This window comes from Caballeronia arvi (assembly GCF_001544695.2).
Taxonomy (GTDB): Bacteria; Pseudomonadota; Gammaproteobacteria; order Burkholderiales; family Burkholderiaceae; genus Caballeronia; species Caballeronia arvi.
In genome coordinates, this window is record NZ_FCOM02000012.1 from 56,123 (window position 1) to 113,793 (window position 57,671).

Consider the following 57,671-nt stretch of genomic DNA (forward strand, 5'->3'; position numbering starts at 1 on the left):
TATCTGGAGATCGTCGCGTATCACACGATCGCGCTCGCGCGCTTCTGGAATGCTAACGTGAACATGGTGGGCGGCGCGCTGGCGCGCTTCGCTCCGGACGACATCAAGGCCCTGGTGTTGCCGAAGCTGGCTGAAGGCCGTGCCTTTTTCGCCTTCGCCCTCAGCGAAAACGGCTCCGGCTCGGATGCCGCCTCGCTGACGACGCGTGGCATGGCCGACGGAAACGACTTCATTATCGACGGCACCAAGATGTGGATTTCCGGCGCGCTGCAGGCCGACTACATCCTGACTGCGGTGCGCACCAATCCGGAAGCGAAGAAGCACGACGGGATCAGCCTGTTCCTCGTACCGAAGGAATCCAAAGGCCTGACCATCAATCCGATCGATTTGCTCGGCGGCCACGCTATCCGGACCTGCGAGGTGGTGTACGACGGCGTGCGTGTCCCGCAAGACATGATCGTGGGCGGCCTCCACGTGGGCTGGAAGAAGCTCACCACGGTGCTGTCGAAGGAGCGCATCGCGTTGTCGGCGATGTGTGTGGGCGGCGCGCAGGCGGCGATCGATCTTGCGCGCTGGTATGCGAACGACCGCAAACAGTTCGGGCAATCGATCATCGATTTCCAGGCCGTGTCGCATCTGCTCGCCGATATGCAGACGCGCGTGGATGCCGCCCGGCTGATGGCGTTTCGGGCGGCGAAGCTGCTTGACGAAGGCGAAAGCTGCGACGTGGAGTCGTCGCAGGCGAAGTATTTCGCGTCGGACACCTACGTGCAGGTCGCGACCGACGGCATCCAGATCATGGGCGCCAATGGCTACTCCGCCGAATACGCGATGCAGCGTCATTACCGCGAAGCCAAGATGTTCCAGATCTTCGGTGGCACTAATCAAATTCAGCGCAACATCGTGGCACGCGCGCTCAAATCGTAAGCGGAGACAGACGTGACGGCAGTTCGGACGTTGGAGAAATTCGGCTTTGGCGTCGACCACGCGCAAGCCGACGTGGTGGTGGTCGGCGGTGGCGGCGCGGCGTCGCGTGCTGCCGTTTCTGCGGCACAGGCGGGTGCGAAGGTCCTCATGCTGGCCAAGGCGCCGGTTGGACAGGGTGGCAGCACGGTGCACGGCGCTAGCGAAATCATGAGCATGGGGGCATCCGGCTACGGCAGCGCCGACGATAGCGCAACCGTGCACTACGAAGACACGATGCGTCCGGCAGCCGGCTTCATCGACCCTGACCTGGTGCGCGTTCTGGCGGAGGACGCACCGAAGCGCATCGCTGACCTGATCGAACTCGGCGTGCCGTTCGACCGCGTCGACGATGGCTATAAGCTCATCCGCAGCGACTTCGGCAGCTATGCGCGCGCGCTCGGCGTGAAGGGCAAAACCGGCAAGGCCTTCGTGAGCGCGCTCGCGGACGAAGCCAGAAAGCTCGGTGTCGAGATCCGTCAGCCGGCCGCGCTCATCGACCTTCTGCGCGATTCGACAGGGCGCGTGAGCGGCGTGGTTGCGATGGACCTCGATTCGCGGCGGCTGCTGGTGGTCTCGGCGCGGGCCGTCGTGCTTGGCACGGGCGGCGCGCACGGTCTGTTCTCGCAGCAGGTGTCGACAGCGGAGATGACCGGTGACGGCCAGGCGATCTGTTTTCGCCACGGCGCAGAACTCGTGAACATGGAGTTCCACCAGTTCGGGCCGGCGATGGTCCACCCTTACGTGCAACTTTTCAGCAAGTCGTGCTTTATCCTGCATCCGAAGATGCTCAATCGCGACGGTCACGAATTCCTCCCGGACTATCTGCCGACGGGCGTGACGCCCGAGGCTGCGATGGACGAGAAAGTGTTCCCGTTCACGATATCGAACGAGTCGCGCTACATCGATATCGCGATCGCAACGGAAATCGCGCAGGGCAGAGGCACGGAGCGCGGCGCGGTGCATTTCTCTTTCGCCGACATCGCCGAGGAACGGTTGGCGGCCACCATTCCGAACACCATGCGCTGGATGCGCGCCAAGGGACTCGATCCGAAGCGTGATCTGCTCGAGGTCGGGATTGCCTTTCAATGCCTGAATGGCGGTGTCCGGATGACCAGCACCGACGCGATGTCGACCATCGAGGGGCTCTTCGTGATCGGCGAACTTGCGGGTGGCGTGCGCGGTCCCGATCGTCCGGGCGGCAACTCGCTTGCCGAAGGGCAGGTTTTCGGCCATCGCGCGGGCATGGGTGCGGCCGCATTCGCACGCGGCAGCGCGGCGCCGGGCACGTCGGATGTAACGCCGCTTGCTGGGCGCCTCGAAACGGCGCTCAAACCGAATGCGTGGTTCGACGCTCAACGTATCGCCTCCGATCTGCGTACAGCGATGCAGACGCATTGCCTCGTCGAGAAGACGGAAAGCGGCCTGAACATCGCGTTGGCCGCCGCTCGCGAGGCGCGCGCGGAGTTGGCCGCAGGGGGCGGGGCCACGCCGCCGCAGGTGATCGACGCGTTGACGATCGACAACATGGCGACGACTGCCGACGTCATCGTGCAGGCGTGTATCGAGCGGCGCGAATCGCGCAGCAGCCACTATCGCACCGACTGTCCCGAGCGCGACGACGCGCATTTCAATCACGCATTGACCATCACGCGCGGTGAGGCCGACCCGTTCCGTCTCACCTTCGACGTGCTCGATTACCCCGGTGCGGAACTCACGCACGCATCGCATTCGCAGGCGGCAAATCATGGATAAGAAGCAAGTCGGCCCGTTGTCGGGCTATCGCATTCTGGATCTCACCGTCATGACCGCGGGTCCGGTCGGTACGGTGCTGCTCGCCGACCTGGGCGCGGACGTGATCAAGGTTGAGGAACCGAAGGCCGGTGACCTCTCGCGCAATCTCGGCAATCAATTCGTCGAAGGGGAAAGCGTCCAGTTCCTGTCGCAGAACCGTAACAAGCGCAGCATCCGCCTGGACCTGAAGTCCCCGAAAGGACGCGATGCATTTCTGCGCATGGCGGAGCAGGCAGATGTCGTCGTCGAAAACTTCCGACCGGGCACGGTGGATCGGCTCGGCATCGGCTACGAGGCCGTGAAGGCGCGCAATCCGATGATCGTCTATGCAAGCGTGTCGGCATTCGGACAAAGCGGTCCTTACGCCGCATGGCCCGCGAACGATCCGATCGTGCAGGCCGTGGCGGGTCTCATGGACATGACGGGCGAAGCCGGCGGCAATCCGGTTCGCCTCGGAGCGCCGTTGCCGGACTTCGGCGCGGCTGCGCTGCTCGCGTTTGGTATCTCGGCGGCGTTGTTGCATCGCGAACGGCATGGCGAAGGCCAGCGCATCGACACGTCGCTGCTTTCGGCTGCGCTTTTCAGCACCATCCCGCGCGACGGAGAGACGCTCAGAAGCGGCAAAGCGCCCGAGCGTCTCGGTAGCGGCCATCCGACGATGGTGCCGTATCGCAACTATCAGGGGTCCGATGGCCGCTATTTCTTCGCGGCCTGCTTCACCGAAAAATTCTGGCAGAACCTTTGCCGGGCGTTGGGCCGAGAAGACTTGCTGAGCGATGAACGATTCATCGGCAACACCGCGCGGACTGCGAATCGGCATGCACTCGACGTGATTCTCGAACAGCAGTTTCTGCTGCATACCGCCGAATACTGGGTGGCGCATCTGAGCGCCGCGGACGTGCCATGCGCGCTGGTGCAGGATTACCACACCGCGTTGACGCAGGACCCGCAGATCGCGCATAACCATGCGGTCGTCGAGATCGAACATCCGCTTGCGGGCAGGGTAACGAACATCGCGAGTCCGGTGAATTTTCACGGCAGCCCGGTGGCTTACCGCCGTGCGCCGCCGACGCTCGGACAACACACGGCTGAAGTACTTGCCGAGTTCGGTTTCGCCGACGAGGAGATCGCAACACTAGAAGGTCGTGAGCTGGCAGTTGCCGGAGCGAAGTCATGAAATCGTACACAACGGACTACGTTATCGTCGGCGCGGGGACGGCGGGTTGCGTGCTCGCAAACCGCCTGACCGAAGATCCGAACGTCAAAGTGATTCTGATCGAAGCCGGCGAGCGCGATCGTCACCCCTTCATCCACGTACCGGCCGGCTTCGTGCGATTGCTGGATCATCCCACCGTGACATGGCGCTATCGCACGCGGGCCGACGCCGAGACCAGCGGCCGTGCAATCCTGTTTCCGCGCGGACGCGGACTCGGGGGGTCCAGCGCGATCAACGGCCTGCTTTATGTGCGCCCGTTCGCGGAGGATATCGATAGCTGGGAGCAGTCGGGCGCCAAGGGCTGGAGCTTCGGCAACTGTCTGCCGTTCTACCGCCGCTCCGAAACGTGGACCGAGGGCAACAGTCCGCAACGCGGCACGCACGGTCCGATCCAGGTCAGCCGGGTGAAGAATCCGCCGGAGATTTGTGGCGCGGTCGTGCAAGCCGCCCAAAAGGCCGGTCTCGATTTTGTAGATGATCCAAACAGCGACACGCGCGGTCCGTCGATCTGGTACTACCAGCAAACGCGCGACGGGCGTCGCCGGTCCAGCGCAGCGCGCGGTTATCTGCGGCCCGCAATGGCGCGGCCGAATCTCACGGTGGTGACCGGCGTCCAGGTGTCCGGGCTCGAAATGAACGGAACGCACGTGAGCGGCATCAATGCGACGACGACCGCGGGCGCTTCGATGCAGTTTCGCGCGACCCGCGAGGTCATTCTAAGCGCCGGCGTGATCGGCACGCCCAAGCTGCTCGAAATGAGCGGCATCGGCGATAAGGACGTGCTCGACAATGCGGGCATTCGAACACGCATCGCGTTACCGGGCGTCGGCAACAATTTGCAGGATCACTATGTAGTCCGGCTCGGCTATCGGGTACGGGGTGCAGGTACCGCGAACGAGCGCTCGCATGGACTCGCGCTTGCGCGCGAGATGATGCGCTACTTCGTGTCGGGGACCGGCGTACTGACCTATAGTGCGGCGATCGTCGGCGGCTTTGCACAGACGAGGCTCGCAACCCGGCCCGACGTGCAGTTCGTGATTGCGCCAGGCAGCTTCGTCGAGGGACGGATCGGAGTGCTCGAGTCCGAGCCCGGTGTCTCCTGCGGCGTCTGGCAGATGCGACCCGAAAGCCGTGGGCACGTGCACATCACCAGCAGCGAGATCACGGCAGCGCCGACGATCGCACCGTCATACCTCAGCAGCGAACTCGACCGCAACACGATGGTGGAAGGACTCAAGATCGGTCGCCGGATCTTCGCGCAGCCCGAGATCGCGCGCTATATCGTCGACGAAACCGTACCAGGCCGTCACGCGAACACCGACGAGGCGTTACTGCAATACGCGCGTGACAACGGCTCGACTGTGTATCACGCGGTTGGCACGTGCCGGATGGGAGAGGACGAAATGAGCGTCGTCGATTCGGAAATGCGGGTGCGCGGAACGACCGGACTGCGCATCGTCGACGGCTCGGTCATGCCTTCGATAACCTCGACCAACACCAATGCGACGGTGCTGATGCTGGCCGAGCGCGCAGCCGACATGATCCGTTCGCCGATGACGGCGCGCGCGGCTTCGACACATGACAAGGAGACGGTATGAAAGTGCTGGTGGGTGTAAAGCGAGTGGTCGACTACAACGTGAAGGTCCGGGTCAAGTCGGACGGCACGGGGGTCGACATTGCGAACGTGAAGATGTCGATGAATCCGTTCGATGAAATCGCGGTTGAGGAAGCGGTGCGGCTGAAGGAAGCCGGCGTGGTTAGCGAGGTCGTGGCGGTTTCTTGCGGTGTAGCTCAGGCCCAAGAGACGCTGCGTACCGCGTTGGCGATAGGCGCGGATCGGGCGGTGCTGATCGAGTCATCCGAAGACCTGCAGCCTCTGGCCGTTGCGAAACTGCTGAAGGCGCTGGTCGATAAGGAACAGCCTTCGTTGGTATTGCTGGGCAAGCAGGCCATCGACGACGACTCGAACCAGACCGGGCAGATGCTCGCCGCCTTGGCTGACCTTCCGCAAGCGACGTTCGCTTCGAAGGTGGTTGTGGCTGACGGGAAGGCGACGGTGTCGCGCGAAGTGGACGGCGGGGCTGAAACGCTGTCGCTGACGCTTCCCGCCGTGGTCACAACGGATCTGCGCCTGAACGAGCCGCGCTACGTGACGTTGCCGAACATCATGAAGGCGAAAAAAAAGCTGCTCGAAACGATCAAGCCCGAAGACCTCGGCGTCGATGTCACGCCGCGTCTCAAGACGCTGAAGGTTGCCGAGCCGCCCAAGCGCTCCGCCGGTGTGATGGTGCCGGATGTGAAGACGCTGGTCCAGAAGCTGAAGACCGAAGCCAAGGTGCTTTAAGTAGAATGCGGAGACAGAGCAAATGACGAATCTGGTGAATCTTGTATTGGCAGAACACGATACTGCGTCGATCAAGGCTGCGACGCTGAACACGATTGCAGCGGCGCACAAGATCGGCGGCGATATTCACGTGCTGGTTGCAGGTCACAATGCGCAGGCTGCAGCCGATGCGGCAGCCAAGATCGCTGGCGTTAGCAAAGTCCTGCTGGCCGACGCGCCGCAACTCGAAGCAGGCGTCGCGGAAAACGTCGAAGCGACCGTGCTGAACATCGCGAAGGACTATTCGCACATCCTCGCGCCGGCGACCGCTTACGGCAAGAACATCACGCCGCGTATCGCAGCGAAGCTCGACGTCGCACAGATCAGCGACATCACCGCAGTCGATTCACCCGATACGTTCGAGCGCCCGATTTACGCGGGCAACGCAATTGCAACGGTGCAATCTCGTGACCCGATCAAGGTCATCACGGTACGCACGACCGGCTTCGATGCAGTCGCAGCCGAAGGCGGCAGTGCGCCGGTCGAGAAGATCGAAGCAGCGCCCGATGCCGGCACCTCGCAGTTCTTTAGCCGTGAAGTGACGAAGCTGGACCGTCCGGAACTGACGTCGGCAAAAATCATCGTCTCGGGTGGCCGCGGTCTGGGCAACGGAGAGAACTACATGAAGGTGCTCGAACCGCTGGCCGACAAGCTGAACGCGGCGCTCGGCGCATCGCGTGCAGCCGTCGACGCGGGCTTCGTGCCCAACGACTATCAGGTCGGCCAGACTGGCAAGATTGTCGCGCCGCAGCTGTACGTGGCTGTCGGCATCTCGGGTGCGATCCAGCATCTGGCCGGCATGAAGGACTCGAAGGTGATCGTCGCGATCAACAAGGACCCGGAAGCGCCCATTTTCAGTGTCGCCGACTACGGTCTCGTCGGTGATCTTTTTACGGTCGCGCCAGAACTGACCGGAGCGATCGACGGCTAGAACCGTCGCCATGGCTCGCTTCCGATCAAGCCACGCTTTGGCGCTCGGCACCGAAATTCGCCAGTGCCGAGCGGACGACCGTTGACTCATCGCCGTCGAGTGTTAACGATCGACCAAGCGCGAGGGAAAGCAGAAAACGATCAGGCTTCCGACGAGCATGCTTGCGGCGAGTATATAAAGTCCGATGCTCGTCGTGCCGGTGCTTTGCTTGATCCACCCGAGCATGTAGGGGCTGACGAAGCCGGCAAGGTTGCCGACCGAGTTGACGAGCGCGATGCCTGCAGCGGCCGCGATGCCACCTAGCAGAGCCGGAGGCAGGGTCCAGAACTGCGATACGACAGCGAGGACGCCCATTGTGCCGATCGTCAAGCCGACTACGGCCATAACGGTGCTGTGCGGATACATCGCGGCGAGCGCGAGGCCCACTGCGGCAACAACACCGGGCAAGGCGAGATGCCACCGGCGCTCACGTGTCCGGTCCGAGTGCCGCCCGACCAGAAACATTGCAATTACGGTCGCGGTATACGGAATGGCCGTAAGCAAGCCGACCTGAAGTGGATCGGAAACGCCGGTATCCTTGATGATGGTTGGCATCCAGAAAAGAACGCCATATTCACCCATCAGGATAAAGGCATACATCACGCACAAGATCCAGGTGCGCAGTTCGGTGAAAGCGCCGCGCAGCGAATGTACCTGAGCGTCCGGGGTCTCGAGTTGAAGATTCGCCTCCAGCAAATTCTTCTCGGATTCAGTCAGCCATTTAGCGGAGCGGACATCGTTGCCCAATACAAAAAATACGGCGATGCCGAGCAGCACCGACGGAAGAGCTTCGAGTAGAAACATCATCTGCCATCCGGACCATCCGTTCATATTGGAGAACGCTTGCATGATCCAGCCAGACAGGGGACCGCCGAGCATACCGGCAAGCGGGATTCCGCCGAGGAAGAGCGCGATGATGCTTCCACGCCGCGACGGCGGATACCAGTACGTCAAATACAACAGGATTCCAGGCAGAAACCCGGCTTCCGCTACCCCTAGAAGGAACCGCATCACGTAAAACGTGGTCGGCGTTTTGACGAATACCATTGCCGCCGAAATGAGCCCCCACGTGATCATGATCCGCGCAATCCAGACCCTGGCGCCCACCTTGTGCATCACGATGTTGCTTGGAACTTCAAAGATCACATAGCCGATAAAGAAGATGCCCGCCCCAAGCCCGTAGACCGTCTCGCTGAACTTCAATTGATCGAGCATTTGTAGTTTCGCGAAACCGACGTTCACCCGATCGAGGTATCCGGCCGTGTAGCACATCAGCAGAAAGGGGATGAGTCGCCACGACACCTTTGAATAGACGCGGCGCTCGTCTAGCGGTGCTTCCGCGTAAGGCATGGCGGCCGTAGGGTTGATTGACATGTCTCGCTCCATAATAAGTTTGGCGGCTCTCTCGCTACGCTTCTGTTCGCGCCACTTGCCTTAAGCAACTCCGATCCAGTGCGCACGGCAAGTATGCAAGAGCAGGAGGTGATCGGGCCATTCTCAACTTGGCAATGCCGTCATCGCGATTGGACAATCAGAAGCAGCGTCTGCTGTTTTAGACTGGCTTCGTAGGCTGGTCCCGTTAAACAAGGAGACGAGATGGAACTGACAAAAGGACAGATTGCGGATTATCACCGTGACGGATTTATCGTAATTCCGGATTGCTATAGCAGGGAAGAAGTGCAAGCGCTGAGGCGGGACACCGAACGTCTAAGCGCCATTGAGGCGGACTCGGTCTTTCGAGAGCGCACGGGCGCGATCCGCTCTATTTTTCGAGTGCACGAAGAAGACGGTCCGGTTGCCTCGCCGCAGTATCGGGCATTGACGCGCACACCGCGTCTGCTGCGGCCTGTAATGCAGACGCTCGGCAGCGACGAGGTGTATATCGCCCACACGAAGGTGAACACCAAGTCGGCGCTGGAGGGCACGGGCTGGCTCTGGCATCAGGACTTCGGCTACTGGGTACACGATGGTTACCCGGAGAACGACATGCTGACAGCCATGGTGATGCTCAGCGACACGCAGGAAATTCACGGCTCGCTCTATATGATCCCCGGGAGCCATAAACTGGGTCTCGTGGAGCACTACTATGACGATAGCCAGGCCGCATACCAACTGCCTCAACGTGCCGTGCAGCGTGAACACATCAAGCAGATTCTGGAGACGTCCGGTGCGCCAGTGCCGATTGTCGGCAAAGCGGGCACACTGGTGCTGTTTCATTGCCTCACTATTCATGGCTCTGGCGTGAATATGTCGGCGGAAGACCGTTGGCAGGCGTACATCACTTACAACCGGGTTGCCAACCGTCCACATGATGTCGAGAAACCTCGCGGCGACTTCGTGCGTTCTACAAACTGGGCACCCCTTCCCATCGAAAGCGATGATGGGATTCTGCGTGCCGGCGAACGCCGTGAAGAACGTGAAATCTCGGTACAGGGGATCTAACGTGACAGCCCAACACTTCATCGCCAATCAGTGGTCGGCTCCTTCGAATGGCGAGACGATAGCGGTGGTCAACCCGTCCACTGGCCTTGAATTCACTCGCATCGCGCGGGGCAATGCGGCTGACATCGATGCTGCAGTTCGCGCAGCGCGCAAAGCGTTCGACACGACCTGGCGGCGTACCGGTCCGGTCGAGCGCGGCCGCATTCTCGCGCGACTCGGTCAACTCATACTCGACAATCACGAGTCGCTCACGCGAATTGAATCGGAGGACACTGGCAAGCCACTCAAGCAAGCTGCGGCAGACATCACCGTATGCGCTCGCTACCTGGAATTCTATGCTGGCGCCTGCGACAAACTGCATGGGGAGACCATTCCATTCCTGCACGGGCACACTGTGCTAGCCGTCCGCGAACCGCATGGTGTAACCGGGCATATCATTCCCTGGAATTATCCAGCGGCAATGTTCGGCCGCAGTGTCGCCGCTTCGCTCGCGGCGGGCAACGCATGTGTGGTCAAGCCAGCCGAAGATGCGTGCCTTTCGTATCTCAAGCTGGCCGAACTGGCAGCCGAAGCGGGTTTGCCCGCGGGCGTGCTGAACATCGTGACAGGTTATGGCCGGGAGGCCGGCGCCGCGCTCGCCGAACATCCGGGCATTGCGCATATTTCCTTCACGGGCTCGCCGGCCACCGGTACAGCCGTCGCGCAGGCCGCGGCTCGACATCATTGCCCGGTGACCCTCGAACTCGGCGGCAAATCCCCGCAGATCGTCTTCGACGACGTCGATCTGGATGCCGCATTGCCGGTCATTCGAAACGCGATCGTGCAAAACAGCGGCCAGACGTGTTCGGCCGGCAGCCGATTGCTGGTGCAGTCGTCACTCTATGAGGAGCTTATCGAACGACTCGCGCGGAGCTTCGAGGCTGTCACAGCGGGCCCCGCAGACGGGGATTACGACTGCGGACCTCTGATAAACGCGGCCCAGCTGGATCGTGTAAAAACTTTCCTTGCCAGGGCAGAGGCCGACAACATCCGCTTCGCCGCGACCGCAAAACTTGCTCCGGATGCCGCGCAAGGAGGCTACTTTCAGCCGCCTGTTCTCCTGCGTGACGTACCGCACAAGCACACGTTGGCCCAGGACGAAGTGTTCGGGCCGGTACTCGTTGCGATGCCCTTTGCAGACGAAGCCGAGGCCGTTGATCTCGCCAACGATACCGCCTTCGGGCTTGTCGCAGGAATCTGGACTCGTGACGGCGGCCGTCAAATGAGACTGGCTCACGCATTTCATGGAGGCCAGGTTTTTATCAACTGCTACGGCGCGGGCGGGGGCATAGAGTTGCCATTCGGCGGAGTCAAGCAAAGCGGCTATGGCCGCGAAAAGGGGATGGAGGGTCTATTGAGCTTCACGACCCTCAAGACAATTACGCTTAACCACGGCTGAGGCGGCCAGTTGCGTGCGCGGCGCTTGATCATCGAAGTAAGGCTGCGTGCGCAATTGTCGCGTCGCCGACGCATTACGGACCCTGCATGCGGATCGACCTCGTTACGCTAAAAATATTCCTGACGGTGATTGAGGAGCGAAATCTCGCGCGAGCGGCCGAACGTCACTTTATTGCGACGTCCGCCGTCAGTAAGCGGATCAGCGATCTCGAGGACGTGCTCGGCGTGCAATTGCTCGAACGCCGCAACATGGGAGTGCGGCCGACGCCCGCTGGACTCGAACTCGTTACGCACGCGAAGGACATGATGCTGGTGATGGCCCGCATGCGCGCGCAGATGAGCGAATTCGGTGACGGCTCGAAGGGCGAAGTTCGCGTTTTCGCCAATAGTACTGCGATCGTCGGTTTCCTCGGTCCGACCATTCGTACGTTTCTGGAAGCCTACCCGCAGATCGACGTTCATCTGGAAGAGTGGAGCACCCCGTTCATCGTTCGTGCGTTACGCGACGGCATCGCGGATCTGGGTGTGTTCTGGTCGGGCGTTTCGACAGCTGGACTCGTTGTGCAACCGTTCAGACGTTCGAACCTTGTCGCCGTGGTGCCCTTGCAGCACGCGCTGGCAGACCGCAGTGAAGTCTCGTTCGCCGAGACGCTGGACTACGATCTCATCGCTTTCCACGAAGGCAGCCTGATCTTCCGGATGATGCAATCGTACGCCGCGGACCTTCAGCGCAAGTTGCGCATCCGTCTTCAGGTCACGAGCTTCGATGCGATGCGCACGATGGTGCGTTCCGGGGTCGGCATTGCAGTCATGTCGGACGTAACCGTGGGCACGCCGGATGAGAGCTTCGGCTACAAGGTCGTTCCATTCTCCGATGAATGGGCGAGGCTGGAAAGTTTGATCGGCTATCGTGACTTCGACGCATTGCCGCGCTCGGCACAAAATTTCGTCCGGCATTTGCAACGTTCATACCCGGGCCTTGCGCCAGAGGCGCAGGGCGCAATCGAACGTGGGAGATATCCACTGACATGAGCCATATCGTCTTTCTCGACAGCGCGACGCTGCCCGTGCGCGTACCGCGGCCCCGCGCCGCCGACCGCTGGACAGACCGGGCAACTACCCGCGAACATGAGCTTCTCGACGCCCTTGCCGATGCTGATATCGCGATCACGAACAAGGTGCCATTGCGTGCGGATACGCTGCGTCAACTTCCGCGGCTCAAGTACATCTGCGTCGCTGCAAGCGGCTACGACAGTGTGGACGTAGCTTATTGTCGAGAACGCGGCGTTCAAGTCTCGAACGTGCCGGCATACGCTGCTTCGAGTGTGGCCGAGCACGTCATTGGCTGCATCTTCATGCTGCGAAGGCAAATGCTTTCTTATAGCCAATTGGCGTCGTCGTCCGCTTGGACTGCCTCTCCCGTATTTTGTGTTCACGGCGCGCCCATCCGCGAGGTCCGCGGCGCCACACTCGGCCTGATCGGTTCGGGCGCAATAGGCACGGAGGTCATGAGGATGGCGACCGCCTTGGGTATGCGGGTACTGCTAAGCGAGCGCAAAGGCAGAACCGAAGTTCGGCCCGGCTATACCGCATTCGAACATGTACTTGCAACAAGCGATGTGATCTCACTGCACTGCCCTTTGTCCCCTGACACGCAGGGTCTGATTGGCGAACGGGAGCTTTCAATGATGCGTCGCACGGCAGTGCTGATCAACACCGCGCGAGGAGCGCTCGTCGATGAACGGGCGCTCGAAGCGGCACTGCTCAGTCAAGTCATCGCTGGCGCTGCGCTAGACGTGTTGCAGGTCGAGCCACCGCACGAAAAGCATCGTTTTGTCACCGGTCGACCTGACAACCTCTTGCTGACACCTCATGTGGCCTGGGCAAGTGCTTCCACGGTCGAAGCGCTTGCACTGGCTGTTTCCGCGAACGTAGCGAGTTTTTTGGAGCAACGCACCGCGAACCGCGTGGCCTGATACGACTCGAGCAGCGGATCGGTCCCCGTCGGAACTGTCATAACAACGCACACGCAATTCTTCTTTTGTGAACGCGGCTTTCGAAACTCGATGGTTCACATACCGCTTGGCCTGCGGGAAACTGCTTCCAGGAGATGGGCGCGAGCAAACAAGCTCCCCGTTAGACCGTCGTCAACCAACGTGAGAAAGCGTCGCAAATGAAACTTCCTCTGGAAAACATTACCGTGGTATCGCTAGAGCAGGCGATCGCTGCTCCGCTCGCAAGTCGGCATCTTGCTGATTGGGGTGCACGCGTCATCAAGATCGAAAGACCCGGCGGCGGAGATTTTGCTCGCGGATACGACACGGCGATGCACGGTTTGTCGAGTCAATTTGTGTGGGCGAACCGTTCGAAAGAGAGTCTGGCGCTAGACGTGAAATCCGACTTTGGGCAGGAGGTACTAGACGAGTTATTGCCGCGCGCGGACGTGTTCATTCAGAATCTCGCCCCGGGCGCGGCGAAGCGGCTCGGTCTCGATGCCAAAGCCCTCGTCGAACGCTATCCGCGCCTCATAGCCTGTGATATTTCGGGTTACGGATCGACAGGACCGTACGCGCAGAAGAAAGCCTACGATCTTCTGGTTCAGTGCGAAACCGGGTTCTTGTCGATCAATGGAACGCCTGATGAGCAGGCGAAGTGCGGTTTGTCCATTGTCGATATCGCGACTGGCATGTACGCGCTGAATGGAATTCTGCTTGCGCTCTATCGCCGCGAGCGCACAGGCAAGGGAACTGCATTTGAAGTTTCATTGTTCGACGCGATGGCGGAATGGATGAGCTACCCGGCGTATTACACGCGCGACAGCGGAAAGCCGGTCGAACGCTCAGGTGCTCGTCACGCGACGATCGCGCCATATGGTCCATTTACCGCGGGCGACGGAAAGACCATGTTCTTCGGCATCCAGAACGAACGGGAATGGCGTAGCTTTTGTGAAAAGGTTCTACGAGACCCGAAGGTGCGAACCGATCCGCGCTTCGCGACGAATCCTGATCGCGTGCGAAATCGGGCGGCACTCGAGGCGTTGATCAACGATAACTTCGCTAAATGGACGAGCGGCGAGCTAAGCGACCTTCTTGAGCAAGCGGCAATCGCTAATGGACGTATGAACACGGTCGAGGAATTCCTCGCGCATCCACAATTGCACGAACGCGGACGAGTGACGTCGATTGGCAGCCCAGAGGGCCCGCTCGAGGTATTTCTGCCCCCGATAATTGTTGACGGACTTTCGCCTGCAATGAGAAGCGTACCTGACGTGGGAGAGCACACAGACGCGATTCTCGGAGAACTGGGATTGCATCCGTCTCGCCTGCGCATCGCTTGATGTACCCCCGAACCGTTACAGGACTCGTTTTCCATGCGTGTAACCCGAACCTTTCTTGCGGTGCCGGCGAATCAACGTCGCATGGTCGAATCAGCCGCTCGTAGTGCCGCGGATGCGGTCTTTCTTGATCTGGAGGATGCCGTTCCGCAAGATCAAAAAGAGGCCGCGCTCATCGGCGCCATCGAAGCGATCAACGAGCTCGACTGGGGCAAAAAAACGGTGAGTGTTCGCGTCAATGTGCCGGGCAGCGGAACTATTGAAACGGAAATTTCACGGTTGTCGATGTCCGCGCCGCGGCTCGATACGCTTCTCGTTCCGAAAGTTGAGCGGACAGCCGACATCGATAGCGTGGTCGGGATGGTTGGCAGGTACGGCCAACATCGATCAACGCCAGTCGGTCTCGAAGTCATGATAGAAACGGCTCTCGGACTCGTGAACTGTGAACAGATTGCCGGGCAATCGCCCTTGATCGAGTCGCTGCACTTCGGCGTAGGCGACTTTTCAGCATCGATTGGCGCAAAAGGAATCGACATCGGGCTCTCGCATCCGGCGTATCAACTGACGTCCCGCTCGCAGCAAGGGGATTGCTCAAGTACGGCGCTCGACATGTGGGCGTATCCGATGATGCGCATTCTGGTCGCAGCCCGGGCTCACCGCCTTAGAGCAATCGATGGACCTTGCGGGGCGTTCCGTGACGTTACGTTGACCTCCGCGTTGGCAATCAAGGCCGCAACACTCGGATATGACGGCAAACAGGTTATTCACCCATGCCAGATTAATGCGACGCATAGCGCATTTGTTCCGAGCGACGACGAACTGCGTAATGCTCAACGCGTCATCGCCGCGCTGACTGAAGCGGAGAAGGAAGGGCGTGGTGCCATACAGGTTGACGGAAAGCTCATCGACTACGCGAATATCCGGATGGCCGAGCGTGTTATTGCGATGGGCCGAACCACTGACATGTAGAGGTTCGATGCTGTCGGCGATTATCCTCGAGTTAGATAAACCGGAGGTACGTCGAGAAGATCGGATGGCCTTTGGGAGGCATCGGTATCGCGGCGATGCCAACGACCACCGTGACTTCTCGCTATCGGAGAAGACTACGGCTGCTGCGGGTCGCATGTGAGCGCGATCTGGATCGCATTATTCCCGACCCGAGAGCGCGCGCGGAAGTTTCAAAAGGTGTAATAGCACCCGGGATTTATATGAACGTGAGCGAGCTTAAAAGAAGAGAGCTTTCGCACATTGAGGCAGTCGTCGCAGTCTTGGAAACATCAAAGAGGGCGTTTTCTGATAATTGTTTGATCAACCAGCCGAGCTACTGGAAATCACGGGTGCTTCGCATTTGCGACGCGAATGCGGAGGCAGATATATTGATAAGGGGCCGAAAACTTCTTGACCGGCTGTCGGTGATTTCGCATTCGCTCTGAACGAAGATCGACCGGACTGAATTTAGAACGGCAATGACCTGCAGGGGATGAGTACCATCCCAATTTAAGCTACTTCACCCTTCGTACAGTGCCGGCCGACAAATACCAGATCGCCTGAGGCCGGCTTCCTGGTGTCAATCGACTTGCGGATGTCGAGCGGATCGCGGCAGGTGTAGGCTCGGACGCCAGCAACGGGTTTCGGACCCGAAACGGCCGTCCCGACGGTCGCCGAATGACTATGTTGGGCGGCATCCGTCAGCGCATCCCGTCTTGACTCGAAACTAACGCGGTGCCCAGGGAATCCCGCGCATCGGCTTCCTACGTCTCACGGCTTCCATGTCGGTGGTGGACGCGGCGGCACAGCGGCCTGGGGCGGACAAGAGCGGAAATTGATATCGAACACGGCGCGACGAGAGCGCCGCTGGGAACGTTCGATGCTGGCAAGCCGCGTTTGCCGTGCGCCGGTTCTGTGCGGTGCGCTCTGGTCTCTTATCTGATGACTTGCTCGAATCGGCCGACAAGCTACGAGCGAGTAGGGTATAAGGAAACCCAGCTACAGCTTGGGCGAATGCGCTACCGCGGCATGCTGATCTAGCGTTCTGGTGATGCGCTATCGGGCAGCAACTGGCAACCAATCGGTTTTTTACGTTATAGGAGCAGTCGATGTTACCTTTTATTCCTCAACAAGCAGCTTTTGCCACGGTGCTGCTCTCCTCCCACAGCGTCTTCACCGTTTGGAGGCTGGGACCGCTGCGAGACCCAGCGACTTTTTTGGCTGGGAATCGACGTTTTTTGCCGAGCTCCCGGAAAAGGCTGCGGCATACAGTCGGCACTTTTTCTCGATGTCCGCGCGACCGAGGCGGACATTCTCAACGAAGCGTTCAGCCAATATGAAAAGTACGGGATAAACGCAGAAACGCCTTGCGCAGCAGATTGCCCTTGCTGTAAGGCCGATTCGAATGCGCCCTTCACGCTTCCTCAATTGCAAATGCCAATCTCCAGATTATGGCGAATGTGACCCAGCGTTACGCGCATGGCATCCAGCAGTTGGCCGAATTGAACCACACCTCCCGGATTCTATTCTTCGTTGCCATGGGATACCCTCTCGTTTAGTTTTGTAAACCAGAGAATGTCAGAAATGCAATAAGCGCAACAGGTGAAACATCTGTTCGCCTTTGCCTGAAGAGAATGCTCAGCGGAAATTCATCACCCATTTTAGCCACGCCCAGTGTCGGAACGCTGGTGCGACGATGTCCTCGGAATGACGAGGTCCCGCCGGGCTTCTATGACGCTATCCCGATGTGCCCGCTGGCAACTGGGCCTGCGCACGACCTGGGCATTTTTGCCCATCCCCCGAAAAGTGAAAATTCCCCGTCAAACCGCTTCCGGACAAGGCTTTCCTGGCATAGTGCGTAGCGAATTCAACCGTCCAATGACGGGATCCAGTTGTCGGGGTCCTGATTGTTGGCCGCGGGAGTTCAGCCGTCGACGGTGACCGTTTTGCCGCGCGAACGAGGCTTGGTTGCGGATGAAGCAGCGGGCGCTGCGGGGATCGGCTCAAATAGTGCCTCGAGGTCATCGGCTGAGAACTTGACGGCGCCGGCGGCATCCTCGGAGAGGATCGCGTCGGCGAGTGCGGCTTTTTGCTGCTGCATCACGACGATTTTCTCTTCGACGCTGCCGGCCGTGATCAGCTTATAGACGAACACGGGCTTGTCTTGCCCCAGACGATGCGCGCGATCGGTTGCCTGATTTTCGACGGCGGGATTCCACCATGGATCGTAGTGAATTACGGTATCGGCCGTCGTCAGATTCAAGCCGACACCACCGGCTTTCAGACTGATCAAAAAAAGCGGCGCCTCACCTTGCTGAAAACGTCGGACCGGGGTCACGCGATCGGTCGTCTCGCCAGTCAGTACGACGTACTGAATTTGAGCGACATCGAGGGCGGCAGCGATGAGCTCGAGCATACCGGTGAACTGCGAGAACAGCAGGATACGTCGGCCTTCCTCGATCAGTTCGGGCAGCATATTCAGCAGCAGCTCCAGCTTGGCCGATTCTTTGATGCGAGCAGCCTGCTTGAGCTTGACGAGCCGCGGATCACAGCAGACCTGGCGCAGCTTGAGCAATGCATCGAGCACGATGATGTGACTGCGTGCGAGCCCTTTCGCGGTGACGGCCGCTCGTATCTTTTCTTGCATCGCGGCACGGACGATTTCATAGAGGTCGCGCTGCGCGCCTTCGAGTTCGACGGAGCGCACGATGGTCGTCTTGGGCGGCAACTCGGTGGCGACCTCATCCTTGCGCCGCCGCAACATGAAGGGGCGAATACGCCGCGCGAGCAGATCACGCCGGATGGTATCGCCATTCTTTTCGATTGGCGAACGCCAGCGTCTGGTGAAATCCTTATGCGTTCCGAGAAAGCCGGGCAACAGGAAATCGAACTGAGCCCATAGTTCACCGAGATGGTTTTCGAGGGGCGTGCCTGTCAGGCAAAGGCGGTGCCGCGCGCGCAGCTCGCGGATTGTCGTCGCGGCCTTGGTCGCGGCATTCTTGACGTACTGGGCTTCATCGAGGATCAGCAGGTGGTAGTCGTGTTTGACAAGGACCGATTGATCACGCCATAGCAATGCGTAGGTCGTCAGAATGAGATCGTGCCCGGTGATTTCATCGAAACGTTCATGACGCTGGGGGCCGTGCAGGTCAAGCACGCGCAGATCCGGCGTGAATCGCTGTGCTTCCACGCGCCAGTTGTGCACCAGCGTAGTCGGCACGACGATCAAGGCGGGGCGATCCAGCCGCCCGGCTTCTTTTTCGGCGAGAATGTGCGAGAGGGTCTGCACTGTCTTGCCGAGCCCCATGTCGTCGGCCAGCACGCCCGACAGATCATGTTCGCGCAGGAACTGCATCCAGCTCAGTCCCTGACGCTGATACGGGCGAAGTTCGGCCTGCAATCCGTGTGGCACGGGCACCTCGCTCACGCCGGGACCGGCCATCAGGCGCTGAGCACACTGGCGGATAGACGTGTCACCATGAAATTGCCAGCGGCCGATTCGGTCCAGCGCATCGAGCCGGGCCGCGTCCCACTCCGAGATGCGCAGCTCGCCTTCACCGATCGTGTCGAACAGATCGATCAGTACGCGCACGACAGGTTTGAGCCGGTCGGCCCGCAAGCGCAGCCGTTCGTTGCGGTCGGTCTTCAGTTCGATAGCCTCGTCGTCGGCAATCGCATCGAGTCCGCCCGAGAGCCACCGTGCATCACGTCGAAACAGATCGGCCAGCAACGGCTCCAGTCGCACGATACGGTCGTTGACCGTGATGCCCATCTCGACATCGAACCAGCCGTCACCGGCCTGATGCAGAACGCCGTCGATCGCTTCGATTTCGATCACGTTGTGGCGGAACGTGTCCGTCATGGCTACCTGCCAGCCATTCTCACGCAGCGCGGGCAGCGCAATCTTGGTGAAGGCGGGCCAGTCATCGAGGTTCTGCGGGGCTAGCATGCCATCGGGAAACGGATGGGGGCCATGGGCCCGACTGGCTGGAACTTTTCGCAGGCCGGCTTTGTGCAGTTCCATCAGGCGGCGTTGCTCGACGTCGAGCTGTCGTTTGATCTGGATCACATCGCCGTCTGGTGTGCTTATGAGCGTGACATTGCTCTGCGCATCGAGAGCATGGCCCGCGTAGTCGAAAATGATGGTCGCAAAATCCAGCACATTCGGCGACGCCGTCGACGACCAACCGGATGCCCAGGTTGGTCGTGTATCGAGCGCTAGCTTCGGGACCGGTGTGGCGTTAATAACCCGCACGCTCGCCACGTCATGCGTGGGCGGTCGAGGCAAATCCGGCGCCACCTCTTGCAACACCGTGCCAACGAGCGCGGCTTCGTCGAGCGTGATGGGCGGCATCGTCAAAAATTCTCCGAGCTGCGCGGCCGACCAGGGTAAATCGATCGGACCCGCTTCCCCTGATTGCGCATCCAGGTACCAGCACGGCTGGGGCGCGCTCAGCAGGAGCGTGGCGGGTGGCTCAGTTTGCAGAACGGGTCGTACACGGGTATCCGGCAGGGAATGCCATGCGATCTGTCCGCGGCGCAAGGGCCCGGTATGCAGCGCGCACGGCTCGCCGGAGTGCATGGGGTTTGCCGTTGGCGAGACGAACGCGCGGCCGGTCGCGATGAGCTTTTCCAGAACGGCGGCGCCGGTTGTGCCTTGCAGCCCGAAGCTGCCGGTATATTCGCCGGAACGGTCCAGCCACAATCCACGCAGGACAGGTAAGTCTTCTTCGGCGACAAATTTCGGCGGTTTGACGAGTGCATTTTCGACATTCCGCCACGGATCGTCGAAGGAGCGAATCGTGCCGTCGGCGTTCACGCGGGCCTTGTAGATAAAAATTTCCGGGCCGCCGCGATACGAACCGGCGATCACATACGCCAGTGCGTGCGTAGCTTTGACCGTCGCGGGCTTTTTACTGCGGGCGACGGGTGCCGTGCGGGCGGCACGAAACCCTTCCAGCCAGGTCACCAGCTCAGGCCGCACGCCCGATGCAGGTTGCTTCGGCAGGTGTTCAAGACCCGCGATCAGCAGAGCAGCCACGTGCTTGCACTCGAAGCCGACCGGGCACGTGCATTCGTTTTCGATCCACATATCCTCGTCGACGTCGTTGAACACGATCCAGGCATCATAGGGGCGCGATCGCGTGCCCTGGACCTTTCCCGTAAGCGTTGTATAGTCGTCCTCCCACTTCAGCTCCGAGACGGCGTGCACATAGTCGCAAGCTTTCGTCACTGTATGGGAGCCTAACCAATCCGTGATCTGTTTGCGGGTGTAGGAGACGGGCATGGACAAAGGATTCAGATTGACAACGCGCCAGGGATTTTACGCGGACCGGCGCAATCCAGACATACAACGGGGGCGGCACCGACGAGCGCTGTCGGTTGCCGATTTCGAATCTATTCGAAGCTGCAGCGACAGGGGAAAGGTCACCTCGCGACGATCGGTGGCGGCTCCGTCCAAGCTAATCACCTTCGCGGCGTCTCTTGCCTCGCACGCAGCCAACCAACGCTTTTATCTATCTATTGATAGATTAATAGCTTAAAAACATGGTCTGGGGATCTGGCACGCAGGATGGTTTCACGGGAAACGCTCAGCTCGATACTGAAAATGAGTTCCGAGTCCGGCTGCGCTCGGCCGCACTAGACGAAACCAAGCGCTGTAGAGACGCGCGAGGAGAGCTTATCAGACCGCCAGCTTTGGCAAATTTTGGCAAGCCTGTTATGCTCGCACCCATGACGACCATGAACATTTCCTTGCCGGAGACGCTGAAAAGCTTCGTTGATGAGCAAGTCAACGAACGGGGCTATGGCACCAGCAGCGAATATGTCCGGGAACTCATCCGCCGCGATCAGCAGCGGCAGCAACTGCGCGCGCTGCTGCTGGAGGGTGCGGCATCGGGTCCGACGACGCCGGTTGACGGAAGCTATTTCGAGTCGCTGCGCGCGCGCGTGCGTAATGCGCGTAAATGAGGTCGAAGCCGGTTATCCCTACGTATCGGGCGCGGCAGGACGTCGAAAGCGAGATTGACTATTACCTTCTCGAAGAAGGATCTGAGCGTGCCGCGCTGGGATTTATCGCTGCTGTCGAAGACGCCTACCTGCGGCTCGGCAGAAATCCGTCAGTGGGATCTCCCCGCTATGCCTACGAGCTCGATCTGCCCGGACTTCGCTCGTGGCCACTCAAGCGCTACCCTCATCTTGTTTTTTATGTGGATCGCGACGATCACGTCGAAATCTGGCGCGTGATTAACGGTGCACGGGACCTTCCCGCGTGGCTGCTCAACGAAGAAGGGTAGTCGCGCCATCAGATCAACCTGTGTTCTGATGCCTCCTACCGCCCAGCAGCTACCACGTCGAAGTAGCAACCCGTCTCGCCGCTGTTGTTCGCACTGCGAGGATGCTCCGCATGGTCGCCAATGAATGTTCGGCGATCGGACTCGAGATTTGCCGCCGCGGCACGGCGAAGTCCGGTATTTGAACACCCAAGCGTCGGCAAACCGCCGACAGATACGGCTTGCCCGATCCTGTGCATCGTTGGACGGCGAGGGCGATCTCCGCATCGCCCACGTGTCTGCGAAGCCAGTCGAGCGTCCGCCGATCCTTCTCGTTGCAGATCCTGACCAGGTGCTCCATCGTCGCCTCCGTGCTGTATATAAATACAGTGCTGTTAATTTATACAGGTTTTCATCGGGTGGCAAGCACTGTTAATCCCATGGTGGGCGCGCAGAAAAAGGCGGGCATCGAACGGGGGTCAGCCCATAGAACTCGCACCCGGCAAAACGCGGACCAGCGTCAAGCCTCGTCACTCGGGTCAAGCATCTCCAGCCGGAACTGCCATCCTTCGAACGGGCTAAAGGCCCGCTTCATCTTCTGGATCGGCTGACCCAACGGGGCGAACGGCTCCGAATCTGCGCTACCAAGGATCTGAAAGCGGTAGCCTGCGGCTTCGTCATCGCCAACCAACTCGAGTGCCTCCAGGGAAAGCTGATCGCCAAGTAGCAAGCTGCGGAAGTGAAATTCGTGACGAGTACTCGAATAGCGAGTGAGCGCCGGTGAGAACGCGGACCGACGGCGGCGATATTCGGAGGCGACTGGTAATATTGGGCGACAGATTTCAGGCACGCACGATGGGATTCGAACAGCTCGCTGCGCTCAAAGCGCAGCTGAACCAAGGCGCCAACCGCAAAAAGGTTTCTTCACGCTCGACGTCATCGCCAGTGGACGTCACACGGGAAATCAAGCAGCCACCGAAGCCTCCGCGAACGTCTGCTGACGCAGCCGCGCGCGCAGTCACCACGCTGCAACGGCATTTCCCGCACGCCTTTCCGCACAGTCCCGCGCCAAAGGTTCCTCTCAAGGTTGGGATTCTCAAGGATGTGCTTGCGCGAGCGGCGTCGCTTGGGCTGAGCGAGCGAGACGCTCGTAACGGCGTCAAGCTCTGGTGTCGTGGCCAACGCTATTGGACCTGTCTCGTCGAAGGCAATGTGCGCGTGGATCTTACCGGCGCAATCACTGGCGTTGTCTCCGCTGTCGAGGCAGAGTATGGCAAAAATCAGGAGGAGACTCGGGTCGCGCGCAGGCGGGACCAGATTGCGAAAAATCGGCATGGTCGAGCTGACTGACGAAACACGCTTCAACGATCTTATTTGACATAACTGTTTCTATCAACTTTTCGTGAAGCAGCTAACTAATCGAATTCCAATGCCGGAACCAGTTCTTGGAGCACCATGAGCACTATGCTTGAACTGTGCGTATAATGTGCGTCACGGATCGTCGCCGGAGCCAAGAGATGAACGCTGACACCTTTGCCGACGTGTTGGAGTCTGCCCGAGAAGCGGGAACGTCCCGGCTTTCAGCGGTCAATCTCGCCAACGTGCTCGGTCTGCAGCAGCAAGATTTGGCCACCATTGCCGGCGTGCACCGAAATACGCTGCGCACGCACCCAGAGTCGCCGAGACTGCAGGCAGCCCTGCGTGACTTGATGCGCGTGGTGTCGGCGGCGGTCGCGATCCAGCCGGACCTCGAACGTGCGCTGTTCCTCATCAAGAACCACCCGCTTCCGGTGTTTCGCCATAAGACGATTCTCCAGTTGGTTCAGGAAGGCCGGACCGAGGATGCGATCGACTACTTGGAGTCTATCAGCGCAGGTTTCGTTGGATGATCCTCACCGATCTGCCAAAGGGAACCACGCTCTATCGCGCTCACACACCGCGCTGGGCCGACCGCCCCTTGAGCGGCGGGGGCGCCGCGCTGAAGGGGGGACGCTTCAACCGCGAAGGGGTCGAGGCGCTGTACCTGTCGCTCGAAGAACTGACGGCCCTGCGCGAATATCAGCAGACCTCCCCCTTTCTACCGCCCTGCACGATCTGCTCGTACGCTGCTGAACTCCGGGACCTGGTGGACCTGCGCCACCCAGATCACGGTGATTGGGATGAGCTTTGGTACGATTGGCGCGAGGACTGGCGCTATTGGCAGTTCGAGCAACACATCGAGCCACCGACCTGGGTCTTGAGCGACCTTGTCCGAGATCTCGGCTATACCGGGATTGTTTTTCCTAGTCAGACGCACGCTGGCGGCACCAACGTGGTGGTTTTCAGCGACCGGCTTGGCGACGGCAATTCAATCGAGGTGAACGACCCTGGCAAGCAACTTCCGAAGGATCAGTCCAGCTGGCAACGGTAGAGCCCTGAAGCGCTCTACCGCGGGATCTGCTGTCCCCCTCGGGAACCCGTAGCACGCGATTCCGCTCATGAAGGAAGCCGCTTCAACTGCGCCGGCCAGCGCCCCGGTTGGTCCTCCACCCTCTCGTGCCCGATACGCCGCGCCTCCGCTGACGTTGCCAAATGAAGCTCGAAAACTACGTGCTACGATAAATCTTAATCGCCTGGAAAAAGCGAAGCGCCCCCGATCGCACTCCAAGGCAGCCAGCAATCAGCCCGACAAGCAACCCGGCGCTCAAGAATCGCTGCAAATCTCTCGCGCACCGATCAATGTGCTACGTTCGGCGCGCTTTCAACTCGACGACTACGCGATGGCTACCGAACCGTCAGATCGTTTTCCGGGCATCGGCGACGCCGAAGCACGGGCGCCACGGCGTCGCGCCCGTGGCAGCCGCGCTTGTGTGCTCTACTCTATCGCCCAGACGGATGCGCTGCTTAGTCTGGCGACCGCCGGGCTTTTCAGCGCCAAATGGTCGAGCAGAATCGAAGAAGAATGGATGCTGGCGCTTGTACAGCGGCGCCCGGATCTGAAGGACAGACTTTGGGTTCGACGAGACGCTATGCGCGACGCCGTACCAGACTGGCAAGTGCTTGATGAAGCGTGGTCTCCGCTGATGGAAAGTCTCAATCTCCCCGACCCTAACGACAGGCATGTTCTAGCGGCCGCCGTGGCCGGTCATGCGGATTGCATCGTCACCGCAAATGTCCGCGACTTCCCTCAAAGCGCTGTTACGCCGTACGGAATTGAATTCGTACATCCCGATCGATTCATTGTGAACCAATGGCATCTTGAGCCGCTAGTCGCGATCTCATCATTCAAACGAATGCACGCTCGACGCAAACGACCGCTGAGCTCAGTAGAAGAATTTGCGACAGTGCTCGAGCAAAATGAGCTGCCGATGACCGCTCAACGAATTCGTGAAGCTAACGAGTTGATCTAGACTCGGCAGCGCTCGTGCAAGGACCGCCGCTGCTCCGTGAGTTTCCAGGCGTTCGTACTTATAGAACCTTTAGTACAACATATAAATGTTTGGCAAATTCATTTATGTCAAATTCATTCGCTCGTCTGATGCGTTTAGACGGTCTGGGCTCGCCCGTCTACTCGTCATCCGGCAAGCGCCACCCTCGTATAAACAGGGACAAATCAAATAATTACGCGTTTATGCGTTTATGGCACATCCGGAACCTTTTCCCGATTCAGCGGCCTGAAACCGGAGTTTCTGTTTTTGTCAGACTGATGGAGCATTGCCACAGCGGTACCGTGGCATTGCTCCATCAGTGCCCTCGCCTCTGCAACGTGCGTCTCGCCGCGAGAAAAGGTGGCGGCGGCAATCCTATTGACGATTTCAACCTTTAGTTTAGAATTGTGAGTAATACGGCCCAACCCTCTGCGCAGTTTGCACGGTTGGGTTTTCTCGTTAACGGGCCACAACAACATCGATGCCTATCCCGTACGCGAAGCCGCACCTGACCTACGCACAGCAGTTGACGCTCCTCAGGGAGCGAGGCCTTACGGTCGACGACGAGCAGCATGCCCTCTGGCACCTTGAGAATCTGGGCTACTATCGGTTGAGTGGATATTTCTACCCGTTCCGTGTTCTGCCTCCACGTGATGGTGACGGGGCCACCAACGATCAGCCGAGGCAGCGCCTGTCGGAATTCACCCCCGGATCGACATTTTCGCAGGTTGCGGAGCTTTACAAGTTTGATCAATCTTTGCGGCTGCTCGCGATACAGGCGATCGAGCGACTGGAAGTAGCGCTTAGAGCGAAGATCGCCTACCAGATGGCTTCGAAGCATCCCTGCGCCTATCTCGAGCCCACGCTTCTGGACCCGAAGTTTTGTCAGATCCCAAGCTGCTTACCGGGCGAGGAGCCTCGCAAGTCAAATTTCCAGACGTGGGTCGAGCAGCATGACAAGCTTATCGCTAGGTCGAAGGAAGACTTCATGAAGCACTATCGGGGCAAGTATGAACTTCCGGTGCCACTCTGGATCTCCATTGAAGTTTGGGATTTCGGTCTGCTCTCGTACTACTATTCCGGGTTTCGGCAAACTGATCGTCAGGCGCTGGCCTCGGAGCTCGGCGTTCCAAGAAACATCCTGCTTGGAAGCTGGCTGCGTACAATAAGCCACTTACGGAACATTGCCGCTCATCACAGCCGATTATGGAACCGTTCGCTGACTGATAATCCAAAACCTCCCGGTCGCCACGAGGTGGATCTGCTGTGGCATCTTGCAGGGCCTCAAAATGCGCATTCGCGAGATCGCGTATACGGCGCGCTGGCAGTGACCCAATACCTGCTACAAGCGCTGCGCTTCGACGACCGTTGGAAAACCTCACTTAAGGCGCTCGTTGACTCGTTTCCGACCTGTCCAGGTGTCGCCACGGTCGAAGCGATGGGATTTCCCCCAAGCTGGCAGTCGCTTGATCTTTGGAAATAGCTCTTCGTTGACCGGCAACCGTCAACGTATAAGTAACGCATCGGGTCCTGAATCATTTAGGATAACTACTCTAACGACGATCATGTTACTTATGTCAAATCTAGCCTGAGATTGAAGCGCGCCTTTGTTTGCCGCACACCACCGCTGTGGGTCTCCACTGCCTCCTCATGCAGGAGTGCTTACCTCGATAACGACTGCAGCGTCTTCGGCATGTTCAAAGAAACGGGTTAGTTACGGTCAATCGGTCGAAAATGACCTGACAGTGGTGCATGTCCTCGCTGTATAGGACTTCACAATCGTTGAGCAACGCGAATGCGATAACGCAACAGTCATAAAACCTAAATCCGTAGTGCGCTGCGACGCGGCGTGCTTCCTTGTGGACTTCGAAAGTCAGCGGCACGACTTCGCAAAGCACCTCGACGTCTTCCAGAATGCTCTCGATTTCCGGCCACGGAAGGCCCATTTTCCGGCTCATAACAAGCGTGACCTCGTTCATCACCTGAGTGCTGATGACTGGTCTCGACTTCTCGCCAGCCATCAACGCCCCAGCCTTGCGCCCTAGCCTCCCGAACGCGTCACCCAAGGAACCTCACCATGCAGATGTAAAGCTGGGTAGACAGATTGACCGTGAGTGGCAACAGTTCCGAACTTCAGATTCGAGACTGGATGTCGAGAAATTGCGTGATCACCGCGAACAAGCGAACGCGCTCTTGACAGCCCCTCTCTGGCGCGCCAGAGAGGGGCGTCGCCTTCTCGATCGTGTAGGTGCGAACCGCCATCCATCGAAACAAGACCAGAAGGGCGAGGAAGGTGTACACAGGACCGCCCCTAATCTCCCGCCGACTTCGTCACGCCGATTCTGCGCTGGCGATGGGCCTCCCTTATGGCCATCGCTCATGGGAAGGTACCAAATCGTGTCGGATGCCGCTTTCCGCAGAGGATAGGGCAAATCGGCCCAACGAACAAATTACCACCTATCAATAACGCCCTCATATTTTCGATATCATTCGACAATCAGCCCGTGCCGAAGCGCGTACCGGATCACGTCCGCATTATTCGACAGGCCGAGCTTTTGCATCAGCCGCATCTTGTGGGTACTGATCGTTTTGGCGCTAAGCGCGCACGCGTCGGCGATCTCGTTGATGCTCCTACCTACAGCTAGCATCTGCAAGACCTGGAATTCGCGATCGGATAGCACCTCGTGCCGCGGCACATCGCCGCGATGCGATTCAAAGACCATCGCATCGACGAGTTTCGGATCGATGAAACGCCCGCCGTCCGCGAGCTTCCTGATGGCAGCGAGGAGCACGTCCGGATCGCTGTCCTTCGTCAGATAGCCGGTCGCTCCCGCACGCAGCGCGCGCGAAGCTACCTGCGCTTCGTCGTGGATGCTTAGTACCAGCACAGGCAACGTGGGCTGCTCGGCCCGTACACGGCGAATCAGGTCGACACCGCTGATACCCGGCATCGTCATGTCCAGCAGTAGCAGATCGACCGCGCACGTGCGCAACTTGTCGACCACCTCGGAGCCTTGGGCCGCCTCGGCCGCGACGACGATGTCGCTCGTGGTTGCGATGATCTGCTTGAGCCCGCCCCGGACGATCGCATGATCGTCTGCGATGATTATTCTGATCATGTTGGAGTGCCGCCAGCAAGTGGAATGTGAATCGAAACTGTAGTGCCGGCTCCGAGTGCACTGTCGATCGAAAGCGAGCCGCCGATCAAACGGGCGCGCTCGTTCATGCCAAGCAATCCATAAGAAAATTTTCGATGCGCCGCCTCCTGATCGAAGCCGCGCCCATTGTCGCGCACTTGCAATTCTAGCTTGGTCTCAGTCGAGATGAGCGCGACATCGACGCGGGTCGCCTTTGCATGTCGCGCGACGTTCGTCAGCGATGCCTGAACGATGCCGTTGCATACGCATCCGGCAACTCGGGCTCGCTGCCTTCGATGCGCAATACGCACGGGATCGCATTGCGCCGATTGAAGTCTGCGACAAGCCATTCCAGCGCAGACGCAATGCCGAAGTTGAGCGCGGCAGGTCGCAAGTGACTGGCGACGTTGCGCACCATCCAGATCGTGCCTTCGACCAGCTCGCGCATGTCGTCGGCCTTTTTGGCCGCTTCTGGATCATTCACGAGGCGCATCTTGAGCAGCGAAACGTCCATTTTAAGTGCCGTCAGCAACTGGCCCAGCTCATCGTGAATCTCCATGGCGATGCGCTTGCGTTCCTCTTCGCGGACTCCTTCCATATACGCGTATAGTTCGCGCTGCTGCTCGCGCGATTGCAGGAGCTCCTCCTCCATCTGCTTGCGAAGCGTGATGTCATTTAGACCAACATAGATCGCGGGAGAATCGTCGTAGGTCGCCACACGCGCCGTTGCAATGGCCCAGAACTGTTTTCCGTCGGGCCGCCTGAGACGCACCTCGGTGTTGACGAAGCTGCCTTCAGTGCTCAGATGGTCGATCAAACGCTGGCGTTCCGTTTTATCGACATACAAGTCCACGAGCGTGGCCGACTTGCCTTCGGCGATGCCGAAGAGCTCACGCAATGGCTCGTTCGAGTAGAGGATACGACCGTCCGGCATAGAGGTGATGCACAGCGGCACCGGGCTCGTTTCGACGATGGTGCGAAAGCGCGCCTCGCTCGCGTGCAGACGTGCGTCCGCGTACCGTCCCTTGTCGATCTCGGCTTGCAGATCGGCGTTCGCCCGCGCGAGCTCCTCCGTGCGCAACGTGACTCGGCGTTCGAGCTCGTCGCGTATCAGCGACAATTCCGCTTGGACTTGTTTGCGTACAGCCACTTCCGCTATCAGCTGCTGGTTTTGAGCGAGCAGTTGCTTGTGCATCGCGCGCAGTTCAAGATGCACGCCAACGCGTGCCAGCATTTCCTCAACACGCAATGGCTTGGTCACGTAGTCGACGCCACCCGCAAGGAAGCCCTGGAACCGGTCCTCATCGCCTGTCAACGAAGTCATGAAAATGACGGCGATATCGCGTGTACGTTCAGTGCGCTTTAGACGGCGGCAGGTCTCGAATCCATCGATGCCCGGCATCTTTACATCGAGCAGAATCAGATCCGGCTGGGCAAAATCCGCGCGTTGAAGCGCCTCGTTGCCGTCCAGCGCAACCAGCACGCGGATTCCACGCGATTCAAGGCTGTCGACGACCACGCCGAGGTTTGCCGGCGTGTCATCGACTATAAGGACCGTTCCGTTGCGCCCGACGCCGGTACCGAAATCGCTCATGATGCGGTGTTCCCTTGAAGATAGCGTTCCACGAGTTTCAGCATCGCCTTCGATTGATACCCGCGTGCCAACTGATGCAGACGTGCAGCAAACGCCGCATCGGTCGGATTGCTCGTAGTAATCCGACCGGCCGACTTCGCAATGCCGCTCATATTGCCGTCGCGCGAAAGGCGGTGCAATTCGCCGATGTCGGCGGGTGAAAGGCCGTGCAATTCGCCGATGTCGGCGGGTGAAAGGCCGTGCAATTCGCCGATGTCGGCGGGTGAAAGCCGGATCGATGAGATGCCGAAAAGATTCGTCTTGTCTCAAAGCCTCAGGCGCGATGGTAAGAGTCCAACTGAGCCCGAGCAATTGCGCGATGCGCGCCAGCAGAAGGCCGGATTTCTCCGGTTTGGTAATAAACGCGCTTGCGCCTGCTTCAAAACAGTTCGCGCCATTTATTCCGACAGTCGCGGCCGAGATCGCGATGATCAGCAGGTGCACGCAATCGGGCGTCGCGCGAAGCCGGCGTGTGACTTGAATACAGTCGATGCCTGGCATCATGATGTCCGTGAGAATTCGATCAGGACGTCGCGCCTGCGCGAACGCGATACCTTCGTAACCGTCGTCGGTATCAACGACGATAAAGCCGATGCGCGTCGATCGTTCGACCACGACAGCACGGTTCTTCTGCACGTCGTTGATCACGTGCACCTTGCGGCGCAGTTCTTCGTAGCCCGCGACAGCCGTCTCGGGCACGCCCGCACGCCCCGATGGCAACTCGATGAGGGCGGGTGGCAGTTCGAAACAGAACGCGCTGCCGCGGTCCATCTCACTTTCGACGTTCACTTCGCCGCCCATTGCGCGCACGAGCTGCCGGGTGATATCGACGCCGAGGCCAGTGCCGCCCGCGCGACGCTCTGCGCTCCACGCCGGTTCGATCGGCATAAAGATCGCCTCATAGTCATTCGTCTCTACGCGGATGCCCGTATCGTGGATTTTGAAACGCACCGAGCCGCTTTCGCCTTTCCCGACGATGAGGTGCATCCTACCCGCATCAGTACGCGTCACCGAAGTCGCCAGCAGATTCGGCAACACCTGCCGCAGACGGCGTGCGTCGTCGCACACGCCTGAAGGCACGTCGGCCGTTAGCGTGCATTCGAATCTCGGCTGATGTTGCTTGACCTTCGCGCTGGTGGCCTCGCAGATCGAATCGAGGACATCAGCGAGCGGCACGCCGCAAATCTCAGTGCGCCGCTTGCCGGTCTCGATCTTGGCGAAGTCCAGCGTGTCGTCGATCAGGGTCAGCAGGTGTTCGCCGCTTTGCTGGATGACGGCGACTCCATCGCGCTGCCGCAGGCTCAGTGTCGGGTCGCGGCCCAGTGTCTGCGCGTACCCGAGAATGCCGTTGAGCGGTGTGCGCAGTTCGTGACTCAGATTAGCAAGAAACTGCCCTTTCGCTCGATTGGCCGCTTCGGCGGAAAGTCTCGCTTCGCGCTGGAGCGCCGCCTCACGTTCATCGCGATAGGCCCGATGCACCCGTCTGCCCATGGCGTTGAATGCCGACACCACGCGGTCTAGTTCGTCGGGTTCCCTTGGCGGCTCACGCCGCAGAACCAGCGGACCCGGTGGCTCGTGGAAATCATAGTCGCTGACGCGGCGCGCGATCGCCTGCAGAAGTCGTGATACGAGGCGCGAAAAAATGAAGAAAGTGAAGAGCGCGACCAAGAACGTATTCGCCGCCTGACTGACAAGGATCACTATCGCGGCGCGCATGATGCCCTGATACAGACCTGCGAGGGTCGCCTCGACATATAGTGTGCCGATACGCTCGATCCGATCCTTAACACGGTATTCGATCGGAAACTCGCGGGCGATGGCAAGGCGCGGCATGCGTTGACCTGCCGTCACCACCATGGCTGTCGCCGACGCGGGCAACGCGCGGACTTCGGCCGCACGGATCTCCGCAAGATGCAGCATACCTTCGAGTTCGAGCCGCAGTTGTGGTTCATCGAGCCGCCACAGTGCTTCACCCAAACTGTCCCGATTGCTTCGGTCGATATCAGCCAGGCGGTTCTCGATCTGCGTGATGCCACGTTCGTAGTCGCGATACAGATGCAACGCCGTCAAGACCAGTGTCACAGCACAGCTAAAGGCGAGCACTGTCGCGAGCAGCCTCAGCATTACGCTGCGCCTTACGCCACGAAGCCTCTTTCACCATGCGCCGAACCGGTCGATAGCCATATCTTGTGCAAGCGCGTCTGCCTTCATTTCCCCTATTCTGCACTCGTTGTCGAAGCTCGGTCTAGCGCCTGGTGAGCATGGCCCGCATGGACCTGCAGGCACGGACACGAGGAGGACATCCATGTGCCCGCCCGCTTGCACTGTAGTATGCGCTTGCCCCTATCTGCCCTTTTCCACGTTTCCGCCGGCGAACATCCGCCTCATCGGGCGCGCCCGATGCCCGTTGAGTTCGTCGATCAAATCAGCCATATCGCACAGTGCTTGAAAAGTCCACTTGTCAAGCTGCTCGCCGTGATAACGCCGGAGGTCGCGCATCGTGTCGCCAAGGCGACGGAGCGCATTTGGCGTTGCGTCGATCATCGGCCAGCAGTGCATCAGATATGCGAGGGGTGTCACGATACATGGTGCGAATCCCGCGACAGTCTCCATGTTTCAACAGATCAACCTTCGATGCGAATACAGCATCATCGACGAGTTCGAGGCGGGTGGCAGTCGGTCCCGGCTGCAAAAGTCGGTGCGACAAGCTGATTCCACCATCTAGATTTCCTGAGAGGGTTTCCACCTGCAACTCTTTCGCCGGCGCGGCAAATCGGTACTATGCGCCCGCTTAGATTCAGATGGCTCAGGAAATCCTGATGGAACAAATCAGCAAATCCTGAGCATACGTTCCGTCGCGTCCGATTGGACGCTCGCGCCGTCACCCGTAGTATTGGTTCATCGCACATGGCAGGAGCAGACATGGCAGCAGGCGACACATCGCTGCGCGCTCAGGTCGAAAGGCTGGTCGGTGAGAAGCCTGATCAGACGATGCGCGTTCGGTTCATTGAACGCTCCCGCATCGGCACGACCCGCCAGGTGTGCATGCGCATTGAGTGGGCACAAGGATCACTATCGGTCTTTTTCTTTCGTCACGCTGACGGCTCCTGGTATCTATTCCCGCCGGGACAGCGCCGCCCGGAGATGGGAAACGGCCGATTGAACGCATGATCGCGCCACAAAGGAGTTACAGATTTTCGACGATCCTTCGAAAGCGCTACCGCCGAGCGTCGTCGACCTGCGCGCTTGGCTAGACAAGTGGTATGAATATGCATACAGGGTGGGCCTCGTGCAACCTCCGTTCACGCTGGACGAGGCGATTGCCGAGCGCCTCGAGGGCTATTTTGAAGCGGGTTCGACGTTGGCGGAAGGAGCGATGGCTTTCTTTGGCTCCGTCCATTAGTGGTCGACTCGTTGAGTCGCATAATTGCAAGAAGCAGACAACGAGTGAAGGCGGGCACGCAAGGCCTGAACTCCGTGGCAGCGAACTGGGCATGTCGAAACAGAAGCTGCGCAACCGGCTCATAGCGTCTAACGCCGGCAAACTGAGGAGTTCTCGAGCGAGGGAGTGCCGCTTGAAAGCTCGCGGCGCGATGCCACGCGTCCAATGTCATGCGCAGACGCCTGTTCCGCCACGCTTGCATGCGCAGCGGAAATGCCCTGGTCCGCTATCGCAAACACACAAACTGCCAAATTCAAATGCCCGGTCTGCTCTTCGAGCGACTGCGCTGCTGCCGCTGCCTGCGCGACGAGCGCTGCATTACGCTGGGTCAGGATATCCATCTGCTCGACCGCCTGATTGACCTGCTCGATTCCGACGCTTTGTTCGACCGCCGCGTCAGCAATTTCGCCGACAATTTGCGAAACCTGACTGATGGCATGTTTGACCTGTGCGATCGTGCCGCTGACCTCGGAGGCCTGCTGCGTGCCTCCTTGCACGAGGGTGGTAGACGACCCGATGAGATCCTTGATTTCCTTAGCCGCTGAAGCGGAACGCTGGGCAAGAGCCCGGACCTCGCTAGCGACCACAGCGAACCCTCGGCCCTGCTCGCCGGCCCGCGCCGCCTCGACAGCGGCGTTGAGCGCGAGAATATTGGTTTGAGAAGCAATGCCTTCAATCAGGCCGGTAATCTCGGAGATTCTGTTTGAGCTGTCGTTGATTGCCGTAATTGTCGAGACCATACTACGAACTGCTTTGTCTCCCGTTTCAGCCATTCTGGCCGTCTTCGCTGCCAGGCGCTTTGCGTGCTGGGCATTGTCAGCACCCTGTTTGACCGTCTCTGTCAGTTGCGTCATGCTGGCCGCAGCCTTTTCCAGAGACGCAGCCTGCTCATCTGTCCGGCACGAAAGGTCGGCATTGCCAGCCGAGATCTGTCTTGTTGCCGTCCCAATGGTATCCGCTGCCATCAGGACGGCGCAAATCGCCTTCGAGAAGCGCCCGATCAGTTCGTTGAAAGCTGAGGCCGTGCGGCCGAGTTCATCCATCCTTTCAACAGGCGCCCGACGAGTCAAATCAAGCGTGCGGCTGGTCTCGTTAATTGCAGCCTGAATTCCGTCGAGACTGCGCCCAAGTAATCTCATCTGATGCCACACGTAAGCACACGCCACCGAACCGCCGATCGCAATTAGCGCGGCCATGATCACCAGGATCCGCCTGTAGGCGACGTCATCGCGATGCCGCGAGTCATCGGCCTCCTTGCTGAGGGCTTCAGAAAGTTGATCGATGCCTCGTCCCATTGACATCGCGTAGGGGCGTACATGTTGTGCCATGACGGCAGCGGCCGCCGCCATATCGCCACTGCGGCCTAATCGCACGGCTCCGGTAAAGCCTTCCTCGAGGCGCGCCCTGTCCTCAATGAACTTCGCAGCGAGCGCCCGCGTAGAAGAAGGCTTGTCGCTGAGTCGAAACAGATCGAACTGTCGATCCGCCGGTCGCTTCAGGATTTCAATAAGATCAAAGCGTTCATTTCTAGCTTTAGCGTCGTCGATGGACATCGCCTCAAGAAGCTGGATTGCCCGGACGCATTGCAGTCGGAAAGCATTCTGGAGGTATTGCGCTGGCAAAACGACCTGCTGATAGAAACCTTCGGCCCGGGAATTTGCATCGGCGATACCCTTCAGCCCGAACGCTGCAACGATCACGCATAGCAAACCAAATGCAGCGAAACTCAAGCCGAGCCGCGTCTTGAGACGTACTGGTGACGAGGACATCAAGAACTCCCGCTTTCAAATGTAATAATGCCTCTGTCCCAACCGCTCGCAGCGGCGTCTCACTTCGGCACGAAAATCTCCGGTCTTGGACATTACTTCGCCACCGCCGGACAAACCAGGAAGGCGAAGTGTCCCGGCTGGCAACGCCATAATCGCGGCAGCCGGTGAATGACAGCCGCCGTCTTGCCTATACTGTTTGGCACATTCTGACATCCTAAGTGATGGTTCTTTGCCTAATCACTAGTCGCAAAAGAGCGTCATGGCGTCTTCGCGACGGTCCTGCGCTTTTCCTTGCCGCCCGCTCGTCGGCTTGTATTCTGCTCTGCCGATCGTGATCCTAAGGCGAGCCATGTATTGCTCAGCACATCAATGCGCACGGCCACGCGCAGATTACGGCCGTTTATTTGCCAGCCTTTGCGAACGGCGTGGGCCATCGCGGAAGCGAAGGTCAAATCAATCGGCAGCCAGACCGGCAACCCTACTCCGAACTACCTTCCGATCCCGCGTTTATGCCGTCGGCCTATATTGGACTCGATAGTCTTACAAAGCAGCGTCAAGTCCGGATGTGCCCAACGCTATTATTTAAAGCCATTCTTAAACGGCCCTTGAAAGCAAAGATCACTAGCTGCCGATGCCGACCGGCTGGCTCCGGGCGGAAAGACGTTCCAGTTCCCGTCGCCATGCCGAAAGAAAAAGATGATCACGCCGTTTTCGGGCCGTGACGACTGGACCCGAACACAATGATTTCGACCCAACCGCGCATGCCAGACACGGCTCACCCTCAAGGACGAAATAGAATCACGTCCAAACCATTTTTCGACAACGCATCGTAAGGAACCCTCATTGAAATACACTTTAGCCTCCTGTCTGCAGGTGCCAAGACGCATCGCTGCGCATCACCTGAAGAATCGACGACCAACGCTATGTGCTCGTCTTGAGTTCATTGCCGTCCAGACGTATCAACGCAGCGACTTGTTGCTGTCGACATCGAACGAACGTTGCTGCTCACGTCAGCCGTACTACGGCAACATTAAGTTGCGCTATCGTTAGCATTACACTAGCATAATATTGATTCGGAGTCAAATAAAATGCCTATTCGAGAGTGCTTACGTTAGCAATGTTGCGGCGCTTGAAAGTATGTAGTTCATGAACATTGAATCGCAATGCGCCGCAGAGGACATGCTCGCGAGCACGTCTGCACCCGTCCGGCGCCGCGTCGACGTGGCCAGCGCAGTGGGCTTGTCTGCATAATTCGCGATGTCCAATAGGCGCGCGCCGAGGCCGCCCCGTCCTCTGCTCTCTTAGGGTTGGACACGAAACCCCGCGCTCGCGAGACGCTGCCGGGTTGCCGATGAAGCCCCCATATCTGCCGATAAAAGCGTTGCTGCACATCGCGCCGGTCGACCCGCCAGATAAACGTCCGTGCTCTTAATGGCAACCACCGAAGCTCGTCGCTCGTAACATCGGTTGGTCGAACGCCGCGGGAGCAGAGGGAGCAAACGTGGCAGCAGGCCACACATCTCCGTTATCGATACGACCGTACAAGATAACGCTCGTCTGCGCTTGCGCAGCCGATGCGCACGCGACTGTAAGAAATCCAGAAATCCGAGTATTCGACTATTCATCTGTGATCCCATTTATTCCAACGATTTCTGTGCGATCCGAATCAGTCGGGACGGCGGATTGTCACCGTCTGTCGCCTATCAGCGGGCGACAAATGAGCCTGCGCCTCGGCAAAAGCGAGAACAGCGTGCCTGCGAACCCGACAAGCCTTTTATGGCGAGTACGCCGCTTGGGCCAAGGCGGACTGCTGGGCGGCAAACCGCCGCTCGGCGTGCCTTCCGTTCTCCGACCTCCTAGAAGCGGACGCGCAGCCCTGCGCTCGCGAGGAACTGCCGGTTTGTGGCTGACGCTCCCCCACTGCCCCCGATAAAGGCGCCGCTGAAAATCGTTCCGGTTGCACCGCTCAGATGCTGATATTCAGCCATCAGATAAACGTCCGTGCTCTTGGAGAGCGAGTACCCAGTCATCACGTTAAACTGATTCCATCTGGGCTTCGCGAGAACCGATACATTCGAATAACGTCCGTCAGTGAAGGTGTACGACGCCGCGAGCGACCATGCCGGCGTAACCAGGTACCGCACGTTTGCCTCATAGTTGCTAAAGCGGAGGTGGGTCGGCGCGCCGGTCGAGACCGGCGCAAGCGAATTTCCACGGTTGACAGCTGTCGCATCGGTCAGTAGAGACTCGCTCCACACGAGTCCAAACGTCGCGGCACCGAGAGCGTAGTTCGCACCGACGCCCCAGACCTGCTGGCGCGCCGCGTGGAAGGTGCTATCGCCTGAGGCACTGGATCCATCGAGTGCTCCAGTTACCCCGTTGCCCGGTTGATCGATTTGCATGTATGCCGCGCTGATTGTCAGCGTCCCGATCGCGTAAGTTGCTCCCGCACTGAATGCGCGGTTGTCATTGAAACCGCCAGCAGTATTTGACAATGCATAGACCCCGCCAAATCTTAAGCCATGAAAATCGGTGCTCGCATACTTGATGGAGTTATTCAGCCGGGAAAAGTCAGAAAAGTTGTCGTTGTCCATCGGATGCGAAAATTCCAGGCCTCCAACAAAACTCTGCGCAAGGCTTCGAGGCGCGAGATAGTCGACAACTGAGTCATACTGGCGGCCGACCGTGACCGTCCCGTAAGCCGGCTCAGAGAGTCCGACCCAAGCCTGGCGGCCGAATAAGCGGCCACCTTGCTGAAGTCCACCTGTCTGACCAGAAAAACCTCCTTCAAGCCTGAATAGCGCCTTCAGTTTTCCGCCAAGTTCCTCGGATGCGAGGAGGCCCCAGCGGTTGCCGACAATATTTGACGACGATGCAAAGACGTTGCTATGCCCCGCTCCGGTGGATGTTCGCTGATCGCTCACATATGACAGACCGTTGTCGATGATCCCGTACATCGTGACAGAGCTTTGTGCGTGTGCAGCATGCGATATGAGAATGCTGGACGCTAAAACGAAATGCCTCTTCAATTATCGTCTCCTAAAAAACGCGTTTTTTGCTTTGTAGTTCTAATAGTGTTCGTGGTCTACGGCGTTCATACGGCTGTACCATCCCACTCCCCTAAGCCGCTCTCGGCAACTTCGAAGACGCCATTTACTGAAGGATGCGGCCGCCGGCTACCCGGCTCTGCGCTGATATGCTGGAGAAGGCGGTTCCAAGCAGACCACCCGCAATGGACAAATTCTTCCAGAACTGGAAAGTCATCTCGCCCCGACTCATCGGGTCATCTAGCAGCCAGAACGGATGTCCGACGAAGGCGGTGAACAGGGTGTATAGCGCGAGGTAGGGCGCCACCAGTCTCAGACGAAATCCGAATACCAGAAGCAGGCCACCGATCAGGTCCGTAGCTATAGAGGGCGCCGCCAACACTGAAGGTATGGGCATCCCTTTCGATGCGAGGTACCCCACGAACCCGCCGTAGGACAGAAGATTCTGAATTCCGCCGCAAATGAACGGGACCGACAAAAGCATGCGCGCCGCTGCTAATAGGACGCCTTCGAGACTACGCTCGGAAGTTGCGTGCACTTCGTTCACCTCGTTTTCTGAATGGATATGGTTGTCGCACCGCGTCGAGCAACTGCCTGTTGCGGCGACGCTGTTCCGCGGTAGGGCAGGCGTGCCCTAGACGCCGGCTCTGCAGTTTGAAATACCGGGCACGGGCACTAGAACGGATTCACTATCCTTCTGCTCCCCACTACAAACCCTGATGAACGAAAATCACTTGCCGGGCTTGGGCGCTTCGGCCGGGTTGGCGTAAGTCGTTCCGCTGGGCCCGTATCCGGTGATAGCGACGAGCACGGGCTCATCCCGCGTCTCGCCGAAATGGTTGACGTGTGCGGGCTCAGTGTAGATGCCGCCTGGCGGAAGTCCCCTGAGCCCCGTTTGGTCGTACTTGTCGCCGAAGCCGATATAGAACGTTCCCGACAGGACTGTCACGAAGCGGGAGTCCGGGTGCGAGAGCGGCATAATGCGCTTGTGGGCGTCGAGTCGCAGCAGCACGGTATAGAGCCCGGCCTTCGTCGGGTCGCCATAGAGGACCTGCGCGCTCTGCCCGTTGACTTGGGACACGCCGACCGTTTTCGACGCGCTTTCGCTGACAGAGAGCTGCTCAGGGGTCGCAACAAACACCCCCATCGCGCCGCCTTCGGCGTGCGCCATGCCGGTCTGCATCAGCACGGCTGCAGCCATCACCAGATTGCGGAAAGTCGTCTTCATGATTGCTCCTTCATCTCGGGAAAGACCTCCAAGGCATCCAGTTGTATCCCTCGGAAGCGGTTGAAATCTCTGAAGCCAGCGCAGGCACATGCCACTGTCCGGAGTGCCGTGCGCCGTCGGGAAGGCTTATGGTGAGGACGATCGGGACGGCAGCCGTCGATCTATCCTTCGGGAAGTGCGGAAGCCGCTAGGCCGCCTTAATCATTTCCTCGATGACCTTCTTTGCGTCGCCGAAGACCATCATGGTCTTGTCCATGTAGAAAAGATCGTTGTCGAGACCGGCGTACCCCGCTGCCATCGACCGCTTGTTGACGATGACGGTGCGCGCCTTGTAGGCCTCGATGATCGGCATCCCCGCGATCGGCGACTTCGGATCAACCTTCGCAGCCGGATTCACCACGTCGTTCGCGCCAAGGACCAGCACCACATCGACCTGGCCGAATTCACCGTTGATGTCTTCCATTTCATGGACGATCTCATACGGGACTTCGGCTTCCGCCAGCAGTACGTTCATGTGCCCCGGCATCCGCCCCGCGACCGGGTGAATCGCGTACTTCACGTCGATGCCCTGCTCGACGAGCTTGTCGGTCAACTCCTTCAGCGCATGCTGTGCGCGCGCGACAGCCAGACCATACCCCGGCACGATCACGACCGTCTCGGCGTTGCTGAGCATGAACGAAGCGTCTTCCGCCGACCCTGATTTCACCGGCTTCTGCTCAGCCGCGACACCTCCGCTCGCCGCCGCCGCCTCGCCGCCGAAGCCACCCAGAATCACGTTGAAGAACGAGCGGTTCATCGCCTTGCACATGATGTACGACAGGATCGCACCTGAGGAGCCGACCAGCGAGCCCGCGATAATTAGCATCGCGTTGTTCAGCGAGAAGCCGATGCCCGCCGCTGCCCAGCCCGAGTACGAGTTCAGCATCGACACGACCACGGGCATGTCCGCACCGCCAATCGGGATGATGATCAGCACGCCCAGCGCAAACGCAATTAGCGTCATGATGATGAACGGCACCCACGATTGCGTGCCAACGAAGATCACGCCGGAGACGATCATCGCAATCGCAAGCAGCAGGTTAATCAGATGCTGCCTCGAGTACACGACCGGCGCGCCCTGAAACAGCCGGAACTTGTACTTTCCTGACAGTTTGCCGAATGCGATGACCGAACCGCTGAATGTAATCGCGCCGACGAAGGTGCCAATAAAGAGTTCGATCCGGTTGCCATAGGGCAGCAAGCCCGCAATACCGTCTTCGGCGCCAAGCCCGAACGCAGTCGGCTCGGACACCACCGCGTACGCGATACACACTGCCGCCATACCGATCAGCGAGTGCATCGCCGCGACAAGTTCCGGCATCTTCGTCATCTCGACGCGCGCAGCGACGAACGCGCCGATACCGCCGCCAAGCACGAGCGCGACGGACACCAGGGACAAGCCGAACGAAAGATTCGAACCAAACACAGCGGCCTGCTTCGCTATCAGCGCGACGGTCGTCAGAATCGCGATCGCCATGCCGACCATGCCGAACGTGTTCCCCATCCGCGAGGTCTTTGGATTGGACAACCCCTTGAGCGCCTGGACAAAACAGACCGAAGCGACGAGATACAGGAGCGTAACTACGTTCATACTGACAAGATTGAGGTTCATTTACGCCCCCTTCCCCGTTGAGTTGCCTGTCCCGGCGACATTTTTGGGCTCCTTCTTCTTGAACATTTCCAGCATCCGTCTTGTTACAAGGAAGCCGCCGAATACGTTCACCGCCGCGAGCCCGACAGCAACCGTGCCGAAGAGCTTGCCCGTGCCGCCGACGGTGAGCCCCGCCGCGAGCATCGCTCCCACGATCACGATTGCGGAAATCGCGTTTGTCACGGCCATCAGCGGCGTGTGCAAAGCGGGCGTCACGTTCCAGACAACGTGGTAGCCGACGTAGATCGCAAGCACGAAAATGATCAGGTTGATCACGGTATGGTTAATGACTTCCATTGCCCGCCTCCTTCCTAAGCCTTGTGCGTGATTTCGCCATCACGCACCAGCAACGTGGCCGCAACGATGTCATCGGCGAGATCGATATTGAGCGTGCCTTCCTTCGTGACGATCAGCTTCATGAAATCGAGCAGATTGCGTGCGTACAGCGCCGAAGCGTCCGATGCAACCATCGACGCGAGGTTTGTGTGGCCCACGAGGGTCACGCTATGCTTGACGACGACGGTGTCCGCGTCTGTCAGCGGACAGTTTCCTCCGCGCCGGCCTCCGTACTCGGGACCACGTCCGGCTGCGAGATCGATCACCACCGAGCCGGGCTTCATCGCCTGCACGGTTTCAACGGAAAGTAGCGTCGGCGCGGGGCGGCCAGGAATCAGCGCCGTCGAGATGACGACGTCGGCCTGTATCGCCCGTTCGTGAACGAGGGCTGACTGACGCGCGAGCCATGCAGACGGCATCGGCCGCGCGTAACCGCCGATGCCTTGGGCGGCTTCGCGCTCCTCGTCGGTTTCGTATGGCACATCTAGGAACTTCGCACCGAGCGATTCAATCTGCTCCTTCACAGCAGGTCGCACGTCCGACGCCTCGACCACGGCGCCGAGGCGCTTCGCCGTCGCGATCGCCTGCAAGCCCGCGACGCCAGCGCCGAGGACCAGCACACGCGCGGCTTTCACAGTGCCTGCGGCCGTCATCAGCATCGGCATGAAGCGCGGGTATAGGTCGGCTGCGAGCAGCACGGCCTTGTAGCCCGCAATATTGGCTTGAGATGACAGTACGTCGAGGCTTTGAGCACGCGTCGTGCGCGGCGCGGCTTCGAGCGCAAACGCAGTGATGCCCGCAGCTGCTAGCTTCAATGCGTTCTCGTTATTGAACGGCTCGAGCATGCCGATCAGCACTGTGCCTCGTTTGAGAAGCGGCAGTTCTGAATCGGTCGGGCTTTGAACCTTGAGAACGAGTTCTGCGCCTAATGCGGCAAGCGCATCGGCAAGTTCGGCACCCGCATCTGCGTACGCGTCGTCCAGATAACTCGCGGCCGTTCCTGCACCGCGCTGTACGGTAACTCTATGGCCCTGGGACACGTACTTCTTGACCGTTTCGGGCGTCGCGGCGACGCGTGTTTCGAACGCTCGCGTCTCCTTGGGAATTCCGATCAGCAACGAAACCTCCTTTGCAATTTCCAGCGCGCATCCTGCGCATCCAAAATGACCTTCAGCGTCCAATTCGGACAATTAGCTATCCCACGTACCCGCACTGTCTGGATGGCCGTCTTGCTGGGGTTCAACGAAGACATGACGCGCAGGACCGGCGCGTATTCCCGCAATACACTCGAAAAGTGCTGCCGAACCTACCGATCATGCGCATTGGGTTCCCGTCGGACCCCGGACAACCGTGTTTTGAAATCAGAACTTTGAGCGAATACCGAGGATCGCCGCGACCTGGTTCTGCGATGAGGACGGTGAGAGCGTCGTTATCTGCGCGGTAGCGTTGCCCCCGTACGAGTTCTTCCCCGAAGCATGCTGATAGACGCCAACCGCGTAAAGGTCGGTTCGCTTCGAGAGGAAGTAGTCAGCGCCCAGCATCGCCTGATGGATCTTTTCGCTCGTGACGCTGTAACCTTTCGTGTAGTCGTATGCCGCTCCCAACTGCAAATATGGCGTGACTTGATACTTGAAGTTGGCTTCAACGTTATGGAACTTCGCGTCGCCCGATCTCGCCGATCCGGCAGGTTGACCTGTGACTGCTGTTTCGCCCAGGCCTCGAAACTGCGTATTGCTATAAGTCGCACCCAACGTGGCTGAGCCCAGCACATAAGCCGCTCCCGTCGAGATCACCTGCTGCGTCCTGGCAGATGCGAATCCTGAATACACCTGGGACCCTGACATGTTCGTCGCGGACGCGGACGAAGAGGCGTTGTTACCGAAGAAAGAGTAGTTTGGGTTCTTGACATTCAGATAGGCCGCAGCGAGAGTAAGCGGCCCTTGGGAATAGTTGACGCCACCTGACCAGATCTGATTGCGGTTGAAATTGCCAGCTGCCCCACCGAGGCTGTATAGCCCGCCGAACGTCAGACCATGGTAGTTTGCGCTTGCATATTTGACCGCATTATTTACCCGGTTCGTGTTGTTCATATTATCCAGGTCGCCCGCGTGGCCGCCATAGAAGCTCGCCCATTGGCTGGCAGCCTCCAGTTGACCCGTGTAGTCAACCACGGAATCATACTGCCGGCCCAGCAGGATCGAGCCATACTTGTCCATCGCCAGGCCGACATACACCTGTCGTCCGAACAGGTCACCTCCCTGATTCAGTCGTCCGGTGAACGGATTGAATCCATTTTCTAGCACGAACAACGCCCGCAGACCGCCACCGAGATCCTCAGTTCCGCGCAGACCCCAGCGGCTGCCTTGGACGTTTCCTGAACTTGCCGTGTAGAGTTTTTGCGCGCCGACGTTGTTCGCATAGGCGAATCCGGCGTCAACAAGTCCATACAGCGTCACATTGCTTTGCGCATTTGCCGTTCCTGCGAACGATCCCATCGCAGTCAGTAAAAAGATTGCCTTCTTCATGATGTCTCCGGTTAACTTTATTGTATTAGTACTACTATCTACAAAAAAGCTGTCGGTATGGCCTCAACGTTGCGCAATGGCTAGCGCCGCGCCGGACCTCCCGTATCTACGATTTTTCGCGGTCTATTTTCTTTAGATAACTGAACCATCGACTAACTTAAGGGAGCAAAGGTGTAGCGCGCGCCACCGTCACGATGAACATGCCCTAGGCCAGGAAACGGCAAGTGTGCGCCTCCGATCATGTATCGGTTTTGCGCCGCGTCTCCAAAAACGCGCAGATGCTCTTGTTCAGCCTCGATCCGGTCGACGTCGTATCCGATAGTGACGCTCGGATCGCCAAACTGGACAGCAGCAACATGGACAATGTCGCCCCAAAGCAATAGTCTTTCGTCCCTGCTTTGCACCTCATACATCGTATGACCCGGCGTATGTCCGTATGCCGGCCGCGTTGTAATACCTGAAACAAGTTCCGTGATTCCGTCGAATGTTCTGAGCCTGCCGATATTGATATACGCAGATAATGAAAGCAAGGCAGCCTGGAAAAACCGCTTGGCCGCTTCAGGCGCGGCCTGCATGTTGTCCTCGCTCAACCAATAGTTGCTATCGCGCTGGTCGGCGCGGACAATCGCGTTCGGGAACGACAGTTGATCTCCGTACATCAAACCGCCGATATGGTCCGCGTGCATGTGAGCGAGATAGACCTCGTCGACCTGCTCCGGCCGATAGCCCGCAGCACGAAGATTAGTCAGCAGTCTTCCGGTACGCGGTCCTAGCAATGAACCGGCCCCCGCATCGACGAGTACAAGCCTCTTGCCCGTATTCACTAGAAAGGAGTTATGGGAAGTCTCGACCTCTTCGCCCAAAGCGCTTCGCCTCAGCGCATCGGCAATCGACGCCGCATTGCCCTGCAGGAGCCTCATCGCCGGCAGGGGACTCTTACCGTCCGAGAGTACGGTTACTTCGTAATCACCGACCAGCAAGCGATAGAATTCCGGTGTCCCGGTCTCGACGCTCAGCACGCCTGCAAGCAGCGGCCCGCTCACCGCACATCCTAGGCAGATGCATCCCGCTGCGAGAAGTGAGCGTCGCGAAAGACTGATCGAACTGTCACTCGTCATTGTGGTCTCCTTGTGTTGCCGCCCGTCGGGGTGCCGTCTTCGCGAGTTCCGTGCGCCGCGCAGGACACCCAGCCGTGCTCAAGTGCGATCTTTGACGACCGCAATGAAGTCGCACTGGATTAGGGAAGGTCCCTCCACCAGCAGAAGCTGCGAATGGCGAGCGGGTCGAGAGTCGGCATCTGGAAACATCCGCACCCACTCGTCGTTTAGCGGTCCCCTGTTGCCCCGATCACGCAGGTAGACGGTCATCTTGATGATGTCGTCGGTGCTGCCCCCCGCTGCTTCCACCGTCGCCTGCATGTTGGCGAAAACGAGCGCGCACTGAGCTACCAGATCGTCCGGCATCGCGCGCGTTACCGGGTCAACGGCGTGAATCGCACTCGATACGATCAAATTGCCGATCCGGCTTGCGTTCGGCACGGGGAATTTGTGCGCAATCCCCTCGATCGTGAAACTCTTACGGTGGCCGGTCAGATCCGTCTCTTGAGTGGCGACATCAGCCGGAATATCCGTCATCGATTGGACCATCTGTTTTCTCCTATCATTTCTGCGTTGAATCTGCGGTGTACACGTACGATCAAGACCTGCCCGGCAGCGGCTGCTGTTTTGCTTCGATGGACCGGTCAGCCTGTTCGGCGGCCTCCCCGAGCCCCGGGGTCAGGCTGATCCCTTTTGTCTCGGGCAGCATGAGCGTCGCAACAACCGCAACGCTATAGCCAAGCAGCGCAACTGAACCGATGGCCTCCGCGAGACTGATCCGCTGGGCGAGGATCCCGATACAAGCGACCGCAACCGCGCCGGCAGCTTTTCCGAAGTTGTACGCAAAACTCTGGCCGCTTCCACGTACTGCAGTCGGAAAGAGTTCCGTGAAGAAAGGACCTAGCGCAGCGTAGTTGCCGATCGTGAAGAAGCCGAACGGGACGCCCATCACGATGAGCCACCAGCCTGACAGCGGCAGGAACATATAGGCGATCGTCACCAGCCACGAGCACACCAGAAAGAGTTGGAATGTCCTCCGCCGGCCGAGCACGTCAGAAAGGTACGCACTTGCCAAAAATCCGAAGAACGAGCCGCCTGTGACGAGGAACACGTAATACCCGGACGCACCCGGCGACAGGTGACGGACCGTTTTCATGAACGTCGGCAGCCAGTTTACAATAGCGCCTCCGACCCCGATCACGCCGAACGCCAGCAGCGACGCGAGAACGGTTATGCGGAACATACCGGGACGGAAGATCTCGATAAGACTGGGAGCGTGGCCACCGGCCTTTATCGCAGCGCGAGTCTGTTGGTAAAGGTCCGGCTCCTCGATTGTCCGGCGCAGATACAGCACGAGGAATCCAGGCAGCACACCGATCATCAACAGACAACGCCATGCAAAATCTGCCGGGACGTGCGCGAGGATGATGCCGGCCAGTCCGGCCGCCGCGCACCAACCGATGCCAAAGCCGCTTTGCACTGTGCCAACCGCTTTACCGCGATGCGCCGGCCTGATGATCTCGCCCATCAGGACCGCACCGGATGCCCACTCGCCGCCGAAGCCTAGCCCTTGCAGCACACGCACCGCAATGAGCTGTTCGAAGTTCTGGGTGAAACCCGCGATGAAGGTGAACACCGAGAACCAGAGGATGGTGAACTGCATCACGCGGACCCGACCATAGCGGTCTGCGAGGTAGCCGCAGGCCCAGCCACCCACGGCCGCCGATATGAGCGTAGCCGTTGCCAGATAGCCTGCCTGTGCGGTCGTCATGCCCCAGACGGCGATCAGCACCGGAAGCACAAAGCTGAAGAGCTGTGCATCCATCGCGTCGACCGCCCATCCCGCAAAGCAACCCCAGAACGTATTTCGCTCGCGCTTTGTTAGCTCGCGATACCAGCTGAACATCTTGTCTCCTCCTGTGTTGATTTCAACCGGCTAACCTGTCACGCGACGAGGGGTGTCAAACCGCCGTCCATGGTTAGCGAAGCGCCGGTGACATAAGATGCACGTGCGCTTGCAAGATAGAGTGCCGCGTCCGCCACCTCCTCCGGGTTGGCATAGCGTCCTAGTGGTATGCGTTTGATGTTCTGGCGGAGGATGTCCTCGGGCGAGTTGCCTGTCGCGCGTGACTCCGCCTCGAGCGACATCTGCACCCGACCTGTCATGGTGGCGCCAGGATTAATGACGTTCACGCGAATGCCAGCGTGTCCCCAGGCCGCGGCCAGACCTGCAGAAGCCAACATCAACGCCGCATTCGCGGCGCCCCCCGGAATGTGAATCGGCGAGGCGACCTTCCCGGCGGTGCCGATGATGTTCACCACGGAGCCAGCGTGACGCGCGACCATTCGCGGCAGGACGTAGTCCATCACGTTCATGTAGGTAAAAAACTTAGCGTTCATCGCGACATGCCACTTGTCGGGCGTCAGTTCGCTCGGCGGCACACGCACGGCACCGCCTGCGGAATTGACGAGCACTGCAATGGGTCCGACCTTGTCTTCTGCCGCCATCACCGCCCTTTCTGCTTCCGCGCTTTTGGCGAGATCGGCTGCGATCGTTGTCACGTCGATGCCTTCCGTCGCCAGAGCCGCCTGTGCGGTGCCCAGGTTCTCCTCGCCACGCGACACAATGACCACCCGTGCACCTTCTCGCGCGAATGCGCGTGCACAGGCGAGACCGATTCCTTTGCTACCACCGGTGATCAAAACGACTTTTCCTTCCAACTCGAGATTCATTGCGGTTCTCCTTGTTTCAGCACATCCGTGTTGTGTACGTTAATCGGCGTGCCTCTCGCAAAGGCCACGATCTGATCGAATGCGTTGCCATAGCCAAACTCATAATTGTCCCGTTCGACGTAGCCGAGGTGCGGGGTGCACAAGGCGTTCGGCTGCGTAAGCAATGGGTCAGCCGGATCAGTCAGCGGCTCGTGCTCGAATACGTCGATGGCTGCCTTGCCGGGGCGGCCGTCGCGCAGCGCGGCCACCAGTGCTCCGGGCTTGATGAGTTCGGCCCGGCTGGTGTTCACGAGAAGTGCCGTCGGTTTCATAATCGAGAGTTCGTCGAGGCCGATGAGGCCAACCGTTTCCGCATTCAGCCGCAGATGAAGACTCAGCACATCCGACTGTGCGAAAAGGGCTTCTTTGCTCTGCGCGATCGAGAAGCCTTCCGCCTGCGCTCGATCGAATGATCCCTGACGTCCCCAGACCAGGATGTTCATACCGAACGCGACACCGATCCGTGCGACCATCGAACCCAGCCGGCCGAAGCCATAGATACCAAGCGTGCGGCCTCGCAAGCCGAGCCCCACCGTGCTCTGCCACGCGCCGCGCCGCAGAGCAGCAGCTTCCAGGGGAATGTTGCGCATCGCCGCCAGAATCAGACCCCAGGTGAATTCCACAGTGGAATATGAAGGACGCGACGTCAGCGCTGAAGAGACAATCACGCCATGGCGTGTACAGGCGGCGAGATCGATGTGCGGAACGTGACCGTTCTGGCTAATTAGCTTGAGGTTCGGCAAGCGGCTGAGAAGCGCTTCATCCACTCTCGTTCGTTCGCGCATCAGCACGAGGACATCAGCGTCGATCAATCGCTCTGCCAGCATATCCGCATCCGGCACGGAGTCGTTCCAGATGGTTATCTCATGACCTTGCAGCGTACTGAAACAGTCGAGCGTTCGTACGACGTCTTGATAGTCGTCGAGCACCGCGACGCGCAGTTTGGGAAATTGGTTGGCCATAACGATCACTCTTTGCTCGGCAGGTCGGCGACCGCGGTACCCGCATCGATTGCAAGACACTTTTCAATTTCGAAATTCGCTTTCGCGAGGGCCCGGTCGGCTACCTCTTCCGCGTGTGCGGCAGGAATGAAACAAACGCCGGTTTCATCGGCGACCACAATATCGCCGGGCGAAACACGGATGCCTGCAATCTGGATATCGCCATTGATCTCGACGGTTTCGATACGCCATTTCCCGGTGACAGGCGTGATTTCCGTGGCCCACATCGGGTATTCCGCACGTCGCGAGTGACCCACGTCGCGGATGCCGCCCGAAACAATCGCCCCGGCCTCTCCCTGGCGCTTACCGGTCTGAGCCGAGATGCCGCCCATGTTAGAGATGCCCGCCACACCGTCGATTACGACCACATCGCCCGGTAGTGCGAGGTTGTGCGCCTCGAACTCGGCCATGCGGTTCACATGAAGCCGCGCGGTCTCATAGACGTGTTCGCGCTGCATTACGTTGCGCACCGTAAGCGCCGGCCCGACGATGCTTGCGTTCGGCAACGTCGGCTTGAGGACCGAGGCGCCCACGGCGCCGATGATTCCGAGCTCGTCCATCACGTCCGCGACGACGCTCGTCGCGTCGGGAATGCGCCTGAGCTTTTCGATCACTCCCTCCGGAGGGCGAGGCGTGCGCATAAGACGGATGCGCTCCGCACTGATCTTCCCGGTGAGCTTCGGCAGCGGGTCGACGAGGGTACGGTCATTCATGATACGAATCCTGGTGATATATTAGGTTAGGGGTAGAAGCGCGGGAGTCCTGCGGGGATGTGTGCGAGCACTATCGATCAAAAGATCTTGCACGTCTAATTTAGATTTCGTGGGATCGTTATCAATTCGGTGAATAATCATGAGGCTTGACCTTAACCTCCTCGTCGCTATCGAAGCCATCATGCTCGAGAAAAACGTGACACGCGCTGCCGCTAGTCTGTCGATGACCCAACCTGCACTAAGTAACGCTCTTCGTCGCGCGCGGGAAATGACCGGGGATCAGCTCTTTCTGAAGGTGGCGGATGGCGTTCAGCCGACACCTCGAATGCTGGCGATCTGGCCCGAACTCCATCGCTCCCTGGCCGTGATAAGGGCATCGATAGCGCCTGCGCATTTCGATCCACGCTCCGACGCGACTAGCTTTCGGATTGCTGTGACTGACAGTCTGGCAGGAGAAGCAGTTAGTGCAATAGCGCTTCGGCTGCATGAGGTCGCACCTCACGCGAAACTGGCGTTCTCTTTTCACACGAACACCAACTCATTAGAGGCAATTGAGCGCGGGGCGCTCGATTGCGCTGTTGGCATGTTTCCGTCACTACCGCGCGATATTCATGTCCAGGGGCTACGGACCGACCACTATGTGTGCGTGATGCGGGCAGACCACACATTGCGCGACGCGATGGATATGGATCAATTCGTCGCAGCGTCTCATGTGCTGGTCACGCCCTCTGGCATAGATCTCGGAGTTATAGACGGATGGCTCAGTCTGCACGGACGCTCACGCACGATTCCGGTGATCGTCAATCACTTCGCCGACGCACTGCGAATCATCGCAAGTAGCGAGCTGCTGACATGCGTACCCAGCGCATTCCTTGATGGTCACGGTCGAAATATCGTCCGCGAATACGGACTGCTCGCCAAAGCACTTCCATTTCAGACTGAAAAGCTGATTTATAAGTTGGTTTGGCATGAGCGCGTCCATTCCCATGCCGCCCATCAGTGGTTCCGGTCGCTCGTCGAAAGCGTCTGCGGCCTACCTCAAAAAACTACGTTGCAAAACCAACAGATGATAAGCGTCTGACGCACTGCTAACCGAAACGCCCGCCTCTTGAGCTCCAAGCCATCAGGGGGATGGCAGCCCGGAGCAGCTCGAGGGGGCGCGAAGTTGCTGAACCGTTGCAAATAAATCAACGCCCAGTGGCAAGTGCACCAACTTGGGGTTGCTCGGCGAGCCGGCGATAGAAAGCTCGAGGCTACAAGTGTAGTTGTATGGATGAGGTACACTTCACCACGCCGCCTGCGATTAAATCGGCAGCATGATCGCCCCTGACGTTCCACTTAAAGATCCCAGAGAACTGTCCGAACGAGCGAAGCCACCGCTTGCAACCCGTACTCCTCAAACAGTTTCCTATGGCCAATGAAGGAACTCGATCCCGACGGCTTCGATACGTCGAACCCCACTCCAGCAGGGAGGCGAATGCTGCCATGTCTCCTTCGCGACGGATACCTTGTTGTCGATGTTTTCGACGCGTTCTGCTTCGTCAAGACACAGTCAGAAAAGCGCGGCGGAGCGGTCACGGATCTCATCGACTAGCGAACCGTGTACACCTTCAACAACCCAACGATGCTTTCGCAGCATTTCGAAGCAACTTGACGGACTCGTCGCGCCCCGAGCAACGTTGTATCCGCCCCGAAGCCGATGAATCGAATCCAGATCTCTAGCGGGCGCTTCCAAGCGATTTCGATCCGTTCGGCAAGCCAGCTTTTTTCGGAACCCGAACTCCCCACAATCACCGTCCTCGTTACGTCGATGCGCACGGATGGATTCTCAACTCAGTCTAATCAACGTCGCTTGATTCTGGCGATCGTCCCCACTCCAGTATGAACCGCTCGCGCTGAACGACACTCGACGCACACACTCTTCGTGTCGAGAAACCAAAGTATATCTATCTACGAGAAGGGCGAAAGCGACACAGCATTGCAACGATCCGCCCGCATACTTTCTTGTGCGCACTGTGATTTCGCCAGAGCCTAGGCTCTTTCTCACAAGCCGATCTTCCGTCATTCGGCAAAATGTAGCGCACAAAAAAATGCCGACCCGAAAGGGTCGGCGAAAAGGCCTCTGGACTATCGCGGGGCATAGACCAGAACCTGAGAGAGCGTCCAGTGCGAATAAAGCCGTCACCTTACCCTAGACCCGCCTCTGAATGTATCCGAAATCGATTTCAGACGCCGCGCAACCACGAGTGAAACGGAACTGAAAGAATGCGCCAATTTCAGTCGAGCGCCGACGGATAAAGGTGCACACACTTACCGTTGAAGGGGCGATCCAATGTCCGGCGGTTTCGCGAGCCGCTACCATGGTTTAAAACGGCGGGGTGGTAGCTCAAAACTGTGTCATGATCCCAGCGAATACCCCAAACTGACTATGCCCATAGTCTGGGTTGCTGTTCGATGCGATGTTTGAGGCCTGGTCGTAATCGTTGTTTCCATAAGGACCACTACTCAGACCGATGTTTGAGGTCGCGCCATTGTGGAGATAGCCAGTCTCCGCATACAGAAATGTCCGCTTTGAAAGGAGATAGGTGCTCCCCAGCGTATAGAGTGTCGCATTTCCATTGCCGTGGTTCGCGTGCGAGTGATAGATAGCAGCGGTAAGCCCCGTTTCGACGTTGACTCGCCAGAAGGCTCCAAGCCACTCGTGATCTACCCGAGAGGGAGCGGAGACACCGGCGGGCTGCGAGGAGTCAGCGACGCCGACGCTTGCGTTCGTGGCATTTGGCGCACTCAGATGCTGATATCCAGCATAAAGCTGCACCGCCCCAAACACGTATCGTCCCGCCGCTAGAACGGAGCGCGAGTGCGCATACACGTCGTTGAATGAACCATTCGGGCCCCGTATTTCGTCATAGATGACACGCAGATGCGCATCTCCGTAGTGGTAAATCGCTTCGAGGCCATCCGAACGTCCCTGCCCGGTCGATGTAGTCGCCTTGTTCCAGCTCGTGTTGTTAGTGAGGTCATACTGCCCCTTGAGCGTAAGCCCCGCCCACGCCGGAGTCTCATAGGCAAGGCCGTTTGACGCCATCGCCCAATTTCGGGCACGCACCAGCGTAACTACCGAGTACCGCTGCATTGCCTGTGGATCGACGGCCCAGCTGTCTTGCGAGAGTTCGCTGGCGCCGAGGTTGCCAAGCGTGAATGTGCCGTAGCGCACATTTTCGAGGCTCACTGTCGCGCGTCGACCAAATAGGCTGCCTTCCGACGCCCCTGTCATAGTATCGATCTGGCCTTCCAGCCGAAAGAGCAGTTTGCTTTCGCCACCAAGGTCCTCGGATCCAAGTAATCCAAACCAAGAACATCCCCAGTCGCCGCTCTGGGCACTGACCAGACCGCCCGTAGGCAAACCGCCTTCATACTGAATTCCATTGTCAATGCGCCCGTACAACGTAATACTCGTTTGCGCATGCGCGACCGATGTGCACCCTAACAGGCATAGCCCATACAATTGCTTTCTCATTCGTGTTCCATATGTAGCGCGGAAGCTACGACTTGATGCTCCGCAAAATCGCTGGGAGCGAATAGTTGCTCTGGGCCTGCTTCACACGGCGCCGATAAACGTGCTTGCTAATCTGAGGGCCATTCAAGATTTCGGTCTTTCTAAACCGAACCAGCTCTCAAAATTCCCAACTGCAGGACGGTTTGCGATACTTCGAGCTGCATTAAGGGTATTCTTTTGACGGGTCAGTTCTTCGACCCGCTCAGATCGATATTGAGCGACTTGCCGGTTTTTCACGTCCGATTCTCCGCGCTAACCAAGCGGGCACCATTGATTTCAGGGATTCGTTTTTGTCGATGAAGTGGTGCTTCAGCGCCATGAGAGCGTGTCCGCAAACGAGGAACGCCAGCAGGTACGAAAGATAGATGTGGATTTGCTTGAAGATTGGGACAAGCGCGGGAGTCTTGGCCATCAAAGGCGGCAAGGAGAACAGGTGTGCAACCGGGATCGGATATCCAGCTGCAGAGCTCCATAGCCATCCTGCAACTGGGAGCGCCAACATACAGATGTAAAGCACGAGATGACCTAACTTCCCCGCCTGACGCTCGAAGTTGTGAAGGTCTTTCGTCGTCTCGGGCGGCCGGTGCGTCAACCGCCACGCGATTCGTGCGGCGAGCAGGAAAATTGTTAGCGTCGCGATGGACTTGTGCAGCATGATACTGTCAGCCTGAATCTTCTGCGGGACGCTCAACGTGCTCGAGTAATAGCCGACACCCCAGGCGACTATGATGACAATTGCCATTGTCCAGTGCAGGATTTTTGCTAATGCGGTGTATTGCTTCGGTTCCATGCGCTCCTCCATCCATGTTTTCATCTCGCCAAGGAACGTCCGTCTCTCGATTTGAGATGGTGACCCTCGACTCGCCGTGCTCTTGCTAGGACGTTCAGACGATGCAGTTATTGGCCGGGAGTCGACGCCGGAACTGCGCTCTTCGACTGAGCGGCGGCCTTTCGCTCAGCGTTTGTCATATTTTCTGGATACTGAGCTGGCGACGCCTGCGGGCCGAATCCGTTCTTTTCCAGTCGTTTGAGCTCTGCATTCCGGGCAGCTCGTGCCTGACGTCTAGTCTCCTTGCGTTCGACTTTAGCTTTTGCTTTCTGTTGCACTTTGGTCATCGGAGCAGAGACGGGTTGCACCTGCGAAGCGGTAGCAGCCACACCGCTGGAAGCAGCGCCCTGAGCCATCGCGGCCGACAGAAGCATGACAAATGCCGCCGTTGCAACCGCAAGCATAACTAATCGTTTCATTCTTTCTCCTGGTTCTTGGTGCGTTAGCACCTTTTATTTGATTAAGGAATGCATTTTGTTCTCTGAGTTCCGAGGCCGTCCACGGTGGCTTCGATGACGTCACCAGGGCGAAGGTACCGTGAGTAGTGGGTTCCGATTCCAGCAGGCGTACCTGTGCAGACGAGGTCCCCCGGCTCGAGACCGACCAGCGAGGACAAGTACGCCAACTGCTCCCCGATACCGAAAATCATGTCAGTTGCGCTTCCCTCTTGCATTGACTCCCCATTCAGGCTCAGATGCAGTCTGAAGGCGCTGGGGTCTTCGACGTTCCACGCGGGCATCAAGACAGGGCCTGCCGGCAACCACCCGGGCCGGCTTTTGGATTGAATCCAGTCCGTACCCATCTGAGGCATATCCGCTCGGAAGATCCGCTCGCGCAGCGTGATGTCGTTCACAACGCAGTATCCTGCGATGCCTTCGAGCGCCTCAATCGAACTAACATCTTTCAGGCGGCGACCGATGACGACACCGACCTCGACCTCCCAATCGAGCGACGTCAACCCTTGAGAGATGCGCAACGAGTCGTGGGGACCGGAAATGCAAGAAGTACCCTTCATGCAAATGTATGGTTCTCCAGTGCGCCGCCGCTCTTCAATCGACTTGAGCGTAGCGTTTCGATGCTCCTCTACTTCTTGAGCGTCGAGGTGACTTGCGGAGTCAACTGCTGCCTCGAGCAATTGCGCACGATAGTTGCCAATCGTGCAGTAGACCTGAGACGGGGCGACAGGAGCGTGAATCGTCAGATGCGCCAGTGGAACACCTACTGTTGCAATCAATTCGCGCGTCGCTGACTCCGACGCGATTTCCCTCAGCTGCCGTGCGTTGACGTCCCAAGATTCCATCAGCGCGCGCATCGAATGAACGCCGTTTAACCCGCGCGACGCCCAGTGTGCCAGCGCCAGCGCTCGCTCCTCCATCACTATCACCGGAAATGGTTGAGAGCCAGCACTGGACACGTTAGCAAATGCGTATCTCATCAGCGTACCTTCCTCCAATGAACCCTCGTCTGCGAGGGAACGCCATCGAGCCGATCCTTCCGGCCCTTACTTTGCCCTCGTCCCTATTGCCGATACGCCCCGCTGGATCGCGACATCACTCTGCAAAGCACCGTTGTTCTTGCGGCGCCGCGGTGCAGTTTCGATCAGGAAGCAGCTGACGATCGCGCCCACCGCCAAGCTATATAAAGCAAAATCTAGCGTCTTGGCGATACCAAAGTGCTGTGCGACAAACCCAGCGATGACCGGCGCAACGCCACCACCGAAAGTCTCACCAACGCCGGACACGAAACCAATCGTGGATGCAATCAGGCCTAGGGGCGCCGCCTCAGTAGCAACTGGGCCGCTGAACAGACTGAGTAGTCCCATCGCAAACAGCGCTACGCCAAACAGAAGGACAAACAACAACCACGGGTTTGCGCCAACGCGAGAGAAAAAGAAGAGGATGATGGCAGCGCAGACGAAACCAAAAATCGCTGTCGGACGTCGTCCGACATAGTCAGAGAGGCCAGCGAGCGCGAAGCAGCCAACGAAGCCGCCAAATCCGACCGCGGAGGCAACAAGACCCATGCTACGAGAATCAAGGCGAATCACCGTTACCAGGTACGTCGGAACCATGGCCCCGATAACGAAGATGCCGCCCATCGCGCAGAGAATTGCGATTGTCGCCACGGTGACGTTACGGCTGGAAAACAGGTCTAGCCATCGAAGGGGGGCTTCATGGCGTAGCGCTTCGGTAACGCTCGCAGGCACCCGGTCGTGTATACAGCGATAAATTAAGAATGCAACAATGAAGCCCGGAATGGACGAGAGCATGAAAACCCAGTGCCAGTTAGGAACCCACTCCAGCAACTGCGTCGCTACGATTGGAGCGAAGCCGAGTCCCATCAACGGAATCATGCTGATCTGTAGACCTTGATTCAGGCCGCGACGAGCGGGGTGGGAAGCGTCGCTGTTCGCTGCAATACTCGCCGGCGAGAACGTGCCTTCAGCAATACCCATGACACCACGAAGAACGAGCAAGCTAATGAACCCAGTTGCAAGCCCCGAGACGCACGAAAGTGCAGAAAATGCGACCATCGTGGTAATCAGAATTTTCTTTCGACCAACCCGGTCGGCCAGCGGCCCCATGAGAATTGACCAAAGCCCCCACGTCACTCCGATGACCCCAATCAGGCTTCCCAGCTCTGAGTAGCTAAGGTTGAGGTCGTGCATCATGTGCGGGAACAGAGGCGCCATCAACCACCTGTCGAACCCCACAAGTCCGAACCCTATTCCTAACAGCACGAGCGTGACGCGTTCGTTTCGCACGTCATGTTCATGGGTTTCCATCGCTATGTCTCCTAGTTAACAACAGTCGCTCCGATTGACCGCGCGGTCGCCGCGAGTGACGAATTCCATTCTCTGCAGGGATTATGCTAACGTTAGCGCAACTTTTGTAGCAGTGTAGGGGCCGTGAACGCGCGCGTCAATGCAGAAGTTGTCCTCAGTGAGAAATTCCGTGCCTGCTGAAAATGTGCTATCGTTTGCTTGGTGCGGATCATGCTCACTGACGGTGCGCGCATCGCAGTGATGCACGGGCGACTGGGCGCACGGGAAGATCGGAGGAAAGGTGAAACGCTATGCTACGTTCGTCTTTCATACCGCTCGAGCGCGACACGGGAAGGCGATGCAGAATGCTGCATCCCTTTGAAGAGCGGCGACCTCGGCGGCAATTCTTTCGAAACTGCAAGCCTTGTTACGGCGCGTGGCCAATTTTGGCTCGCTGCCTGCCTTAAAGATGAACTCGGCGCTTGCCGCAGCTTCACGATGCAAGCGGAAACATCATCCAGAAGAATCATCCGCTCAACACTATGGTCACTATCAAAGACATCGCCGCGCGTCTTCAAGTTTCCCCTTCAACTGTTGGCCGTGCGTTGGCGGACGACCCGCGCATCAGTGCATCGACCAAACAGAAGGTTACGCAAGTCGCAGACGAGCTTGGCTACGTAGGAAATCTCGCTGCTCGCATGATGCGAGGCGTTTCGAGCAACCTTGTAGGCTTCGTCCTACCAGACATCCGTAATAGCTTTTACGCCACAATCGCTCACGCGCTGTCAAAATGCCTCCAGGAAGCCGGCTACCAACTGGCGCTGTCAGAAACTGGAGACGACAAGATGGCCGAGTTGCGGAGCGTTCGCGAATTGGCGAGCTCCAACGTCGCGGGCATCATCATTGTTCCGACCGCGCGGCCCC

The 57,671-nt window shown here is 58.8% G+C and carries 47 protein-coding genes and 3 pseudogenes (2 of these 50 running past the window's edge); 22 read left to right on the top strand and 28 right to left on the bottom strand.

Going from position 1 to position 57,671, the window contains the following annotated elements; genetic code table 11:
- The 6 genes in view from AWB74_RS16225 to AWB74_RS16250 are tightly spaced (at most 31 nt apart) and all read left to right on the top strand, a layout consistent with a single transcriptional unit that may run on beyond the window.
- Positions 1-927: the 3' portion of an acyl-CoA dehydrogenase family protein gene (locus tag AWB74_RS16225; RefSeq protein WP_235024603.1), read on the top strand. It extends 168 nt beyond the left edge of the window; 927 of the gene's 1,095 nt are visible here — the last part of the coding sequence; the start codon falls outside the window, past its left edge; its stop codon occupies positions 925-927.
- Positions 928-939: 12 nt separating this feature from the next.
- Complete coding sequence (locus tag AWB74_RS16230; RefSeq protein WP_061147770.1) at positions 940-2,718, top strand: FAD-dependent oxidoreductase; 1,779 nt, start codon at positions 940-942, stop codon at positions 2,716-2,718.
- On the top strand, positions 2,711-3,934 hold the full coding sequence (locus tag AWB74_RS16235; protein WP_061147771.1) for a CaiB/BaiF CoA transferase family protein: 1,224 nt from the start codon (positions 2,711-2,713) through the stop codon (positions 3,932-3,934). Before AWB74_RS16230 ends, AWB74_RS16235 begins: the two co-directional genes overlap by 8 nt.
- A complete protein-coding gene (locus AWB74_RS16240) occupies positions 3,931-5,571 on the top strand; it encodes a GMC family oxidoreductase (RefSeq protein WP_061147772.1) in 1,641 nt (546 codons plus the stop codon). Before AWB74_RS16235 ends, AWB74_RS16240 begins: the two co-directional genes overlap by 4 nt.
- Positions 5,568-6,317, top strand: a complete 750-nt coding sequence (locus tag AWB74_RS16245; protein ID WP_061147773.1) for an electron transfer flavoprotein subunit beta/FixA family protein — start codon at positions 5,568-5,570, stop codon at positions 6,315-6,317. The genes AWB74_RS16240 and AWB74_RS16245 overlap by 4 nt, the downstream gene beginning before the upstream one ends.
- Positions 6,318-6,348: 31 nt before the next feature.
- Positions 6,349-7,287, top strand: coding sequence for an electron transfer flavoprotein subunit alpha/FixB family protein (locus AWB74_RS16250; protein WP_061147880.1), 939 nt, complete (start codon positions 6,349-6,351; stop codon positions 7,285-7,287).
- A 102-nt stretch (positions 7,288-7,389) separates the two neighbouring features.
- Here the strand turns inward: AWB74_RS16250 and AWB74_RS16255 are convergent, their stop codons facing one another.
- Complete coding sequence (locus tag AWB74_RS16255; RefSeq protein WP_087039054.1) at positions 7,390-8,700, bottom strand: MFS transporter; 1,311 nt, start codon at positions 8,698-8,700, stop codon at positions 7,390-7,392.
- Positions 8,701-8,922: 222 nt separating this feature from the next.
- Between AWB74_RS16255 and AWB74_RS16260 the strand changes: the two genes are divergently transcribed.
- The 6 genes from AWB74_RS16260 to AWB74_RS16285 all read left to right on the top strand — a co-directional run bounded on the left by AWB74_RS16260 (position 8,923) and on the right by AWB74_RS16285 (position 15,508).
- Positions 8,923-9,768, top strand: a complete 846-nt coding sequence (locus AWB74_RS16260) for a phytanoyl-CoA dioxygenase family protein (RefSeq protein WP_061147775.1) — start codon at positions 8,923-8,925, stop codon at positions 9,766-9,768.
- Between the two features lies 1 nt (position 9,769).
- Positions 9,770-11,206: an aldehyde dehydrogenase family protein gene (locus AWB74_RS16265; protein ID WP_061147776.1), complete on the top strand. Its 1,437-nt coding sequence runs from the start codon at positions 9,770-9,772 to the stop codon at positions 11,204-11,206.
- A gap of 86 nt (positions 11,207-11,292) precedes the next feature.
- Positions 11,293-12,237: a LysR family transcriptional regulator gene (locus AWB74_RS16270; RefSeq protein ID WP_061147777.1), complete on the top strand. Its 945-nt coding sequence runs from the start codon at positions 11,293-11,295 to the stop codon at positions 12,235-12,237.
- Positions 12,234-13,181 (top strand): D-2-hydroxyacid dehydrogenase, encoded by a 948-nt coding sequence (locus AWB74_RS16275; RefSeq protein WP_061147778.1) that lies wholly within the window; start codon positions 12,234-12,236, stop codon positions 13,179-13,181. Before AWB74_RS16270 ends, AWB74_RS16275 begins: the two co-directional genes overlap by 4 nt.
- Before the next feature lie 197 nt (positions 13,182-13,378).
- Positions 13,379-14,542: a CaiB/BaiF CoA transferase family protein gene (locus tag AWB74_RS16280; protein WP_061147779.1), complete on the top strand. Its 1,164-nt coding sequence runs from the start codon at positions 13,379-13,381 to the stop codon at positions 14,540-14,542.
- 33 nt (positions 14,543-14,575) lie between these two features.
- A complete protein-coding gene (locus AWB74_RS16285; protein WP_061147780.1) occupies positions 14,576-15,508 on the top strand; it encodes an HpcH/HpaI aldolase/citrate lyase family protein in 933 nt (310 codons plus the stop codon).
- Positions 15,509-17,450: 1,942 nt separating this feature from the next.
- Here AWB74_RS16285 and AWB74_RS16290 read toward each other — a convergent pair.
- Positions 17,451-20,813, bottom strand: coding sequence for a DEAD/DEAH box helicase (locus AWB74_RS16290; RefSeq protein ID WP_061147781.1), 3,363 nt, complete (start codon positions 20,811-20,813; stop codon positions 17,451-17,453).
- Between the two features lie 446 nt (positions 20,814-21,259).
- Between AWB74_RS16290 and AWB74_RS16295 the strand changes: the two genes are divergently transcribed.
- Together AWB74_RS16295 and AWB74_RS16300 are read left to right on the top strand one after the other, a co-directional pair.
- Complete coding sequence (locus AWB74_RS16295) at positions 21,260-21,496, top strand: type II toxin-antitoxin system ParD family antitoxin (protein WP_061147881.1); 237 nt, start codon at positions 21,260-21,262, stop codon at positions 21,494-21,496.
- Positions 21,493-21,822: a type II toxin-antitoxin system RelE/ParE family toxin gene (locus AWB74_RS16300; RefSeq protein WP_061147782.1), complete on the top strand. Its 330-nt coding sequence runs from the start codon at positions 21,493-21,495 to the stop codon at positions 21,820-21,822. Before AWB74_RS16295 ends, AWB74_RS16300 begins: the two co-directional genes overlap by 4 nt.
- Before the next feature lie 496 nt (positions 21,823-22,318).
- On the opposite strand, the gene AWB74_RS16310 is transcribed toward AWB74_RS16300, so the two are convergent.
- Complete coding sequence (locus AWB74_RS16310; protein WP_200821977.1) at positions 22,319-22,648, bottom strand: DUF7686 domain-containing protein; 330 nt, start codon at positions 22,646-22,648, stop codon at positions 22,319-22,321.
- A 5-nt stretch (positions 22,649-22,653) separates the two neighbouring features.
- Between AWB74_RS16310 and AWB74_RS16315 the strand changes: the two genes are divergently transcribed.
- From AWB74_RS16315 to AWB74_RS16340, 5 genes are all read left to right on the top strand, one after another.
- Entirely contained in the window at positions 22,654-23,148 is a 495-nt protein-coding gene (locus tag AWB74_RS16315) for a ProQ/FinO family protein (RefSeq protein WP_087039045.1), read from the top strand.
- Between the two features lie 167 nt (positions 23,149-23,315).
- Positions 23,316-23,687 (top strand): hypothetical protein, encoded by a 372-nt coding sequence (locus tag AWB74_RS16320; protein ID WP_061147785.1) that lies wholly within the window; start codon positions 23,316-23,318, stop codon positions 23,685-23,687.
- Entirely contained in the window at positions 23,684-24,208 is a 525-nt protein-coding gene (locus tag AWB74_RS16325) for an RES family NAD+ phosphorylase (RefSeq protein ID WP_061147786.1), read from the top strand. Before AWB74_RS16320 ends, AWB74_RS16325 begins: the two co-directional genes overlap by 4 nt.
- Positions 24,209-24,275: 67 nt before the next feature.
- The gene (locus tag AWB74_RS16330) at positions 24,276-25,187 is read left to right on the top strand and encodes a PIN domain-containing protein (protein ID WP_235024594.1); all 912 of its coding nucleotides are present in this window, start codon (positions 24,276-24,278) and stop codon (positions 25,185-25,187) included.
- Between the two features lie 499 nt (positions 25,188-25,686).
- Positions 25,687-26,688: an Abi family protein gene (locus AWB74_RS16340; RefSeq protein ID WP_061147788.1), complete on the top strand. Its 1,002-nt coding sequence runs from the start codon at positions 25,687-25,689 to the stop codon at positions 26,686-26,688.
- Positions 26,689-26,902: 214 nt separating this feature from the next.
- On the opposite strand, the gene AWB74_RS16345 is transcribed toward AWB74_RS16340, so the two are convergent.
- From AWB74_RS16345 to AWB74_RS16365, 5 genes and pseudogenes are all read right to left on the bottom strand, one after another.
- Positions 26,903-27,226: a PIN domain-containing protein gene (locus AWB74_RS16345; RefSeq protein WP_235024595.1), complete on the bottom strand. Its 324-nt coding sequence runs from the start codon at positions 27,224-27,226 to the stop codon at positions 26,903-26,905.
- Between the two features lie 465 nt (positions 27,227-27,691).
- Entirely contained in the window at positions 27,692-28,324 is a 633-nt protein-coding gene (locus AWB74_RS16350) for a response regulator (RefSeq protein ID WP_061147790.1), read from the bottom strand.
- Positions 28,321-29,936 (bottom strand): annotated as a pseudogene (locus tag AWB74_RS16355) (hybrid sensor histidine kinase/response regulator). The gene AWB74_RS16350 and the pseudogene AWB74_RS16355 overlap by 4 nt, the downstream one beginning before the upstream one ends.
- 417 nt (positions 29,937-30,353) lie before the next feature.
- Positions 30,354-32,099 (bottom strand): annotated as a pseudogene (locus AWB74_RS16360) (histidine kinase dimerization/phospho-acceptor domain-containing protein); the annotation flags it as partial.
- A gap of 219 nt (positions 32,100-32,318) precedes the next feature.
- Positions 32,319-32,555: pseudogene (locus AWB74_RS16365) on the bottom strand (hypothetical protein); the annotation flags it as partial.
- Positions 32,556-32,897: 342 nt separating this feature from the next.
- Here AWB74_RS16365 and AWB74_RS16370 point away from each other — a divergent pair.
- Entirely contained in the window at positions 32,898-33,146 is a 249-nt protein-coding gene (locus AWB74_RS16370; RefSeq protein ID WP_061147883.1) for a hypothetical protein, read from the top strand.
- A gap of 360 nt (positions 33,147-33,506) precedes the next feature.
- Here AWB74_RS16370 and AWB74_RS16380 read toward each other — a convergent pair whose 3' ends face one another.
- The 15 genes from AWB74_RS16380 to AWB74_RS16450 all read right to left on the bottom strand — a co-directional run bounded on the left by AWB74_RS16380 (position 33,507) and on the right by AWB74_RS16450 (position 49,595).
- Positions 33,507-35,186 carry a methyl-accepting chemotaxis protein gene (locus AWB74_RS16380; RefSeq protein ID WP_235024596.1) on the bottom strand — a complete coding sequence of 560 codons (1,680 nt, stop codon included), beginning with the start codon at positions 35,184-35,186 and terminating at the stop codon, positions 33,507-33,509.
- A gap of 257 nt (positions 35,187-35,443) precedes the next feature.
- Positions 35,444-35,662 carry a hypothetical protein gene (locus tag AWB74_RS45640; RefSeq protein ID WP_143749244.1) on the bottom strand — a complete coding sequence of 73 codons (219 nt, stop codon included), beginning with the start codon at positions 35,660-35,662 and terminating at the stop codon, positions 35,444-35,446.
- A 1,380-nt stretch (positions 35,663-37,042) separates the two neighbouring features.
- The gene (locus AWB74_RS16390; protein WP_061147793.1) at positions 37,043-38,215 is read right to left on the bottom strand and encodes a porin; all 1,173 of its coding nucleotides are present in this window, start codon (positions 38,213-38,215) and stop codon (positions 37,043-37,045) included.
- A 124-nt stretch (positions 38,216-38,339) separates the two neighbouring features.
- A complete protein-coding gene (locus AWB74_RS16395; RefSeq protein ID WP_061147794.1) occupies positions 38,340-38,780 on the bottom strand; it encodes a DoxX family protein in 441 nt (146 codons plus the stop codon).
- Between the two features lie 183 nt (positions 38,781-38,963).
- A complete protein-coding gene (locus AWB74_RS16400; RefSeq protein WP_061147795.1) occupies positions 38,964-39,461 on the bottom strand; it encodes a cupin domain-containing protein in 498 nt (165 codons plus the stop codon).
- A 187-nt stretch (positions 39,462-39,648) separates the two neighbouring features.
- Positions 39,649-41,112 (bottom strand): NAD(P)(+) transhydrogenase (Re/Si-specific) subunit beta, encoded by a 1,464-nt coding sequence (locus AWB74_RS16405; RefSeq protein ID WP_061147796.1) that lies wholly within the window; start codon positions 41,110-41,112, stop codon positions 39,649-39,651.
- On the bottom strand, positions 41,113-41,448 hold the full coding sequence (locus tag AWB74_RS16410) for an NAD(P) transhydrogenase subunit alpha (protein WP_061147797.1): 336 nt from the start codon (positions 41,446-41,448) through the stop codon (positions 41,113-41,115). It abuts the gene before it with no gap.
- Positions 41,449-41,462: 14 nt separating this feature from the next.
- Entirely contained in the window at positions 41,463-42,605 is a 1,143-nt protein-coding gene (locus AWB74_RS16415; protein WP_061147798.1) for a Re/Si-specific NAD(P)(+) transhydrogenase subunit alpha, read from the bottom strand.
- A 243-nt stretch (positions 42,606-42,848) separates the two neighbouring features.
- Positions 42,849-44,012, bottom strand: coding sequence for a porin (locus tag AWB74_RS16420; RefSeq protein ID WP_061147799.1), 1,164 nt, complete (start codon positions 44,010-44,012; stop codon positions 42,849-42,851).
- 152 nt (positions 44,013-44,164) lie between these two features.
- The gene (locus tag AWB74_RS16425) at positions 44,165-45,055 is read right to left on the bottom strand and encodes an MBL fold metallo-hydrolase (protein ID WP_200821978.1); all 891 of its coding nucleotides are present in this window, start codon (positions 45,053-45,055) and stop codon (positions 44,165-44,167) included.
- Positions 45,056-45,208: 153 nt separating this feature from the next.
- Positions 45,209-45,658, bottom strand: a complete 450-nt coding sequence (locus tag AWB74_RS16430) for a RidA family protein (RefSeq protein ID WP_200821979.1) — start codon at positions 45,656-45,658, stop codon at positions 45,209-45,211.
- A 49-nt stretch (positions 45,659-45,707) separates the two neighbouring features.
- The gene (locus AWB74_RS16435; protein ID WP_061147801.1) at positions 45,708-47,015 is read right to left on the bottom strand and encodes an MFS transporter; all 1,308 of its coding nucleotides are present in this window, start codon (positions 47,013-47,015) and stop codon (positions 45,708-45,710) included.
- A gap of 38 nt (positions 47,016-47,053) precedes the next feature.
- Positions 47,054-47,842 (bottom strand): SDR family oxidoreductase, encoded by a 789-nt coding sequence (locus AWB74_RS16440; RefSeq protein WP_061147802.1) that lies wholly within the window; start codon positions 47,840-47,842, stop codon positions 47,054-47,056.
- Positions 47,839-48,822 carry a D-2-hydroxyacid dehydrogenase family protein gene (locus AWB74_RS16445; RefSeq protein ID WP_061147885.1) on the bottom strand — a complete coding sequence of 328 codons (984 nt, stop codon included), beginning with the start codon at positions 48,820-48,822 and terminating at the stop codon, positions 47,839-47,841. Before AWB74_RS16445 ends, AWB74_RS16440 begins: the two co-directional genes overlap by 4 nt.
- A 26-nt stretch (positions 48,823-48,848) precedes the next feature.
- Positions 48,849-49,595, bottom strand: a complete 747-nt coding sequence (locus AWB74_RS16450) for an RraA family protein (protein WP_061147803.1) — start codon at positions 49,593-49,595, stop codon at positions 48,849-48,851.
- Positions 49,596-49,734: 139 nt separating this feature from the next.
- On the opposite strand from AWB74_RS16450, the gene AWB74_RS16455 reads away from it, so the two are divergent.
- Positions 49,735-50,676 carry a LysR family transcriptional regulator gene (locus AWB74_RS16455; protein ID WP_061147804.1) on the top strand — a complete coding sequence of 314 codons (942 nt, stop codon included), beginning with the start codon at positions 49,735-49,737 and terminating at the stop codon, positions 50,674-50,676.
- Positions 50,677-51,981: 1,305 nt separating this feature from the next.
- On the opposite strand, the gene AWB74_RS16465 is transcribed toward AWB74_RS16455, so the two are convergent.
- The 5 genes from AWB74_RS16465 to AWB74_RS16480 all read right to left on the bottom strand — a co-directional run bounded on the left by AWB74_RS16465 (position 51,982) and on the right by AWB74_RS16480 (position 56,768).
- Entirely contained in the window at positions 51,982-53,115 is a 1,134-nt protein-coding gene (locus AWB74_RS16465; protein ID WP_061147806.1) for a porin, read from the bottom strand.
- Between the two features lie 241 nt (positions 53,116-53,356).
- Entirely contained in the window at positions 53,357-53,944 is a 588-nt protein-coding gene (locus AWB74_RS16470; RefSeq protein ID WP_061147886.1) for a cytochrome b, read from the bottom strand.
- A gap of 107 nt (positions 53,945-54,051) precedes the next feature.
- Complete coding sequence (locus tag AWB74_RS45650; protein WP_143749250.1) at positions 54,052-54,402, bottom strand: hypothetical protein; 351 nt, start codon at positions 54,400-54,402, stop codon at positions 54,052-54,054.
- 41 nt (positions 54,403-54,443) lie between these two features.
- Entirely contained in the window at positions 54,444-55,436 is a 993-nt protein-coding gene (locus tag AWB74_RS16475) for a fumarylacetoacetate hydrolase family protein (RefSeq protein WP_235024597.1), read from the bottom strand.
- Between the two features lie 48 nt (positions 55,437-55,484).
- Complete coding sequence (locus tag AWB74_RS16480) at positions 55,485-56,768, bottom strand: MFS transporter (protein WP_061147807.1); 1,284 nt, start codon at positions 56,766-56,768, stop codon at positions 55,485-55,487.
- Between the two features lie 461 nt (positions 56,769-57,229).
- Between AWB74_RS16480 and AWB74_RS16485 the strand changes: the two genes are divergently transcribed.
- Positions 57,230-57,671: the beginning of a LacI family DNA-binding transcriptional regulator gene (locus AWB74_RS16485; protein ID WP_235024598.1), read on the top strand. Its footprint extends 668 nt past the window's final position; only the first 442 of its 1,110 coding nucleotides appear in the window; it begins with the start codon at positions 57,230-57,232; the stop codon falls past the right edge of the window.

Excerpts from the sequence above, each read along its gene's own strand:
- AWB74_RS16325 (WP_061147786.1), top strand. The coding sequence starts at position 23,684 with ATGATCCTCACCGATCTGCCAAAGGGAACCACGCTCTATCGCGCTCAC.
- AWB74_RS16315 (WP_087039045.1), top strand. The coding sequence starts at position 22,654 with ATGGGATTCGAACAGCTCGCTGCGCTCAAAGCGCAGCTGAACCAAGGC.
- AWB74_RS16435 (WP_061147801.1), bottom strand. The coding sequence starts at position 47,015 with ATGTTCAGCTGGTATCGCGAGCTAACAAAGCGCGAGCGAAATACGTTC.
- AWB74_RS16295 (WP_061147881.1), top strand. The coding sequence starts at position 21,260 with ATGACGACCATGAACATTTCCTTGCCGGAGACGCTGAAAAGCTTCGTT.
- AWB74_RS16480 (WP_061147807.1), bottom strand. The coding sequence starts at position 56,768 with ATGGAAACCCATGAACATGACGTGCGAAACGAACGCGTCACGCTCGTG.
- AWB74_RS16430 (WP_200821979.1), bottom strand. The coding sequence starts at position 45,658 with ATGGTCCAATCGATGACGGATATTCCGGCTGATGTCGCCACTCAAGAG.
- AWB74_RS16410 (WP_061147797.1), bottom strand. The coding sequence starts at position 41,448 with ATGGAAGTCATTAACCATACCGTGATCAACCTGATCATTTTCGTGCTT.
- AWB74_RS16455 (WP_061147804.1), top strand. The coding sequence starts at position 49,735 with ATGAGGCTTGACCTTAACCTCCTCGTCGCTATCGAAGCCATCATGCTC.
- AWB74_RS16290 (WP_061147781.1), bottom strand. The coding sequence starts at position 20,813 with ATGCCCGTCTCCTACACCCGCAAACAGATCACGGATTGGTTAGGCTCC.
- AWB74_RS16285 (WP_061147780.1), top strand. The coding sequence starts at position 14,576 with ATGCGTGTAACCCGAACCTTTCTTGCGGTGCCGGCGAATCAACGTCGC.
- AWB74_RS16345 (WP_235024595.1), bottom strand. The coding sequence starts at position 27,226 with ATGGCTGGCGAGAAGTCGAGACCAGTCATCAGCACTCAGGTGATGAAC.
- AWB74_RS16235 (WP_061147771.1), top strand. The coding sequence starts at position 2,711 with ATGGATAAGAAGCAAGTCGGCCCGTTGTCGGGCTATCGCATTCTGGAT.
- AWB74_RS16260 (WP_061147775.1), top strand. The coding sequence starts at position 8,923 with ATGGAACTGACAAAAGGACAGATTGCGGATTATCACCGTGACGGATTT.
- AWB74_RS16440 (WP_061147802.1), bottom strand. The coding sequence starts at position 47,842 with ATGAATCTCGAGTTGGAAGGAAAAGTCGTTTTGATCACCGGTGGTAGC.
- AWB74_RS16465 (WP_061147806.1), bottom strand. The coding sequence starts at position 53,115 with ATGAGAAAGCAATTGTATGGGCTATGCCTGTTAGGGTGCACATCGGTC.
- AWB74_RS16340 (WP_061147788.1), top strand. The coding sequence starts at position 25,687 with ATGCCTATCCCGTACGCGAAGCCGCACCTGACCTACGCACAGCAGTTG.
- AWB74_RS16405 (WP_061147796.1), bottom strand. The coding sequence starts at position 41,112 with ATGAACCTCAATCTTGTCAGTATGAACGTAGTTACGCTCCTGTATCTC.
- AWB74_RS16240 (WP_061147772.1), top strand. The coding sequence starts at position 3,931 with ATGAAATCGTACACAACGGACTACGTTATCGTCGGCGCGGGGACGGCG.
- AWB74_RS16370 (WP_061147883.1), top strand. The coding sequence starts at position 32,898 with ATGGCAGCAGGCGACACATCGCTGCGCGCTCAGGTCGAAAGGCTGGTC.
- AWB74_RS16420 (WP_061147799.1), bottom strand. The coding sequence starts at position 44,012 with ATGAAGAAGGCAATCTTTTTACTGACTGCGATGGGATCGTTCGCAGGA.
- AWB74_RS45650 (WP_143749250.1), bottom strand. The coding sequence starts at position 54,402 with ATGAAACGATTAGTTATGCTTGCGGTTGCAACGGCGGCATTTGTCATG.
- AWB74_RS16300 (WP_061147782.1), top strand. The coding sequence starts at position 21,493 with ATGAGGTCGAAGCCGGTTATCCCTACGTATCGGGCGCGGCAGGACGTC.
- AWB74_RS16280 (WP_061147779.1), top strand. The coding sequence starts at position 13,379 with ATGAAACTTCCTCTGGAAAACATTACCGTGGTATCGCTAGAGCAGGCG.
- AWB74_RS16245 (WP_061147773.1), top strand. The coding sequence starts at position 5,568 with ATGAAAGTGCTGGTGGGTGTAAAGCGAGTGGTCGACTACAACGTGAAG.
- AWB74_RS16470 (WP_061147886.1), bottom strand. The coding sequence starts at position 53,944 with ATGGAACCGAAGCAATACACCGCATTAGCAAAAATCCTGCACTGGACA.
- AWB74_RS16380 (WP_235024596.1), bottom strand. The coding sequence starts at position 35,186 with ATGTCCTCGTCACCAGTACGTCTCAAGACGCGGCTCGGCTTGAGTTTC.
- AWB74_RS16400 (WP_061147795.1), bottom strand. The coding sequence starts at position 39,461 with ATGAAGACGACTTTCCGCAATCTGGTGATGGCTGCAGCCGTGCTGATG.
- AWB74_RS16330 (WP_235024594.1), top strand. The coding sequence starts at position 24,276 with ATGAAGGAAGCCGCTTCAACTGCGCCGGCCAGCGCCCCGGTTGGTCCT.
- AWB74_RS16450 (WP_061147803.1), bottom strand. The coding sequence starts at position 49,595 with ATGAATGACCGTACCCTCGTCGACCCGCTGCCGAAGCTCACCGGGAAG.
- AWB74_RS16255 (WP_087039054.1), bottom strand. The coding sequence starts at position 8,700 with ATGTCAATCAACCCTACGGCCGCCATGCCTTACGCGGAAGCACCGCTA.
- AWB74_RS16350 (WP_061147790.1), bottom strand. The coding sequence starts at position 28,324 with ATGATCAGAATAATCATCGCAGACGATCATGCGATCGTCCGGGGCGGG.
- AWB74_RS16320 (WP_061147785.1), top strand. The coding sequence starts at position 23,316 with ATGAACGCTGACACCTTTGCCGACGTGTTGGAGTCTGCCCGAGAAGCG.
- AWB74_RS16275 (WP_061147778.1), top strand. The coding sequence starts at position 12,234 with ATGAGCCATATCGTCTTTCTCGACAGCGCGACGCTGCCCGTGCGCGTA.
- AWB74_RS16270 (WP_061147777.1), top strand. The coding sequence starts at position 11,293 with ATGCGGATCGACCTCGTTACGCTAAAAATATTCCTGACGGTGATTGAG.